Raw genomic sequence first — 57,671 nt, 5'->3', positions numbered from 1 at the left:
CGTTCTCTCGCTCGACCGGATGATCCGGGACATGCTCGAGACGTGAGCCTTCCTGCGCCGGGGCCGGGAAGGCACGTGCCTGGTGATGGCACGGGGACGGGACCCGCGCCGGGGCTCTGCCCCGGACCCCGGGATATTTGGACGAGAATGAAGGAGAGGCGGGCCGCGTGGGGGTCGTGATGTTCTATCACCTGACGCGCTCCTCCGCGGAGGACACGCTGCGGCTGCTGCTGCCGCGGGCGCTGGAGCAGGGCTGGCGCGTGATGCTGCGGGGCACCGAGCGCGCGCGGCTGGAGGCGCTGGATCTGGCGCTCTGGCGGGTGCCCGAGGACGGGTTCCTGCCGCACGGGCTGGAAGGCGGCGCACAGGACGCGAGGCAGCCGGTGCTGCTGGGAACCGGCGCGATCGGCAACGGGGCACAGGCGCTGATGCTGCTGGACGGTGCCGCCACGGACGCCGCCGAGGCGGCGCCGCTCGAGCGGGTGTGGATCCTTTTCGACGGGCTCGACGACGGACAGCTCTCGCTTGCGCGCGCCCAGTGGAAGGCGCTGACCGGTGCGGGCCTCAAGGCGCAGTACTGGTCGGAGGAGAGCGGTCGCTGGGAGAAGATGGCGGAGGCGGGCTGAGGTCGCCGCACGGACCTGACGGTCTCACGGCATGCTCAGGACACGCTCGACCTCGTGGCCGAGCACGACGTCCCGCCCGCTGCCCCGCGCCTCGGCCACGCGCCGCGATACCAGTTTCCGCTCGGCTGCGGGATCGTGGATGCCCTTGTACTGGCCATAGGTCAGGGCATCCGCATCCGATGCCACATGGTCCTGATAGCCTGCGAGGTAGCGGGTGGTGTAGAAGGTGAAGCCGACGACGCCGAGGCGGTGCGTGTCGCAGCCGAGGAACCAGCAGATGGCTACGGCGCCGGCGGTGGGAGAGCTTCCGCCCAGGTCGGCGGACAGTGCGCGATGGAACACGGGCCCGATCATGCGCAACCGCGCCCTTGACCCTTGCGCCCGCAACAGGCCGTCCATTCTCAGCGTGTTTGGAAAGCGGCTCATGGCCATCAGGCGATGGACGAGGAGGTCGGTGGATGTTGCCTGGAGCTTCTCCGCCGTTACCTCGCCTGCGTCACGAATGCCGTCGGACGTCAGATTGTGCAGCAGTACATCGCAGCGCCGGAAGGTCTGGCCGCGCCAGACGACAGGCACGTCGATGGCCTTGTTCATCCGGACGATCACGTCCCAGTCGGCGGGGTCGAAGCGCTCCAGTTCCTCGGTGACGCAGGACGCGGCACCGATGATCAGCACGCGCTTGCCGGTGAACTCGGCCGGGTCCAGCTGATAGCGGCCCGACTTGAGCGCGAAGAGCGCCTTGTAGCGGAGCGATCTTGCCGGCTGTGTCAGAAGGCGCCACAGGCGGGCAGGGCGCGTCCGCGAACTGCGGTTGGATCTGGCTTCGGTCATGACAGGCTTTCGGTGCGCGACATCACAGGATGGTAACGCCGGATCCGTGGCAGGCAACGCGACCTCGCGTCCCTGGCTCTTCATCTCCTGGCTGCACGAAGGCCGAGGCTACCGCGAGAGGATCATCCGGTCGTCTGCGATCTCGATCCGGAAGCGGCGCAGGTAGTCCATCCCGAGGAGCGACATGTCCATCGGACCCTCGTTGACCCAGGCCGATATGCGCTGCTCGGTATAGGGGCCGAGCGCCACGGGTCCGACACGCACCCGCGCCGTCCGGACGGCTCCGTTGGCGGTAATGGCCTCGCCGAGATAATCGAGCCGTTCGGGCTCGATCCCGAGACGCCGGGCGTCGGCCTGCGACAGCACGACCGAGGTCGCGCCGGTATCGGCCATGAAGCGCACCGGCGTGCCGGAGATGTCGAGCGTGAGGTAATAGTGTCCGTCGCGCGCGCGGGGCACCTCGATGCGGCTGTCCTCCATCACGGCCTGCGTGGGCGCAAGTTCCGTCCGGACGTCGCGCCAGAGCCCGTATCCCGCGAGCACCGCGACGAAGATCAGCGCCCAGGCCATACCGGCCCGGATGGCGGCGCCGAGCCTTCCCCGGTATTCGACCAGCACCCAGGTGCCGAGTGCGAGCAGAAGCAGGCCCAGGTAGACCAGTCGTGCCGTCAGATCGCCGTCCATGTCTCTCCCTCGAACCCTCCCGATCATATGGGGTCCGCGTGGGGCGCGCCAAAGGCCTTCCTGCGGGGACGTCGCGCGGAAGGTCTCCGGTGCCTGATGCCCTTGGCGCGAGTCGAGCGGGTCTGGGGAGGTTGCGGTCCGCCGGGCGGGCGCGGCCTTGCGTACTGCAGCGGCGGGTCCGGGCGACGCGAGGCGGCCGACCCGTTCTGGCGCGACCTCGCGCGGCGGAAGCGGCGCGGCCAAGGCTCACGAGACCGGCGCTTCCGGGCGGCACGGGATCTGTGGTGGGACGAGCCTCGGCGCGCGCCGGCGCCGGCCTTTTGCTCGCTGGAAGGTTTCGGGTTCCGGGTGCCGGCGTCAGTCCAAGAGGCCAGAGCCGCGGATGCCGTCGATCACGAACTGGACCGAGAGCGCGGCGAGCAGCATTCCCAGAAGCCGGGTGATCACGAGCGTCCCCGTGCGGCCCAGCAGCTTCTCGAGCGGTCCGGCGACGAGGAAGAGCAGAAAGGCGGAGCCCACCGTGACCAGCATGACGACATGCACCGCCAGCACCTCGTGCCAGCCCTCGGCCGAGCCCACGAGGAGGATCATCGAGGCGATCGCGCCCGGACCCGCGATGAGAGGGATCGCGAGCGGGAAGACAGAGGGATCGTGGTCGTGCTCGGCCGCGGTCTGGCCCTCGCGGCGCTGGGTGCGGCGCTCGAAGAGCATGTCGAGCGCGGTCAGGAACAGGAGGATCCCGCCCGCGATGCGGAAGGCCGGCATCGAGATGCCGATGAAGCCCAGCACCGCCTCGCCGAGCAGCCCGAAGACGGTGAGGATGCAAATCGCGATCAGGCAGGCCCGCACGCCGATCGCGCGGCGCTGTTCGCGCGTCATGCCGGCGGTCAGCGCCATGAAGAGCGGCACGAGACCGAGCGGGTCCACGACCACGAAGAGCGTGGCGAAGGCGGTGACGAGGAAACCCATCTCGATCATGGCTCAGCCCGCGGCCTCCAGCCGTTCCTGCGCATCGAGCCAGAGGGCTTCGGCCCTGTCCAGGCCCTCCATCACCTCGGCGTATTTCTTCTGCCAGGTCTCCATTTCGCCCAGTCGCTCGGGCTCGTAGAGCGCGGGATCGGCGAGCTTGGTCGCGAGCTTGTCGCGCATCCCGTTCAGCTTCTCGAGCCGCTCCTCGCAGCGGCGCACCTCGGCGCGCAGCGCGAGCTTCTCCTCGCGGCTTGCGGCCTTCGGCGCGGGCTTCTCGGCTTTCTTCTCGGGCGGCGGCTCGTCGCCCGCCAGAAGCTGGCGACGGTAGGCCTCGAGATCTTCGGTGAAGGGAGCGACCGCGCCGCCCTTCACGAGCCACAGCCGGTCGGCCACGAGTCCCAGCAGGTGCATGTCGTGGCTGACGAGGACCACCGCGCCGGAATATTCCGTCAGCGCCTCGACCAGCGCCTCGCGGCTTTCCATGTCAAGGTGGTTGGTGGGCTCGTCGAGGATCAGCAGGTGCGGCGCATCGATGGTGGCGAGGAGCAGCGAGAGCCGCGCCTTCTGCCCGCCCGAAAGCCGCCCCACGGCGGTCTCGGCCTGATCGGCCATCAGCCCGAAGCCGGCAAGGCGGGCGCGCAGCCGCGGCTGGCCCTCGTCGGGGCGGAGGCGCATCACATGCTGGAGCGGCGTCTCTTCGATGTGGAGTTCGTCCACCTGATGCTGGGCGAAATAGCCGATGCGCAGCTTCGAGGAGCTGACCATCCGCCCCTCCTGCGCCGCCAGCTTGCCGGCGAGCAGCTTCGAGAGCGTGGACTTGCCCTCGCCATTGCGGCCGAGAAGCGCGATCCGGTCGTCCTGGTCGATGCGCAGGCTCAGGCGGCGGAGCACCGGGGGGCCGTCATAGCCGACCGAGACGCCCTCCATCGTGATGATGGGCGGGGACAGCTCCTCGGGCCTGGGGAAGGTGAAGACCTGCCGCTTCGCCTCTTCGGGGGGCGTGATCGGCGTCATCTTCTCGAGCATCTTCACCCGGCTCTGGGCCTGCACGGCCTTCGAGGCCTTGGCCTTGAAGCGGTCGACGAAGCTCTGCAGGTGGGCGCGGCGCGCCTCCTGTTTCTTGGCCTCGGCGGCCTGCACCGCGCGCTTCTCGGCCATCTGGCGGGCGAACTGGTCGTAGGGGCCGGTCCAGTAGGTGAGTTTCTTCTGGTCGAGATGCAGGATGCCCTGCACCGCACGGTTCAAGAGCCCGCGGTCGTGCGAGATGATGAGCACGGTGTGCGGATATTTCTGCAGGTAGCTCTCGAGCCAGAGCGCGCCTTCGAGGTCGAGGTAGTTGGTGGGCTCGTCGAGGAGGAGCAGGTCCGGCTGGGCGAAGAGCACGCCCGCCAGCGCCACCCGCATCCGCCAGCCGCCCGAAAAGTCCGAGCAGGGCCGCAGCTGCGCCTCGGCGTCGAAGCCCAGTCCCTTCAGGATCGACGAGGCGCGGCCCTCGGCCGACCAGGCGTCGATGTCGGCCAGCCGGTGCTGGATATCGGCGATCCGGTGCGGATCGGTGGCGGTCTCGGCTTCGGCCATCAAGGCGGCGCGCTCGGTGTCGGCGGCCAGCACGGTGTCGAGGAGCGAGGTCGAGGACGACGGCACCTCCTGCGCCACGCCGCCGATGCGCGAGCGGGCGGGCAGGGCGATCTCGCCGCCTTCCAGCGCAAGTTCGCCCCGGATCAGGCGGAAGAGCGTGGTCTTGCCGGACCCGTTGCGGCCGACGAGTCCGACCTTGTGGCCGGTCGGAATGGTGGCGGATGCGCCAGCCAGAAGCGGCCGGCCTTCGACCGAATAGGAGATGTCCGAGATGCGCAGCATGGCCCGGGTGATGGACCGGGCGGGGCGGGCTGTCAACGGCGGCGGCTCGCGCCTTTGCCCCTTTTGTCGCGGGGGTGCCCATGCTAAGGGCCGCGCGCAGAGTTTCACCCCTTTCGAGGAGAGCCTCCATGGCCATCGAACGCACCCTTTCGATCATCAAGCCCGACGCCACCCGCCGCAACCTGACCGGCAAGATCAACGCCAAGTTCGAGGAAGCGGGCCTGCGCATCGTGGCGCAGAAGCGCATCCACCTGTCGCTCGCCCAGGCGCAGAAGTTCTACGGCGTCCACAAGGACCGCCCGTTCTTCGGCGAACTGACCGAGTTCATGGCGTCCGAGCCGGTGGTCGTGCAGGTGCTGGAAGGCGAGGGCGCGATTGCGAAGAACCGCGAAGTCATGGGCGCGACCAACCCGGCAAATGCCGATGCGGGCACCATCCGCAAGGAATTCGCCCTGTCGGTCGGCGAGAACTCGGTTCACGGCTCGGACGCCCCGGAAACCGCGGCCGAAGAGATCGCCTTCTTCTTCTCGGGCCTCGAACTGGTCGGCTGAGCCGGCACCAGCTGCCGGTCTGCCCGGCGGAAGACAGGGTGGCGCGAGGGGTCGGATGCTCCCCGCGCTGCCCGGACGGACGGCCCACGTGAGCCCGTGTTGTGCGCACTATTCCGGGATCGCCACCTTGTCGCAGGATCCGCCCTGTCGTCCCAACGGAAAAGGCCGGCGTCTCCGCCGGCCTTTTCCGTTCAAGTCGCCTCCCGGCCTCAGATCGAGGCCCAGTCCTTGAAGACCGGCCGCGCGGGCTCGGGTTGGCGAACGGTTTCGGCACCGCCCATCTGCGGCGACGCGGGCACGCTGCCCTGCTGCGGCTGATTGGACGAGGCTTCCTGTGTCATTGGTCTGCTCCGGTTATGGTTCAGGTTACTGGTCTACAACGCTGTGCCCCGGCCGGCGGTTCATCGCGCTCCCGAAGGCCGATGGCGTCAACATGACACATTCACCTTCGTCTATGCCTGTGTCGCGAGTCGGGCAAGAGCATTGTATGCCAGCGAATACCGAATTTGCCCAATGATGCGTCACTTTTGTCACGCAGTGCCACACTGCAGTCCCAAAAGGGAAAATCCGGGGTCGAGGAGCGGCACGTAAACTCGCCCTGAAGGCGATTCGGGCAACTTCAGCCGGTGAGCCTGCGGCTCAGGCTGCCTATCGCAGCGACGGGAACAGGACCATCGCCGATGTCGGAAATGTGAAGACGAAGCCGCGCGGATCAACGGCTTCGGCGACCGCTCCGGGCAAGCCGCGGCTCACCTCCCGGTGGCTCCACGCGGCGGTTGCTCGACGACAGTCGCCGCCGCTCCAGCCGCCCGTCATGCGGCCGACGTGACCAGTCGGAACCGGCGCGCCCGGAGCCGCCTCAGCGCACCACGGTCGCGGGGAACCCGATCGAGTCCAGCGCCGAAAGCAGCATTCCTTCAGGGGTCGAGCCTTCGACCTCGGCCGTTCGTGCTTCCTGATCGAAGCGGATCGCCTCGAAGCCCGGCAGCGGCGCGAGGGCTCCCTCGATCGAGGCGCGGCAGTGGCCGCAGGACATGTCGGGGATGGACAGTCTGGTCATGCGAATCTCCTGTTTCCGCCGAAGAAGGGGCATCCGGCAGGGGGAAGGTCAAGCCGACCGGAGCGGCAGGCAGAATCTCTGCATGGCCCCTTGACCTTCCAGTCGTGGGAAGCCCCATCTTGTTCGCGAAGGAGACTGCCATGACCATTCAACAGCCGCTGACCGTCGGCCTCCGCAGCCTGCGCCTGCACCCGGAAGGCATGAGTTGCGCTTCCTGCGTGGCGCGTGTCGAGCGCGTGCTTCTGGCCGTGCCGGGGGTGGCCGAGGCGCGGGTGAGCCTCGCGGACGAGACCGCCGAGATCCGATATGCCGAACCCGCGACGCCGGCGGGCCTGGCCGATGTGCTGGGACGCGCGGGCTATCCGGCGCGGCAGGAACGGCTGGCCCTTTCGGTGGAGGGGATGACCTGCGCCTCCTGCACCGGCCGGGTCGAGCGGGTGCTGAAGGCGCAGCCCGGCGTGGTCGAGGCGAGTGCGAACCTCGCGAACCGGCGGGCCCAGGTGACGCTGTGGGAGGGCGCTGCGACGGCGGCGGCCCTCGCACAGGCGGTGACGCGGGCGGGCTTCGCGGCCGCGCCGCTTCAGGCCGAGACGCCCGACCGGCGGGCCGAGGACCTGCGGGCCCTGCGCCGCGACGCCTGGATCGCGGCGCTGCTGGCATTGCCGGTCTTCCTCGTCGAGATGGGCGGGCATCTGATCCCGGCGTTCCATCACTGGATCGCGGGCACCATCGGCACCCAGACCTCGTGGATCGCGCAGTTCCTGCTCACGAGCCTCGTCCTGGCCGGCCCGGGCCGGCGCTTCTTCGCGAAGGGCGTGCCGGCGCTGATGCGGGGGGCGCCCGACATGAACAGCCTCGTGGCGGTCGGCACCTTCGCGGCCTGGGCTTTCTCGACTGTCGCCACCTTTGCGCCGGCACTGCTGCCCGAGGGCTCGCGGGCGGTCTATTTCGAGGCCGCCTCGGTCATCGTGGTGCTGATCCTCGTGGGACGGCTGATGGAGGCGCGGGCGCGCGGACAGGCGGGCGCGGCCATTGCGGGGCTCATCCGCCTCCAGCCGCGCACCGCGCGGGTGACCCGCGACGGGGCCGAGACCGAGGTGCCGATCGAGAGCATCTCGCCCGGCACCATCCTGCACATCCGCCCCGGCGAGCGCATCCCGCTCGATGGCGTGGTCGTGGCGGGCGAGAGCGCCGTCGACGAGAGCATGCTGACCGGCGAGGCGCTTCCCGTGGCCAAGGCCGAGGGCGACGAGGTCACCGGCGGCACGGTGAACGGCACCGGCGCGCTCCGGATGCGGGCGGTGCGGGTGGGCGCGGACACGGTGCTCGCGCGGATCGTCGCCATGGTCGAGGAGGCGCAGGGGGCAAAGCTGCCGGTGCAGGCGCTGGTGGACCGCATCACGCTGCGCTTCGTGCCGGCGGTCATGGCGGTGGCGGCGCTGACGGTGCTGGTCTGGCTCGTGCTCGGGCCGGGCCTCGGCGAGGCGCTGGTGGCGGGGGTGGCCGTTCTCATCATCGCCTGCCCCTGCGCCATGGGCCTCGCCACGCCGGTCTCGATCATGGTGGGCACGGGCCGCGCGGCCGAACTCGGCATCCTCTTCCGCAAGGGCGAGGCGCTGCAGCGGCTGGCCGAGATCGAGCGCGTGGGCTTCGACAAGACCGGCACGCTGACCGAGGGGCGGCCGCAGGTGACGGATGTGATCCCCGCGGCCAACGTCCCGCGCGAGGAGGTGCTGCGGCTTGCCGCCGCCGTCGAGGCTCCGTCCGAGCATCCGCTGGCCGGTGCGATCCTGAGGGCGGCCGAGGGGCTGGAGCCGTTCGCCGCAGAGGGTTTCGCCGCCCGGCCGGGTCACGGCGCGCGCGCCCTGATCGGGGGCGAGGAGGTGAGGGTCGGAAGCCTGCGGATGATGGAGGGCGTGGATCCGGGACCGCTCGCGGCGGAAGCGGAGCGGCTGGAAGCGGCCGGCCGCACGCCGGTTTGGATCGCGCGCGGCGACCGGATCGCCGGGCTGATCGGCGTGGCCGACCGGGTGAAACCCACGGCCGGCGCCGCAGTGGCTGAGCTCGGCCGGATGGGGCTGCCCTCGGCGATGGTGACGGGCGACGCGCCCGGCGTCGCGCGCGCCATCGGGCAGGAACTGGGGATCTCGGACATCCACGCGGGCATCCTGCCGGGCGGCAAGGTCGAGGCGGTGGCGAAGATGGGCCGCGCCGCCTTCGTCGGCGACGGGATCAACGACGCGCCCGCCCTGGCCGCGGCAGACGTGGGCATCGCGATCGGAACCGGGACCGACGTGGCGATCGAGGCGGCGGATGTGGTGCTCATGTCGGGCGATCCGCTGGGCGTGGCGAATGCCGTGGCCCTCAGCCGCCGGACGATGCGCAACATCCGCCAGAACCTCGCCTGGGCCTTCGGCTACAACGTGGCGCTCATCCCGGTGGCGGCGGGTGCGCTGGTGCCCTTCGGCGGCCCGCAACTCTCGCCGATGCTCGCGGCGGGAGCGATGGCCTTCTCGTCGGTCTTCGTGCTGACGAATGCGCTCCGCCTGCGCCGCGCCCCTGCGGTCACGAGCCGCGCCTGAGACTGGAAGGAGGGACTGGCAGATGAACATCAAGGATGCCGCCGCCCGCTCGGGCCTGCCCGCCAAGACCATCCGCTACTACGAGGAGATCGGCCTCGTCCGCCCGCTGCGCGACGCGAACGGCTACCGCCGCTTCCGCGAGCGCGACCTGCACAAGCTGGGATTCCTCGGACGCGCTCGGTCGCTCGGCTTCTCCATCGAGGAATGCCGCACGCTGCTCGCGCTCTGGGAGGATCGCGGCCGGGCCAGTGCGGATGTGAAGCGGCTGGCGGAGCGGCACCTCGGTCAGATCGCGGCCAAGATCGACGAGCTCAAGGCTATGCAGGCCACGCTCGCCCATCTCGTCTCGGCCTGTGCGGGCGATGACCGGCCCGATTGTCCGATCCTCGAGGGGCTGTCGGCGGGCTCCGGGTGCTGCGCCTCGGAAGGGGCGGAGTGACGGCTTTGCAAACTCGCAGCCGGTTGGCCGGCGGATGAACGGATGCGCCCCGCGCAGCCACGGACATCTGAGGAAATGACCTCGCCGGGAAGGCGGAAGGCCGATTGGCTCAGGCGACCTTCAGCAGTTCCTCGAGCTCCGTGTTCTCCTGCACCATGTCTCGCAACGAGAGCTTGTCGAGCGAGCCATAGAAGGCCGAAAGCGCGTCGTTCAGCGCACACTTGAGCCGGCAGGAGGGCGTGAGCGGGCACTTGTTCTCCTTCTTCGAGAAGCACTCGGTGAAGGGGAGGTTTGATTCGAAGGTGCGGAAGACGTCGCCGACCACGATCTTCTCGGCCGGGCGCCCGAGTGCCAGTCCGCCGCAGCGCCCGCGCACCGTCCGCAGGAACCCCTTCTGGGCCAGGCCGTGGATGACCTGTGCGAGGTGGTTCTCGGAAGCATTGCAGGCGGCCGCCACCTCCGCCTTGCGCACCACGCGGCCCTCGTTGATCGCGCAGAACATGAGAGTTCTCATGGCCAGATTGGTACGGGTGGTCAGTCGCATTGACGCTGCCTCTCAAGGTTGGCGCCGCGAATCCCCACCGAATTCGGGCCTGCGGCGCCGGCATGATCCCGATCAGAGGGCTTCAAGTGGAGAGGAAATGTGATATCCGGCACAAGCAATTTGTCGCAGCCCCTTCTCCGGGCGCCTTTTTCACAGGCCGGGGGGATGATGCTGCACAAGAAGGCGGCATTCCCGCCGGCCCCTGCGTGCGAGGCAGGCGCCGGCGACGGCTGCCACGTAAAAAATAATGTCGGGATGTATCATTTGATGTGAGCACTTGTCCACCGCGCGAACAAGTGCCACCTTGGCGAAACTCTTGCGCAGGTTGCGTAAAATGGAACCGCCTTCCTGCGAGCCCTCGCGGAAAGGGTCGCGCGCCTCCGCTGAAAGGCGCAGAATAGTCGGTATCCGCCTTGCCGATGTCGGATAGCCGCGCTTGACCCGGGCCCGGGCTCGCGGCAAGTGAAGCCGGACCACCGCGCTCCGAGACCCCGGACCCCTTGCTACGGACCATGCCCGTGAATGATCAGAGCCTGACCCCGAACGTCCTGAAGACCGATGTGCTGCGCCACCTTACCTTCACGCTGGGCAAGGATGCTCCGCATGCGAGCCTCTACGACTGGCGGATGGCGCTGTCCTATGCGATCCGCGACAGGATCATGGAGCCCTGGTTCGCCTCGACCCGCCAGACGTGGGAGCAGGACCGCAAGCGGGTCTACTACCTGTCGATGGAATTCCTGATCGGACGCATCCTCGAGGATGCCACGATCAACCTCGGCCTGCACGAGATGGCCGAGCGGACGATGGCCGAGCTGGGGCAGGACTTCAAGGCGATCGTCGGCGACGAGCCCGACGCGGCGCTGGGGAACGGCGGCCTCGGTCGCCTTGCCGCCTGCTTCATGGAATCGATGGCCACGCTCGGCTGCCCGGCCTACGGCTACGGCATCCGCTACGAGCACGGACTGTTCCGCCAGCGGTTCGAGGCCGGCCAGCAGGTGGAGACGCCCGAGGACTGGCTGACCCAGCGCAACCCGTGGGAATTCGACCGGCCCGAGGCCACCTACATCGTGGGCTTCAAGGGCCATGTCGAGACGCGCGACGGCCGCGAGCATTGGGTTCCGGGCGAGACGGTGAAGGCCTCGGCCCATGACACCCCGGTGGTGGGCTGGCAGGGTCGCTGGGCCAATACGCTGCGGCTCTGGGGAGCGGAGCCGACGACGCTCTTCGATCTCGAACGCTTCAACCGGGGCGACTACACCGCCGCCGCCGAGCCCGAGACGCTGGCCCGCACGCTGAGCCGCGTGCTCTATCCCGACGACACGACCTATCAGGGCAAGGAACTGCGCCTGAAGCAGGAGTTCTTCCTGACCTCGGCCGCCCTGCAGGACATCATCCGCCGCTTCCGCACCGTGCATGGCGACCTGCGCGCGCTGGCCAAGCATGTCGCCATCCAGATGAACGACACGCATCCGGCCATCGCCGGACCCGAACTCATCCGGCTCATGGTGGACGAGAACGGCATTCCGTTCGAGGAGGCGCTGCCCATCGCGCAGGAATGCCTCGGCTATACCAACCACACGCTTCTGCCCGAGGCGCTGGAACGGTGGGCGACCTTCACCTTCGGCAACGTCCTGCCGCGCCACATGCAGATCGTGGAACGCATCGACGGCTGGCACCGCCGCAACTTCCCCGCGCGGCCGCATTACGTCGGCATCGTCAAGCACCACGAGGTGCGGATGGGCGAGTTGGCCTTCATCATGTCGCACAAGGTCAACGGCGTCTCGGCGCTGCACACGGATCTCGTGAAGGCCAATCTCTTCCCTGAACTGAACCGCCTGCACCCTGAACGGATCATCAACCAGACCAACGGCGTCACGCCGCGGCGCTGGCTGAAGATGGCGAATGCGCCGCTGTCGCGGCTCATCGGCGAGTCGATCGGCGAGGGCTGGGAGGACGATCTCGACCGCCTGAAGGGGCTAGAGCCGCATGTGAAGGACCAGACCTTCCTCGGCGCCTTCGATGCCGCGAAGCGGCAGAACAAGGTGGCGCTCTCGAACTGGATCGGGACGGAGTGCGGGGTGAAGGTCAGCCCGGACGCGCTTTTCGACGTGCAGGTGAAGCGCATACACGAATACAAGCGCCAGCTTCTGAACATCCTCGAGACCATCGCGCGCTGGCAGGCGATCCGCGCCAATCCGACGGCGGGCTGGGTGCCGCGGGTGAAGATCTTCGGCGGCAAGTCCGCGCCGGGCTATGCGGTCGCCAAGGAGATCATCCACCTCATCAACGACGTGGGCGCGGTCATCAACTCTGACCCGGTGGTGGGCGACCTGCTGAAGGTCGTCTATCCGGCCAATTACAACGTCTCGATGGCCGAGCGCCTGGTGCCGGCGGCGGATCTCAGCGAACAGATCTCGACGGCGGGCAAGGAAGCCTCGGGCACCGGCAACATGAAGTTCATGATCAACGGCGCGCCGACCATCGGCACGCTCGACGGCGCCAACGTCGAGATCCTGCAGGAGGTGGGCGCCGACAACTTCTTCCTGTTCGGCCTGACCGCCGAGGAGGTGATGAAGCGCCGCGAGGATCCCGACCACGCGCGCAAGGCCATCGAGGCAAGTCAGGTCATGCAGAACGTGCTGCAGGCCATCGCCGAAGGGCAGTTCAGCCCCTCGCAGCCCGACCGCTACCATGGCCTCGTGCATCGCGTCTGGCACCACGACTACTTCCTCGTGGCTTCGGACTTCGACGCCTATATCGCCGCTCAGGCCGAGGTCGATGCGGCCTACAAGGACCGGCGGCGCTGGCTGACCATGGCTGCGCTCAATACGGCGCGCTCGGGCTTCTTCTCGTCCGACCGGACGATCCGTGGTTACATGAGGGACATCTGGGGCGTAGAATCTGCCCTGCAGCACTGATCCCGAGGAAGAAATGCCCAAGGCCCCTGAGACGCTTGTCGACCCCGCCGTCGCACAGGCCATCGTCGAGGGGGCGCATGGCGATCCCTTCTCGGTCCTCGGCCTGCACCGGCGGGGCGGCGGCCATGTGCTGACGGCCTTCGTGCCGGGCGCGGAGAGGCTTGCCGTTCTGGCCTCGCGCGAGATCGAGGCGGCGCCGGTCGAGGGCTTCCCCGGCCTGTTCGCCGTGGCGATGCAGCCTGAACCCTACCGTCTGCGCGCCACGGGGCAGGGTGCCGTGTGGGAGTTCGAGGACCCGTTCCGTTTCGGCCCCGTGCTGGGCGAGATGGACGAATACCTGCTCGGCGAAGGGACGCACCGGCGCCTCTGGCGGGTGCTGGGCGCGCATCCCATCCGGCACGAGGGCGTCGAGGGCACGCATTTCGCCCTCTGGGCGCCGAATGCCGAACGCGTCTCGGTCGTGGGCGACTTCAACATCTGGGACGGCCGGCGTCATCCCATGCGTCGCCGCGGCCCGACGGGCGTCTGGGAGATCTTCCTGCCGGGCGTGGGCGAGGGCGCGGCCTACAAGTTCGAGATCCGCGGGCCGGGCGGGCATCTGCTGCCGCTGAAGGCCGATCCCGTGGGCTTCGGATCCGAGCATCCGCCGCGGACGGCCTCGGTCGTGCGGGCGCTGGGATCTGCGGACTGGCGCGATGGCGACTGGATGGCCGGGCGCGCAAGCCGGCATTCGGTCGATGCGCCGATCTCGATCTACGAGGTGCATCTCGGCAGCTGGAAGCGGGCGGAGGGCGGGCGGATGCTCTCCTACACCGAGCTGGCCCGCGATCTCGTGGACTACGCCGCCGACATGGGCTTCACGCATCTCGAACTGATGCCGGTGTCCGAGCATCCGTTCGACGGCTCCTGGGGCTACCAGCCGGTCGGGCTCTTCGCGCCCACGATCAGGCACGGCACGCCGCAGGAGTTCCGGGCACTCGTGGACGCCGCGCACCAGAAGGGCCTCGGCGTGCTGATCGACTGGGTGCCGGGCCACTTCCCGACCGACCCGCACGGGCTCGGCCGCTTCGACGGCACGGCCCTCTACGAGCACGCCGACCCGCGCGAGGGTTTCCACCAGGACTGGAACACGCTGATCTACAACTTCGGCCGGACGGAGGTCGCGAATTTCCTCACGTCCAACGCACTCTACTGGCTCGAGGAATACCATCTCGACGGGCTGAGGGTGGATGCGGTGGCCTCGATGCTCTACCGCGACTACTCGCGGAAGGCGGGCGAGTGGGTGCCGAACAAGGACGGCGGGCGCGAGAATCACGAGGCGATCGCGCTGCTGCGGCGGATGAACGAGACGGTCTACGCCGAGGATCCGGGCGTGATGACGGTGGCCGAGGAAAGCACGGCCTTTCCGGGCGTCTCGCGCCCCGTCCACCACGGCGGGCTCGGCTTCGGGTTCAAGTGGAACATGGGCTGGATGAACGACACGCTGGACTACATGCACCTCGACCCGGTGCACCGGCGGCATCACCATCACCAGATGACCTTCAGCCTGCACTATGCCTGGTCCGAGAACTACATCCTGCCGATCAGCCACGACGAGGTAGTGCACGGCAAGGGCTCGATGATCGCCAAGATGCCGGGCGAGGGTGCGGAGAAATTCGCGAACCTTCGGGCCTATTACGGCTACATGTGGACCCATCCGGGCAAGAAGCTGCTGTTCATGGGCTGCGAGTTCGCGCAGGGCCGCGAGTGGAACCACGGCGCATCGCTCGACTGGCACCACCTCGAGCATCCCCTGCACCGGGGCGTGCAGACCCTCGTGCGCGACCTGAACCGCCTCTACCGCGAAACGCCGGCGCTGCACCGCAACGATGCACGGCCGGAAGGCTTCGTCTGGCTGGAAGCGAATGACGCGGATCACTCGGTCTACGCCTTCGTCCGCCGCGGTCGGGTCGATGAGCCGATGGTCGTGGCCGCGATGAACTTCACCCCCATCGAACGGAGGATGCGCATCGGCCTTCCGGCGGAGGGGCACTGGGAGGAAGTCCTCAACACCGATGCGGAAATCTATGGGGGCGGGAACCGCGGCAACCTCGGCGGCGTCGTCTCCGAGCACGTGGGCTGGCACGGTCAGGAGCATTCGGCCCTTGTCACGCTCCCGCCGCTGTCTACGGTGATCCTCAGGCAGGGCTGACTTGCACAGCGGCGAGTCCGACCCGACCGGGGCAGAGATGGTGAGCGGGGCCAACCCGCGGTACGGGAGGACGGAATGAAGGCGCAACCCCCACTCAGGCTGACTGCGCAGGCCATGGCCTTCGTGCTCGCCGGCGGACGCGGCAGCCGACTGAAGGAGTTGACGGACAGACGCGCGAAGCCGGCCGTCTACTTCGGCGGCAAGGCGCGGATCATCGACTTCGCGCTGTCGAACGCGATGAATTCCGGCATCCGCAAGATGGCGATCGCCACGCAGTACAAGGCCCACAGCCTGATCCGGCACATCCAGCGCGGCTGGAACTTCTTCCGCGAGGAACGGAACGAATATCTCGACATCCTGCCGGCGAGCCAGCGCGTCGACGAGCACAAGTGGTACCTGGGAACCGCCGATGCCGTGACGCAGAACATCGACATCGTGGACAGCTACGACATCAAGTATGTCATCATCCTGGCCGGCGATCACGTCTACAAGATGGACTACGAGATCATGCTGCGCCAGCACTGCGAAACGGGGGCGGACGTCACGATCGGCTGCCTCACCGTGCCGCGGATGGAGGCCACGGCCTTCGGGGTGATGCATGTGGACAGGGATCTGCGCATCACCGACTTCCTCGAGAAGCCCGCCGATCCGCCGGGGATCCCCGGCGACGAGGGCAATGCGCTGGCCTCGATGGGGATCTATGTCTTCGACTGGGCCTTCCTGCGCGACCTGCTGATCCGCGATGCCGAGGATCCGAACTCGAGCCACGACTTCGGCCACGACCTGATCCCGGCCATCGTGAAGAACGGCAAGGCGATGGCACACCGTTTTTCGGACAGCTGCGTGATGACCGGCCTCGAGACCGAGCCATACTGGCGCGATGTGGGCACGATCGACGCGTTCTGGCAGGCCAACATCGACCTGACTGCCTTCACTCCCAAGCTCGACCTCTATGACCGCGAGTGGCCGATCTGGACCTATTCGCAGATCGTGCCTCCGGCCAAGTTCGTGCACGACGACGACGGACGGCGCGGGCTGGCGATCTCCTCGCTGGTCTCGGGCGACTGCATCGTCTCGGGCAGCGAGATCCGCAATTCGCTGCTGTTCACCGGCTGCCGCACGCACAGCTATTCCAGCCTGCAGCGCGTGGTGGCGCTGCCTCAGGTCACGGTGAGCCGGAAGGCGGACCTGAGGGACTGCGTGCTTGACCGGGGCGTGGTGATCCCGGAGGGGCTGGTGATCGGGCAGGATCCGGCGGAAGACGAGCGCTGGTTCCGCCGGTCGGAGAATGGCATCGTGCTCGTGACGCAGGACATGCTGGACGCACGGGCAAGATCGCTCGGCTGAGGGTCGGGCGGGGGCTTCGCGCCCCCGCACCCCCGCGGGATATTTGGACGAGAATGAAGCACGCGGGCGGGCCGGCAGCGGACCCGCCCGCGTCACGGGAAGCGGATGAAGGACGAGGACAGGATGGAGACGGCGCGCGGACGGGTGTTGTCGGTGGCTTCCGAATGCGTGCCGCTGCTGAAGACCGGGGGGCTGGCCGATGTGGTGGGCGCACTTCCCGGCGCACTCGCGGCGGAAGGCTGGGAAATGCGGGTTCTGATGCCTTGCTACCGACCGCTGAAGTGGCGGCTCGAAGGGATGGAGCAGGTCTTCTTCGAGGAGGATCTCTTCGGTGGCCCGGGCCGGGTCATGGCGGGCGAGGTGTCGGGGCGGAAGATGCTGCTTCTCGACGCGCCGCATCTCTTCGACCGCGAGGGCGGGCCCTATGCCGGCCCGTGGGGAGACTGGGGCGACAATGCACAGCGCTTTGCCGCGCTGTCGTGGATCGGGGCGCGGATCGCGCGCGAGGGTCTGTCGGACGGCTGGCGGCCCGAGGTGCTCCATGCCCACGACTGGCAGGCAGGCTTCGCGCCGGCCTATCTCGCCTACTGGGGCAGCGGCGGAGTGCGCTCGGTCCTGACCGTGCACAACATCGCCTTTCAGGGCTGGGCGCCGGCGGCGCTTCTGCCCGCGTTGCGTCTGCCGTCCAGCGAGTTCCACCCGGCGGCGCTCGAATACTACGGCGGGCTTTCGTCGCTGAAGGCGGGGCTCGTGACGGCGGACCACATCACCACGGTTTCGCCGACCTATGCCTGCGAACTGATGCGGCCCGAGTTCGGCATGGGACTGCAGGGCGTGATCGCCGCGCGGGCGAGGGCGTTGAGCGGGATCCTGAACGGTGTGGACACAGACATCTGGTCGCCCGAGGCCGAGGAGCGGCCCTACAGCGCGCGGAGCCTGAAGGCCAAGGCCGAGAACCGCGCCGTGCTCTCGGGCGCCTTCAAGCTCGACGTGCCGGGACCGCTCGCGATCCTGGTGAGCCGGCTGACCTATCAGAAGGGGATCGACCTGATCCCCGAGGTGCTGCCCGACTTCATCGCGGCAGGTGGCGGACTTGCGGTGCTCGGCACCGGCGACTCGGCGCTCGAGACGGCGATGCGCGAGCTGGAGGTGCGGTTCCCCGGCCGCGTGGGCGTGCGGATCGGCTATGACGAGGGCTTGTCGCATCTGATGTTCGCCGGGGGCGACGCGGTGCTGGTGCCCTCGCGCTTCGAGCCCTGCGGGCTCACGCAGATGTACGGGCTGCGCTACGGTGCGATCCCGGTGGTGGCGCTGACCGGCGGGCTCGCCGACACGATCATCAACGCCAATCCGGCGGCGATGTCCGCGGGCTGCGCGACCGGGCTGACCTTCCACCCGACCGAGCCACCGGCCTTCGCCGAGGCGCTCAGGCGGCTGATCCATCTGCATGCCGATCACCATGCCTGGGAGAAGGTCCAGAAGAACGCGATGCGCCATCCGGTCGGCTGGCAGACCTCGGCTGCGGCCTATGCCGCGCTCTACCGCGAGCTTGTGGCGTGACAGCCGCGCCGCAGCCCTTCGGGCTGCCGGGGCTCGCCACTGCGCCCGGCCGGCCCTGGCCGCTCGGCGCGAGTTTCGACGGCGAGGGGGTGAATTTCGCGCTCTTCTCCGCCAATGCCGAGAAGGTGGAACTCTGCCTCTTCGCGCCGGACGGCCGGCGCGAGGTCACGCGGCTGCCGCTCACCGAGCGGGACGGGGACGTCTGGCACCTGAAGGTGAACGGCCTGCTGCCCGGCCAGCTCTACGGCTACCGCGTCCACGGCCCCTATCAGCCCGAGCAGGGCCATCGCTTCAACCCCAACAAGCTCCTGATCGATCCCTACGCCCGCAAGCTCGAGGGGCGCCTGCGCTGGTCGGATGCGGTGATGGGCTACAAGGTGGGCAGCCCGCGGTCGGACCTGTCCTTCGACAGCCGCGACAGCGCCTTCGCCGTGCCGAAGTCGGTCGTGGTCGGGCACAATTTCAACTGGGGGCCCGATGCGCCGCCCGAGCGGCCGCTGACCGAAACGCTGATCTACGAGGCCCATGTGAAGGGGCTGACCATGCTTCATCCCGGCGTCGAGGAGGGGCTGCGGGGCACCTTCCTCGGCCTCGCCTCGGACGCGGTGATCGAGCATCTGCTGCGGCTGGGCGTGACGGCGGTGGAATTGCTGCCGGTGCAGGCCTTTCTCGACGACCGCTTCCTCGTGAACCGGGGGCTCTCGAACTACTGGGGCTATCAGACCCTGGGCTTCTTCGCCCCCGACCCGCGTTATCTCGCCAAGGGCGCGCTGTGGGAATTCGCGGCCATGGTGCGCCGCTTCCATGCGGCCGGGCTCGAGGTGATCCTCGACGTGGTCTACAACCACACGGGCGAGAGCGACGAGCTGGGGCCCACGCTGTCGTTCCGCGGCATCGACAACCGCAGCTACTACCGGCTGACCGAGGGCGGGCGGCGTTATACGAACCTCACCGGCACCGGAAACACGCTGGACCTGTCGCATCCGATGGTGTTGCGGATGGTGATGGATTCGCTCCGCTACTGGGTCGAGGTCATGCATGTCGACGGCTTCCGCTTCGACCTCGCCTCGACCCTCGGGCGCGAGGAGGACGGGTTCGACGAACAGGGCGCCTTCTTCGACGCGATCCGGCAGGATCCGGTGCTGACGCGCGTGAAGCTGATCGCCGAGCCCTGGGATCTCGGACCCGGCGGCTACCGGCTGGGAGGCTTCCCGCATCCCTTCCTCGAATGGAACGACAAGTTCCGCGACGACCTGCGCCGCTTCTGGCGGGGCGAGGGCGGGATGACGGGCGACTTGGCGCGAAGGCTGCTGGGTTCGGCCGAGCGCTTCGACCACCACTCGCGCGCGGCGACCAGCTCGGTCAATTTCCTGACCGCGCATGACGGCTTCACGCTGCTCGACCTCACGAGCTACGCGCGCAAGCACAACGAGGCCAATGGCGAGGACAACCGCGACGGCCACGACGACAATCACTCTGACAACATGGGGCTCGAGGGGCCGACCACCGATCCCGCGATCCTCGCGGCGCGCGCCCTCAGGCGGCGCAACATGCTGGCCACGCTGTTCCTGTCGCAGGGAACGCCCATGCTGCTCGGCGGGGACGAGATCGGGAACTCGCAGGGCGGCAACAACAACGCCTATGCGCAGGACAATCCGATCGGTTGGGTGAACTGGGACCGCCCCGACGAGGCGATGACGGCCTTCGTCGAGCGGATCTCGGCGCTCAGGCGGAGCCTGCCTGTCCTGCGGCAGAAGGGCTTCCTGCACGGCAGGTCGCGCCCTTCGGACGGGTTGCCGGACGTGATCTGGCGGCTGCCCGACGGTCGAGCGCCCGGTCCGCAGGATTGGCATGCAGCCTCGGTGCGCTGCCTCTGCGTCGAGATGCGGATGGATGCGGACCGGCCCGATGCGGGCGAGAGCCCGGTGCTGGCCGTCTTCAATGCGGGCGAGGCCGTGCCGCTGGCGCTGCCGCCCGTGCCGGGGGGGTGGAGGCTCGTGCTGGACACGACACGACCCGAGGCGCCCTCCGAACCTGCGGGCCCGGGGCTTGAAGCCCCGGCCCGTTCCGTGCTGGTCTTCGTGCCGGCGCCAACTGGAGAGACTGGATGACCGTCAAGACCGTTCCGACCACGCCCATTGCCGGCCAGAAGCCCGGCACCTCGGGCCTGCGCAAGAAGACGCCCGTCTTCATGCGCCCGCACTACCTCGAGAATTTCGTCCAGTCGATCTTCGACGCCATCGGCGGGGCGGCCGGCAAGACCTTCGTGCTGGGCGGCGACGGGCGCTACTTCAACGACCGCGCGGCGCAGGTCATCCTGCGGATGGCCGCCGCCAACGGCGCCGCGAAGGTGATCGTCGGGCAGGGCGCGATCCTGTCCACCCCCGCCGCCTCGAACCTGATCCGGCTCAGGGGCACGGACGGCGGGATCATCATGTCGGCGAGCCACAACCCGGGCGGCCCCGAAGAGGACTTCGGCGTCAAGTTCAACACGCCGAACGGCGGACCCGCGCCGGAATCAGTGACCGAGGCGATCTTCGCAGCCACGGAAAGGATTTCCGAATACCGGATCCTCGAGACGCAGGACGTGGATCTTTCCGTGATCGGCCCGACGCGGCTCGGCGACATGCCGGTCGAGGTGGTGGACCCCGTGGCCGACTACGCCGCGCTTATGGAAAAGCTTTTCGACTTTGATGCCATCCGGGCGATGTTTGCCGGCGGCTTCGCCATGCGCTTTGACGCCATGTGCGCGGTGACCGGCCCCTACGCGACCGAGATCCTCGAGAACCGGCTCGGCGCCGCACCGGGGACGGTGGTGAACGGCACGCCGCTGCCGGACTTTGGCGGCATGCACCCGGACCCGAACCCGACCTGGGCCAAGGCGCTGATGGACGAGATGTTCGGCCCCGAGGCGCCCGATTTCGGAGCGGCCTCGGATGGCGACGGGGACCGGAACATGGTCGTGGGACGCGGGATCTACGTCTCGCCCTCCGACAGCCTCGCGGTGCTGGCGGCGAATGCGCATCTGGCGCCGGGCTATGCGGCGGGCCTCAAGGGGGTCGCGCGGTCCATGCCGACCTCGGCCGCGGCCGACCGGGTGGCCGAGTTCCTCGGCATCGAGCATTTCGAGACCCCGACCGGCTGGAAGTTCTTCGGCAACCTGCTCGATGCCGGACGCGCTACGATCTGCGGCGAGGAGAGCTTCGGCACCGGCTCGGACCATGTGCGCGAGAAGGACGGGCTCTGGGCCGTGCTCCTGTGGCTGAACATCCTCGCGGTGCGGAAGGAAAGCGTGCGCGAGATCCTCGAGGCGCACTGGCGGCAGTTCGGTCGGAACTACTACTCTCGCCACGACTTCGAGGCGATCGAGACCGCGAAGGCCGACGCCATGATGGAGGAGTTGCGCGACAAGCTCGGCGGCCTCACCGGCGTGGCCTTCAACGGGCATCTCAAGGTAGCCGAGGCCGATGATTTCGCCTATACCGACCCGGTGGACGGCTCGGTCAGCCGCAGGCAGGGCGTGCGGATCCTCTTCCAGGACGGCAGCCGGATCGTGATGCGCCTGTCGGGCACCGGGACCGAGGGCGCGACGCTCCGCCTCTATCTCGAACGCTACGCACCCGGTCCGGAGGGGCTGGACCTCGACCCGCAGGAGGCGCTGGCGCCGGTGATCGGAGCCGCCCACGAGATCGCCGGGATCGAGCGCCACACCGGACGCCGCGAGCCGGACGTGATCACCTGACGGAGGAGGTGGGGCGGGACCGGCAGGACGAAGGACGGACTGTCGTTCACCACGCCACGGACCGGCCGTCGGCTGGTCCGTGGCGTGGTGGCAGCCGGCCCGCCGGGTGGGCCGTGGCTCCGACCTTTGGCCGGGTTATCGGGCCGGGGGGATATGCTAGCCTCATGGAAAGACGTATGGGACTGCCATGACCGAACCAACTCGCCCGCTCCAGTCCGCGTTGATCATCGACGATCATCCCCTGTTCTGCGATGCGCTCACCATGACATTGAAGGCCGTGGCGGGGCTCACGCATATCGAATCCGCCGACCGGCTCGAGACGGCACTGGCGCGGCTCGACCTGCAGCCGGCGTTCGACGTGGTGGTGCTCGACCTCAACCTGCCGGATGTGAACGGCCTCGACGGGTTGATCCGGCTGAAGGCGAGCCTCGGTGCGGTGCCGGTGGTGGTGGTCTCGTCGCTGGCCGACAACAGGGTGATCGGCGCGGCGCTGAAGGCTGGCGCGGCGGGTTTCGTCCCGAAGCATTCCCGTCGCGAGGTGTTCCGCGCCGCCTTCGACGCGATCCGGGACGGGCGCAGCTATGTGCCCGAAGGCTTCACGCCCCATTCTCCCGGTGCGCCTGCCAGCCAGCGCGAAGAGGCCATCGCACGGCTCTCGCTGCTCACGCGGCAGCAGGCGAAGATCCTGCAGCTTATCTGCGAGGGCCGGCTGAACAAGCAGATCGCCTATGACCTGACCATCGCCGAGACGACGGTGAAGGCCCATGTGACGGCGATCATGCGCAAGCTCGGGGTGCAGAGCCGGACGCAGGCGGTGCTGATGGTGCAGGAAGCGAGCTTCGCGAGCCTCATGCCGGAGAATTCCTGAGGCTTCCGCCTGGCAGGGGCGGCGAAACGCGGCCTGCCGCAGGATGACGCGCAGAGGCGGCGGGCGTGGCCTGAGATACAAGCCCGACGGCTCCCGCGCAGTCGCTTGCCAGATGCCGAGGCCGCGGATTAGGTTCGGCGCGGGAGGACGGCCATGGATGCACGGCGCGAGCTGGCGGTCGCGGACGGGCGGGGCTGCATGGCCTCCGCGCTTGTCCCGAGTGCGCATGTTTCCGGAGACACGCCGGAGGCGGCCCGGCATCTTGCCGAGGCCCTGGGCGAGGGGCCCTTCGCGCTCGTGATCCTCTTCGTCACGCCCGAGGCCGACGTGGCGGCCCTGGCGTGCGGGGTAGAGGGTGCCTTTCCCGGTATGCCTGTGATCGGCTGCACCACGGCGGGCGAGATCGGAGCGGCAGGATACACCGAGGGCGAGATCGTCGCGGTGGGGCTTCCTGCCCGTCACTTCCGCGCCCGTCCGGTGGTCATCGAGCAGCTTGCCCGGCTCGACCGCGAGGCCCTGATCGGCCGGCTCATCCGCGAGCGCGACGCGCTCGGGCGCGACCTTTCCGACCGGGGGCCCGGCTGGGGGAACGAGTTCGCCTTCCTGATGGTGGACGGGCTTTCCACGCGCGAGGACGAGCTTGCCTCGGCACTGGCGGCGGGCCTCGGGCCGGTGCCGCTCTTCGGGGGCTCGGCCGCGGATGGCGTGCGCTTTCGCGAAACCTTCGTGATCCACGGCGGCGAGGTGCTGCGCGATGCGGCTGTCCTCGCGCTGGTGCGGACCGACTGCCGGGTGAAGGTGTTCAACCTCGACCACTTCCTGCCGACCGATCAGCGGATGGTGGTCACGGAGGCGGATCCGGCCCGCAGGATCGTGCGACGGATCAATGCCGCGCCCGCGGCACAGGAATATGCGCGGCTTCTGGGAAAGGATCCGGACCAGCTCGACAGCTTCACCTTCGCCGCCCATCCTGTCGTGGTGCGGATCGGCGGCAAGCACCACGTCCGGGCCATCCGCGAGGTCGCGCCGAACGGCGATCTGGTGTTCTTCTCGGCCATCGACGAGGGGCTGGTCCTGACGCTCGCGGAGCCGTGCGACCTCGTGGGGCATCTGGCGGAAGAACTCGCCGCGCTGGGGCGCGAGGCGCCGCCTTCGGCCATCATCGCCTGCGACTGCGTGCTGCGCCGGATGGAGGCGCTCGACAGCCAGGCGATCGGCGCGGTCTCGGGGCTTCTGCGACAGCATCGGGTCGTGGGCTTCTCGACCTATGGCGAGCAGCTCAACGGGATGCATGTGAACCAGACCATGACCGGTGTGGCGATCTATCCGCCGGAGGAGCCATGAGCTTCGCCCTGATCGACCCGACCGATCCGCCCGAGCGACAGCGCGACAAGCTGCTCGAGATCGTGCGCGCGCTGATGGCGCGGGTCGAGCGGATGACCGACGACGGGGGGGCGGCCTACGCCCAGTTCCAGCGCGCCGCCATGCTGGAGGATCAGGTGCGCGAACGCACCTCGGATCTCGAGCGGACGCTGGAACTGCTGAACCTGTCGAACGAGCAACTGGCCCATGCGACCCGGGCCGCCGAGGAGGCGCGCCAGAACCTCGCCAATGCCATCGAGACCGTGCAGGAAGGCTTCGCGCTCTTCGATGCCGACGACGTGCTGGTGTTGTGCAATTCGCGCTTCGGGATGCACATGCTCGACGTGCAGGAGCATCTGAAGCCGGGCCTGACCTTCGGTGGCTACATCGACCGGGTCAGCCGCTCGCGCTACCTCGCCCTTCCCGAGGCCGAGACGCCCGAAGACTGGGCCATCCGGCGCAAGCGGCGCCACCACGACCGGCACTCGATCTTCAATGTCCGGCTGATCTGGGACCGCTGGCTGCAGGTGTCCGAGCATCGGACGGCCGATGGCGGCACGGTGATCCTGCAGACCGACGTCACCGACCTGATCCGGCTCGAGCGGCTGGAACGCGGCAAGATGCTGGACGACCAGGCACGCGTGATCCGCGCCACGCTCGACCACATCAATCAGGGCGTCTGCATCTTCGATGCCGAGGGGCGCCTCGTCGGTTGGAACCAGCGGCTCGGCACGCTGCTCGCCATTCCGATGAACCGGTTCCGGCTGGGGGTCAGCTTCGGCTACCTGCTCGAGCGCTTCGCCCACGAGATCAGCTTCGGCGACGGCATGGATGCGGGCCAGCTCGAGGCCTGGGTGCAGGCCCGTCACGAGCGCGCACCGCTCTCGTTCGAGCTCAGGCGCCACGACGAACTGATCCTGGACGTCTTCGCGCAGGAGATGCCCGACCGCGGCTTCGTGATGAGCTTTACCGACGTCACCGCCGAGCGCGCCGCCATCGAGGCGCTCAGCCGGGCGAACGAAACACTCGAGGCGCGGGTGATGGAGCGGACGCTCGAGCTTGAGGATGCGCTGGGGCATGCCGAGCGGGCGAACGCCTCGCGGTCGCGCTTCGTGGCGGCGGCGAGCCACGACCTGCTGCAGCCGCTTTCGGCGGCCAAGCTCTTCATCGCGACCATCGGCGACGAGGCCGTGGCGCCCGAAAGCCGCGAGGCGCTGGCCAAGGCGCAGAAGGCGCTGGACTCGGTCGAAGGCATCCTCGGCGCGCTGCTCGACATCTCGAAGCTCGAGTCGGGGCGAGCGGCGGTGAGCATCCAGCCGGTGCGGCTTGACCGGCTGATGGCGCAGCTTTCGGACGAGTTCACGCCCATCGCCGAGGCGCGGGGCCTCGAGCTTACGGTCCTGCCGTCGAGCGCCGTGGTGTCGTCGGATCCGACCTACCTGAGGCGGATCCTGCAGAACCTGATCGGCAACGCGATCCGATACACGGTGAAGGGTCGAGTGCTGGTGGGCGCGCGGCTCTGTCGCGGGATGGTGCGCCTTGAGGTCTGGGACACGGGGCCAGGCATCGCCGAAGCCGACCAGGAGGCGATCTTCAAGGAGTTTCACCGGCTGAATGCACCTGCCTCGCCCGCAGAGGGGATGGGCCTCGGCCTCGCCATCGTCGAACGCGCCTGCGGGCTTCTCGGCCACCCGCTGGGCCTGCGCTCGGAGATCGGGCGCGGAACCTGCTTCATGGTGCAGGTCCCGCGGGCCGACAGTGCGGCGGTCCCTGTCCCGCCCCCGGCGGCGGAGGCGCGGGCGCAGGCCAAGGTCGCCGTGCAGGACAAGATCGCCTTCCTCGTGGAGAACGACGACGATCTGCGGCAGGCGATGGGCCTCCTCCTTGAGAAATGGGGCGTGAGCGTGCTCGATGCACCCTCGGGCGAGGAGGCGCTGGAGCTGATCGAGGAGATCGGCATCCTGCCGGACTTCTTCCTCGTCGACCAGCAGCTCGGCGCCGGGATGACCGGGATCGACTTCATCTCCTCGATGCGCGAGAGGCACGGGCCGGTTCCCGCCTGCATCGTCACCGCGGCACGTCGCCCCGAAGTCGCCGCCCGCTGTGCGGAAGCCGGCATCCGGATCATCCAGAAGCCCATCGACGCGCGGGTGCTCGAGGAATTCCTCGGCGCACTCTGATCGGCCGGCGAAAGCCGCGCTGGCGTCCCCTCGTGCCCATCCATCGGGAGCAACTGCCGCCTGGGCCCGCGCCGGTCGAGAACCGCGAGCGCGTCCTCCCGGGGTGCCGGCCTCGTGCGTCACTACGACCAAGGTCACATAGCCGCACCGCCGAATTTGGCCCTACTCTTCCCGCAATGAGGGGGAACGCCATGCAGCTTACCGATCAGAGAACCATCGCCGCCGATCCGGACACGGTCTGGGCGGCCATCCTCGACCCGGAGGTGCTCAGGGCCTGCATTCCCGGATGCGAGAGCCTCTCCGGCAGCCCGTCCGAGGGCTACGAGGCCGTCGTCACGCAGAAGGTCGGCCCGGTGAAGGCGCGCTTCACCGGCCATGTGACGCTCTCGGACATCGTCGAGGGGCAGGCGCTCACGATCTCGGGCGAGGGCAAGGGCGGGGCTGCGGGCCATGCGCGCGGCTCGGCCAAGGTCGCGATGAGCCCCTCCGAGGGCGGCACGCTCCTGTCCTACGAGGTCGATGTCCATGTCGGCGGCAAGCTCGCGCAGCTTGGCAGCCGGATCATCGACGGCTTCTCGCGCAAGATGGCCGACCAGTTCTTCGAGCGGTTCCAGACCGCCGTGGAAGGCCCCGCCGAGGACGAGCCCGAGGCCGTCGCGGTCGGCGCCGAGGGAGAGGCGCCCGCGAAGAAGGGCTGGTTCAAGCGCATGATCTCGCGCTGAGCCGAAGACCGTATCAGGGAGGGTATCGATGAAAGTCACGATGACCGTGAACGGCAGACCCATGTCCGCCGAGACCGAGGGGCGCACGCTCCTCTCCAGCTTCCTGCGGGACGGGCTGGGACTGACCGGCACCCATGTCGGCTGCGACACGACGCAATGCGGCGCCTGCACCGTTCATGTGGATGGCGAGCCGGTGAAGAGCTGCACCGTGCTGGCGCAGGACGTGGCCGGCAAGAGCGTGACGACGATCGAGGGGATGGCGAACAAGGACGGCTCGCTCTCGGTGATCCAGCAGGCGTTTCAGGATCATCACGGCCTCCAGTGCGGCTTCTGCACGCCGGGCATGGTGATGATCTCGGCGGCGCTGCTGAACGAGAAGCCGAACCCGACCGAGGAAGAGGTGCGCCACTACCTCAAGGGCAACATCTGCCGCTGCACGGGATACCACAACATCGTCAAGGCGGTCATGGCCGCCGCGGGTGCCGACAGCCGGAAGCTCGCCGCCGAATAAGCGGGCCAGCAAGAAAGGGAGGAGTTTCATGCCGAAGGACGGAGGCATCGGCGCCAGCACGCTGCGCCGCGAGGACATCCGGTTCCTGACCGGAAAGGGTCGCTACACCGCCGACATCAGCCTGCGCGGACAGGCCCACGCCTGCTTCCTGCGCTCGGAAGTGGCGCATGGCCGCATCCGCTCGATCGACACCAGCGCCGCCGAGGAGATGCCCGGCGTGCTCGCGGTGCTGACGGGCGACGATTTTACTGAGGTGGGCGGCAACCCGACCGGCTGGCTGGTCCAGAGTCGGAACGGCGCCACGATGAAGGAGCCGAAGCGCCCGGTGCTGGCGCATGGCAAGGTCCGCCATGTGGGCGATGCCTATGCGATGGTGGTGGCCGAGACCTACGAGCAGGCCAAGGACGCCTGCGAGGCCATCGAGGCCGATATCGAGGAACTGCCCGCCATCGTCGACATGGCGCAGGCGGTGGCCGACAGCTCGAACCGCGTCCATGACGAGATCGAGGACAATGTGGTCTTCGACTGGGGCTGGATCGAGGAGAACCGCGCCGCCGTCGATGCGGCCTTCGAGACCGCGCCGCATGTCACGACGCTGGAACTCGTGAACAACCGCCTCTCGCCCAATGCGATGGAGCCGCGCGCCTCGATCGGGGATTTCGATAGCGGGACGGGCGACTACAAGCTCTATACCACCTCACAGAACCCGCATCTGACGCGGCTGCTGATCTCGGCCTTCGTCATGGGGATCCCCGAGAACAAGCTGACCGTGATCGCGCCCGACGTGGGCGGCGGCTTCGGCTCGAAGATCTACCACTATGGCGAGGAGGCGGCGGTACTCGCGGCCTCGAAGCGGCTGAATCGCCCGGTGAAATGGGTCTGCGACCGCTCCGAGGCCTTCCTGTCGGACGCGCACGGCCGCGACCATGTGACGAAGATCCAACTGGCATCGGACAAGGAGGGGAACTTCCTCGCGCTTCGGACCGAGACGCTGGCCAACATGGGGGCGTATCTGTCGAACTTCGCCACCTGCACGCCGACCTTCCTGCATGGCACCCTGATGGCGGGCCCCTACAAGACGCCGCTCGTCTATGTGAATGTGAAGGCGGTGCTGACGAACACCGTGCCGGTCGATGCCTATCGCGGCGCGGGCCGGCCCGAGGCGACCTATTCGCTGGAACGGGTGATCGACAAGGCGGCGGACGAACTCGGCATCGACAAGTGGGAGATCCGGCGCAAGAACTTCATCGACCCGGGCGCCTTCCCCTATACGACGCCGGTGGGTCTCGTCTACGACACCGGCAACTATCACGCCACGATGGACAAGCTGCGCGAGCTGTCGGACGTGGCGGGCTTCGAGGCGCGGGCCGAGGAGAGCCGCCAGCGCGGCAAGTGGCGGGGCTTCGGCCTCTCGACCTGGATCGAGGCCTGCGGGATCGCGCCCTCGAACCTCGTGGGGGTGCTCGGCTGCCGGGTGGGTCTTTACGACGCCGCGACCATCCGGGTGAACGCCACCGGCAATATCTCGGTGCTGGTGGGCGCGCATAGCCACGGACAGGGGCACGAGACGGTCTTCGCCCAGCTCATCGCCGAGAAGCTGGGGGTGGACGCGAACTCGGTCGAGATCGTGCACGGCGACACGTCGAAGATCCCGTTCGGGATGGGCACCTACGGCTCGCGCAGCCTTGCGGTCTGCGGCTCGGCCATGATGAAGGCCGCCGACAAGATCATCGACAAGGGCAAGAAGATCGCGGCTCACATGCTGGAAGCGGCCGAAGGCGACATCGAGTTCAATGACGGTTCCTTCTCGGTTGCCGGCACCGACCGGCAGAAGAGTTTCGCCGAGATCGCCTTCTCGGCCTATGTGCCGCACAACTACCCGCTCGAGACGCTGGAGCCCGGGCTCGAGGAGACCGCCTTCTACGATCCGGCGAACTTCACCTATCCCGCCGGCGCCTATGGCTGCGAGGTCGAGGTGGATCCCGAGACGGGCGGCGTGGACATCGTCCGCTTCACCTGCGCCGACGATTTCGGCAACGTCATCAACCCGATGATCGTGCAGGGTCAGGTGCATGGCGGGGTGGCGCAGGGGATCGGGCAGGCGCTGCTGGAAGGCGTGGTCTACAACGAGGACGGCCAGTTGCTGACCGGCTCCTACATGGACTACGCCATGCCGCGGGCGGATGACGTGCCCTCCTTCACGGTGGACCATTCCTGCGTGACGCCCTGCACTCACAATCCGCTGGGTGCCAAGGGCTGCGGCGAGGCGGGGGCCATCGGCACGCCGCCGGCGGTGGTCAATGCCGTGGTCGATGCGCTGCGGCGCGCGGGCCACGATCACGTCACCCATATCGACATGCCGCTGACGCCCTCGCGCGTCTGGACGGCGATGCAGGGCTGAGGAGGGGATCATGCACGACTTCGAACTGGTGAAACCCTCCTCCGTTGCCGAGGCCGTCGCGGCGCTGGCTGCCGAGGGCGCGCAGGCGCTTTCGGGCGGCCAGACGCTGCTGCCGTCGATGAAGCAGCGGCTGGCGGCGCCCGACACGCTGGTCAGCCTGACTGACATCGCCGAGATGAAGGGCGTCTGTCGCAGCGATGCGGGTCTGGCCATCGGCGGCGGGACCTGTCACGCGACGGTGGCGAAGGAGGCGAAGGCGCACTACCCGGCGCTCGCCTGGCTTGCCGGCGAGATCGGCGATCCGGCGGTGCGCGCCCGCGGCACCATCGGCGGAAGCGTCGCCAACGACGATCCCGCGGCCTGCTATCCGGCGGCGGTGCTGGCCTCGAATGCGACCATCGTGACCGACCGGCGCGAGATCCAGGCGGACGATTTCTTTCAGGGCCTCTTCACCACGGCGCTGGAGGAGGGCGAGATAATAACCACGATCCACTTCCCGATCCCCGAGAAAGCCGCCTACATGAAGTTCGCGCAGCCTGCCTCGCGCTTCGCCCTTGTGGGGGTGTTCGTGGCGAAGTTCGCGGACGGGGTGCGGGTGGCCGTCACCGGCGCGGGCGAGGACGGCGTGTTCCGCTGGACCGAGGCGGAGGAGGCCCTCTCGCGGGACTTCCGACCGGAGGCGCTGGAGGGCCTGTCGCTGTCGCCCGACGGCATGCTCGGGGACATGCATGGCACGCCCGCCTATCGCGCGCACCTCGTCAAGGTGCTGACCGGAAGGGCGGTCGCCGACGCCTGACCCGGAGCGGACGGACGCTGCGGGGGCGTTCCCGGCCAGCGGAAGATGGCTGGCCGGAGCCGGGGGCTGTCTGCCCCCGGACCCCCGAGGATATTTTCACGGAGTGAAAGGCTGCTGTGAAGCCCGACGTGCTTCTCGGCCGCGACTTCAGTTCGTGGCGAGGAAGGCGGCGCATCCGGTGAGCGCGGCGTAGTCATCCTCGACGATGCAGACCGGGAAAGCGTCCATGAAGCCCGAGAAGCGGCCCTTGTCGCGGAAGTTCTCGGTGAAGCCCATCGGTCCCAGATGCTCGGAGAAGGCGCGCGCGACGCCGCCGCAGAGGAAGATGCCGCCGAAGGGCAGGTGGATCAGAGCGAGGTTGCCCGCCTCGGCTCCGAGAAGGCGGGCGAACAGGGCGGCCGCCTCGCGGGCGGGGCCGGGCTCGGCGATGGCGGCCATGATCTCGGCCGCGGTCTTGCGGTCCTCAAGTCCGGCCTCTCTGGCCACGAAAGCGTAGAGACGCTCGAGCCCGCGGCCCGAGAGGACGTCCTCGACGCCCGCAAAGCCGTGGACGGTCTGCACGAATTCCGCAAGCCGCAGGTCGCGTGCTGTCCGCACAGGCATGCCCGCATGGCCGCATTCGGAAGCGGCCACGACCCGGACGCCGGGCATGTCGTGGACGGGGGCCGCGTTGAAGCCGGTGCCGACGCCGATCACCAGCATCGGTCCCGACCGCCGCTCGACCGGCGCCGGGACGAGCGTGCGCAGGTTCGCCGGATCGATGTGGCCAAGCGCATGGCCCTGCGCCTGCAGGTCGTTCAGCACTGCGACACGGGCGGCGCCTGTTGCGCCCTGCAGTTCGGTGCCATCAACGGTCCAGGCAAGGTTGGTCAGCGTCGCTACTCCGTCGCGCACGGGGCCTGCGGCGGCCACGCAGGCGCCGTCGATCTCGGGACTGCCTGCGGCGGCGAGGAAATCCCGCAGAACCGGAGCGAGCGCCGGATACTCTGCGTTGCGGAAGCGCCGCGTCGACGCCGTCATCAGGCGGGATCCCTGCGCGAGCGCCACGCGGGTGTTCGTGCCGCCGATGTCGGCAACGAGGCAGAGGGGGGCGTCGGCCATGGCGTCCTCCGGCAGGGCTATCGCGCGAGGGCGCGGGCCAGGGCGTGATAGGATGCTTTCGGGGTGCGCTGCAAGTTCTGGAAGTCGACATGCACGATGCCGAAGCGCTTCTCGTAGCCGAATGACCATTCGTAATTGTCGAGCAGGGACCAGACGAAGTAGCCCGCCACGGGCACGCCCTCGGCCCTTGCCCTCAGGACGGCCGCGACGTGATCCTCGAGGAACGCGATCCGTGCCCGGTCGTCGACCTTGCCCGACCGGATCGCGTCGGCCGAGGCCATGCCGTTCTCGGTCACGACGAGCGGCAGGCCGCGCGTGTAGCCTTCGTGGACGCGGAGCAGAATGGCGCTCAGGCCGTCGGGGTAGATTTCCCAGCCCATCTGCGTGCGCGCAAGCGGCCCCTCAATCTCGCGCAGGCCGGGCCAGGGTCCGGGCTCCGCGCAGACGAGCTTGCGCGTGTAGTAGTTGAGACCGAACCAGTCGAGCGGCCTGCCGATGTGGTCCATGTCCTTCTCCCATCCGACGGGCAGATGGGGCTCGAGCCCTTCCAGCGCCTCGGCCGGATACTGGCGGTTGAAGAGCGCGGAGACGAACCAGCGATTGATGATCGCGTCGTGCCGGCGGGCGGCGGCGGCCGAGGCTTCGCTGTCGTCGGCAGGGGCGACGTGCTCGAAGTTGCAGACGGCGCCGAGGTTGCCCATGCCGAGCGCGCGCATCGCCTCGACTGCCGATCCGTGAGCCAGCAGGACATGGTGCATCGCCCTCGCGGCGGCGCGGATATCGCGCAGACCCGGCGCATGGTGACCGAGGAAGTGCGAGAGCCAGGCCACGCACCACGGCTCGTTGAGGGGCGCGGCAGACCAGATGCGGTCGCCGATCCGCCGCAGCAGCACCTCGGCATAATCCGCGAACCAGCCCGCGATGTCCCGGTTGCGCCAGCCACCAAGATCCTGCAGCGCCGACGGCAGCTCCCAGTGGTATAGGGTCAAGGCGGGATTCAAGCCGCGCGCGAGCATGCCGTCGACCAGACGGTCGTAGAAGTCGAGGCCCTCGGCATTCACCCCGCCGCGTCCTTCGGGCATCACCCGTGCCCAGGAGGCCGAGAAGCGGTAACTGTCGAACCCGCCATCCCGGACGAGATCGAGATCCTCCTCCCAGCGGGTGTAGTGCTCGCAGGCGCGGCCGCCGTGCTCGGCCCGGACGACATTCCCGGGGACCGAGGCGAAATCGTCCCAGTGGGTGCGGCCCGCGCCACCGAAACCGTGGCCCTCGATCTGATAGGCGGAGGTGGCCACCCCGAAGAGGAAGTCTTCGGGGAAGTCGGCGCGGGAAAATGCCATGGGATGCTCCGTGAGGGTGTTGACAGGCGAGGGACGGCCGGGCTCTGCCGGGCGTCGGCACGGCCGCGTGGGCCCGGGCAGAGACCTCCGCTCGTGCCGGGGATGCGGCAGCGGGCGGAGCCTGCACCGGCGATGGCCGGGCAGGTTGGCAACGGCGCAGGCGCGCGGCCAGTTCCTTTGTCACGGGGGAACCGGTGCGCGCCGGACCGCGTTGCGACCACGGGCAACGGGTATCTGTCGCGCGCGGTTCAGCTTTCCTGCCACGGGAGGGGCCGGCGAGCACGTGCGGAGCCGCGTGACGGTGGTGCCATGCCCCTGTGCGTTCCAGTGGGAGGAAGCAATGATAGCGAAGGTTCCCGCGGTTGCGGCCGCGCTTGCACTCGCGTCCGGCCCACTGGCGGGGCAGGAGCTGAAATTCCCACCCGGCGAGGACTCCCGGTTCCACTGGGACAGCTTCGAGGCCTTGAAGTCCCAGGACCTGTCCGGCCAGCGACTGACCCTGCTCGGGCCCTGGCTCGGGCCTGACAAGGCCCTGTTCGACTCCGTCATCGCCTATTTCGAAGCGGCGACAGGCGCCGACGTCACCTATAACGGCTCGGACAACTTCGAGCAGCAGATCGTGATCGATGCCGGCGCGGGCTCGCCCCCGGACATCGCGGTCTTTCCCCAGCCGGGCCTTGCACGCGACCTCGCCTCGAAAGGCCAGCTTGCGCCGCTCGATCCCGCGCTCGGCGACTGGCTGCGCGAGAACTACGCCGCGGGCGAGAGCTGGGTGAGCCTCGGCACCTTCGAGGGGCGCGACGAGGAGGAGGCGCTCTACGGCTTCTTCTACAAGATCGATGTCAAGTCGCTGGTCTGGTATGTGCCCCAGAACTTTGCGGATTTTGGCTACGAGATCCCGCAGAGCATGGAAGAGCTCCATGCGCTCACGCGCCGGATGGTCGAGGACGGCGTGACGCCGTGGTGCATCGGGCTCGCCTCGGGCGGCGCCACGGGCTGGCCCGCGACCGACTGGGTCGAGGACATGATGCTCCGCATCAACCCGCCCGAAGTCTACGACCAGTGGACCTCGAACGAGATCCCCTTCGACGATCCGCAGGTGGTGGCCGCGATCGAGGAATTCGGCCGGTTCGCCCGCACGCCCGAATTCGTCGCCGGCGGACCGAATGCGGTGGCGGCGACCGACTTCCGCGACAGTCCCAAGGGCCTTTTTTCCGCGCCTCCGCAATGCTTCATGCACAAGCAGGCGAGCTTCATCCCGTCGTTCTTTCCGGAAGGCACGGTGATCGGCGAGGACGCGGACTTCTTCTACCTTCCGTCTTATGCCGACCGAGACCTTGGCCAGCCCGTGCTCGGGGCCGGAACCGTCTTCGGCATCACCCGCGATACGCCGGTGGCGCGCGCCTTCATCGACTTCCTGACGACGCCCATCGCGCATGAGGTCTGGATGGCGCAGACCGGCTTCCTTACCCCCTTCAAGGAGGTCAATACCGAAGTTTACGGCGATCCCACGCTGCGCAAGTTGGGCGATATCCTCCTCAATGCGACGACCTTCCGCTTCGACGGCTCTGACCTGATGCCGGGCGCCGTCGGAGCGGGCGCGTTCTGGACCGGGATGATCGACTACATGGGCGGCGACGGCGCCGAGGCGGTCGCGGCCGACATCCAGCGCACCTGGGACACGTTCAAGTGAGCGGCCCGCTTTACAGGCTGCGGGGGCGGTCATTCGCGGAGGTCCGCCAGACGGTCTTGGACCATTGCCGAGAGCGAGCGGGCCGTTTGGGCGGAAGCGGGGCATCTCGCCGCGTCAGAACGCGCGCCGGCAGTAGGGAGGGAGCACCATGGACCAGCTGATCCTGGCCGTCGGAACCATCATCGTGGGGGTCTTCGGCTGCGTCGCCTATTTCTTTGCCGCGAACCTGATCCTCGACCGGATCTACCCGCCGCGGGGGCCCAATGCCGGGGCCAACATCTCGCGGGCGAGCGCCATCCGCCCCTGGCTCTTCCTGCTGCCGGCGATCCTCCTCCTCGGGATCTACCTCGTCTATCCCGTCTTCGTCTCGATCTGGCTTTCGCTGCGGGACGCGAGCGGCGAGAGCTTCGTCGGCCTCGACAACTACCAGTGGCTGGTGAACGACACGAAGTTCCGGGAGTCCATCCGCAACAACTTCCTGTGGCTCCTCGTCGTGCCGGCGGCCTCGACCTTCTTCGGGCTGGTCGCCGCGGCGCTGACCGACCGGATCGCCTGGGGCAATTTCGCCAAGGCCCTGATCTTCATGCCCATGGCGATCTCCTTCGTCGGCGCCTCGGTGATCTGGAAGTTCATCTACGACTACCGCGGCGAGGGCCGGGACGAGATCGGCCTGCTGAACGCCATCGTGGAGGCTCTGGGGGGCACCGAGCAGACCTGGCTCGCCATTCCCTTCTGGAACAACTTCTTCCTGATGGCGGTGCTGATCTGGATCCAGACCGGCTTCGCCATGGTCATCCTGTCGGCGGCACTGCGCGGCATCCCCGAGGAGACGGTCGAGGCCGCGATCATCGACGGAGCCTCGCCCCTGCAGATCTTCATGAAGATCAAGGTCCCCCAGATCTGGGGCACGATCGCGGTGGTCTGGACCACGATCACCATCCTCGTGCTTAAGGTCTTCGACATCGTGCTGGCGATGACGAACGGACAATGGGGCACGCAGGTGCTGGCGAACCTGATGTTCGACTGGATGTTCCGGGGCAACGACTCCGGGCGGGCCTCGGCCGTGGCGCTGGTGATCATGGTCCTCGTGACGCCGATCATGATCTGGAACATCTCGAATGCCCGGAAGGAGACGCGCTGATGGACAACATCGCCGGCACCCGGTCGAGCCTCGTCTGGGCGGTCCACATCGCCGTTGTGGCGCTGGTCCTGCTCTGGACCATCCCGACGGTGGGTCTTCTGGTCTCCTCCTTCCGCGACCGCGACCAGATCGCCTCGTCAGGCTGGTGGGACTCGCTGTTCCCGGCCGAGCAGAGACAGGTCGTCCGCCTCGCGGGCCTGGACGAGCAGCGGCAGGAGGGCGACCTCTGGGTGGTCGAGGGCGACCTGACCGAGGAGGGCACCCTGAACCGCTTCGGCACCTCGGCGCGCGAGCCCTTCGCCTATGCCGCCGGCGAGACGGGCGAGCTTGCGAACGGCGGCAGCGTCACGGTCGAGGCGGACGGCAGCTACCGGGCCGAGGCGCCCGAGCCCTTCGGGGATCGCGGCCCGCGGCTCTTCGTGGCGGTGGATACGGCCCCGCGCTTCACGACCGACAACTACGACCGCGTGCTCTTCGCCGAGGGCATCGGGCGGGCGTTCCTCAACACGATGACGGTGACGATCCCCGCGACGGTGATCCCGATCCTCGTCGCGGCCTTCGCGGCCTATGCCCTGGCCTGGATGGAGTTTCCGGGCCGCGCGCTCCTGATCGCGGCGGTCGTGGGGCTTCTGGTCGTGCCCCTGCAGCTTGCGCTGATCCCGCTTCTGCAGCTTCACAACGCGGTGGGGATCGGCAAGGACTACCTCGGGATCTGGCTCGCCCATTCGGCCTTCGGCCTGCCGCTCGCGATCTACCTCCTGCGGAACTACATGGTGGGCCTGCCGCGCGAGATCATCGAGAGTGCCCGCGTGGATGGCGCCACGGATTTCCAGATCTTCATCCGGATCATCCTGCCGCTGTCGTTCCCCGCGCTGGCAAGCTTCGCGATCTTCCAGTTCCTCTGGACCTGGAACGACCTGCTGGTCGCCACCGTCTTCCTGTCGAACACGCCCGAGCAACTGGTGATGACCGGCGTGCTGCGCGAGCTGCTCGGCTCTCGCGGGGGAGACTGGGAGATCCTCGCGGCCTCGGCCTTCGTCTCGATCGCCGTGCCGATTGCCGTGTTCTTCGCGATGCAGCGCTACCTCGTGCGCGGCCTGCTGGCGGGATCGGTGAAGTGAGCGCGCACAGGGTGCAGAAGGGAGGAGAGGGATCATGGCCGATCTGAAGCTGACCGGTGTCGAGAAGGCCTATGGCGATGTCCGGGTGCTGCGGGACATCAACCTGACGATCGAGAAGGGCGAGCTGATCGTCTTCGTCGGCCCCTCCGGCTGCGGCAAGTCCACGCTTCTGCGGATGATCGCCGGGCTCGAGCGGATCACGGGGGGTATGCTCGAGATCGACGGGCGGGTGGTCAACGACGTGCCGCCGGCCCAGCGCGGCATCGCCATGGTGTTCCAGAGCTACGCGCTCTACCCGCACATGACGGTCCGCCAGAACATGGAGTTCGCGCTGAAGATCGCCGGCAAGACGAAGGCCGAGATCGCGCAGGCGGTCGAGGATGCCGCGCGCATCCTGCAGCTCACCCCCTATCTCGACCGTCTGCCGCGTGCGCTCTCGGGCGGGCAGCGCCAGCGGGTCGCCATCGGCCGCGCCATCGTGCGCGACCCGAAGGTCTATCTCTTCGACGAGCCGCTCTCGAACCTCGACGCGGCGCTCCGGGTGGCGACGCGGATCGAGATCGCGCAACTGAAGGAGAAGATGCCGGACCGCACGATGATCTACGTCACCCACGATCAGGTCGAGGCGATGACGCTTGCCTCGCGCATCGTCGTGCTCGAGGGCGGCGGGATCAGCCAGGTGGGCACCCCGCTCGAACTCTACACGCGGCCGCAGAATGCCTTCGTCGCCCAGTTCATCGGCTCGCCCTCGATGAACCTGCTGCCGGGCGAGATTGTCGAGACCGGGGCGGAGACGGTCGTCCGGCTCGATGCGGGTGGTGTCGCGCGCGCCGCGATCGAGACCGGCCCGGAGGACCGGGGCCTGTCCGTGACGCTCGGCGTCCGGCCCGAGGATCTCGTCGAGACCGATGGTCCCGCGCTCTACGAGGGCGAGGTGGATATCACCGAGGCGCTCGGCGAGGTGACCCTGCTCTACTTCGTTCCCAAAGACGGCGAGGGGCAGGTCGTGGCAAAGCTGCCCGGCATCCACGGCGATCTCAGGCACCGCGAGGTGCGTCTGGGGGCGGATCCGCGCAAGGTGCATCTCTTCCATGACGGCATTTCGCTGCTCTACCGCGGACGCGCAAGGCTGTCGGCGGAGGAGACCGTCTGACGCCGGGTCGAGATCCCCCGGGTCGTTGCCCGTCCCGCGATTCACTCGAGGAGATGTCGGGGGCCCAGCCCTGGCCATCGGGCACGGGCAATCTTCAATGGCTTCGCACCATGGGACACGGGCAGCCCGCGCCTTCCGTGGCCATTGCGAACAGGTGCAGAGTGAAACGAGCGCCAGGACGATGGCTGCGAGGCCGACCCCGGTGACGCGGAGGCTCTCCTTCTTCTTCGGACATGGTGTCCTCCCGCTGCTGACAGGGGGCAACGGAGCCCTGCGGTGAGTGTTTCACCTCTCCCACTGCATGCGGTCCCGGATGCCGGCCGTCGTCGGGCCAAGGCTGCGTGTCCTTCGCTTGCGCTTCAGGAATGCGCCATGGGGCGGTGAAGGGCGGCAGCTTCCCGCTGCGCCATGCGGGCGGACGCCGCAACGGCACGAGGACAGCCGATTGTTTCCTGCCGGCCGGGCTTCTATCTTCCAGTCCACCCGCCGCCTGCCGCCAAGGAACACCGCCATGTCCCGTCCTCCGGTCTTTCCGCCGCCCCAGTTCCCGCCACGGCGGTCCAGACCCTTCCAGCGGACGCCTCCCGCCATCTTCCCTCCGATTCTCGGGCTACTCGGGCTGGGTCTCGGCCTGCGGGCGGCAGGCGACATCTGGGGGCTCGATACCGGCGTGGGCGAGGCCGTGCTTGGCGCCGTGACCGGTCTCGGGGCCTTCGCGGTGGCGGCCTACGCGGCCAAGGTGGTCCAGCGGCCGAAGGTCGTGATCGAGGACCTGCGCGTCCTGCCGGGCCGGGCCGGGCTCGCCGCGCTGGTCCTCGGGCTGCTCGTTCTGGCCGCCGTGCTCCTGCCCTACAGCCTCGCCGCGGCGCGGGTGGTGCTGGTGGCCGGGCTGGGCCTGCAGGCCTTGCTTGCCCTGACCGTGGGTACGCTTTTCCTGACCGGACCGAAGGAGGGCCGGGCGGTGACGCCGGTCTGGCATCTCCACTTCGTGGGCTTCATCATCGGCGGCCTGACGGCCGCGCCGGTGGGCTGGCCGGGGCTCGGTCTCGCGATCCTGGCGTTCTGCGCGCCCGTGGCGGCGGCCATCTGGCTCGGCTCTCTCCTCCAGTTCGTCCGGCGCGTGCCGCCCGCGCCGCTGCGCCCGCTGCTCGCCATCCACCTCGCGCCTGCGGCGCTGCTGGGTCTGGTTTCGCTGAACCAGGGCATGCCGATGGTCGCGACGGCCTGCGGGGCAGTCGGAGGGGTTTTTCTGGTAATCCTCGTCGCCTCCGGCCGCTGGTTGCTGGCCTCCGGCTTCAGCCCGCTCTGGGGCGCGCTGACCTTTCCGCTCGCCGCCTATGCGGGGCTGCTGCTGAACCTGTGGCCGATCGCAGGCGGGGTGCTTCTGGTCGCGGCGGTGCTGGCCATTCCGCCCATCGCGGTCAGGATCCTGCAGGACTGGGCGAAGGGAAACCTCGCCGTCCGCACCAACGCGGCCGAAGCCTGATCCGCGGGTTCATCCGCGCCAGCCGACCGCCATGCGGGCGTTCCCCTTCGGCGGCGTGACGCCCGGATGGGCTGTCCGCCTGAGGAAATCACGTCCTGCCCGCACCGTTGCCACGGCGGCTCCGCGGCATGCCGGCGGATCGCCGGTTTTCCCCTTGCCTTCCCCGCCAACGCGTGAAACAGGGAACCGCCAAACGATCCCATCCAAGGAATGTCCCATGGAGATTCGCGAGGCTCTCACCTTCGACGACGTCCTTCTCGTTCCCGCGGCCAGCTCTGTGCTGCCGTCGGACGCGGACACCTCGACCTTCGTCACGAAGGCGATCCGCATGAATATCCCGCTGCTGTCCTCGGCCATGGACACGGTGACCGAGGGGCGCATGGCCATCGCCATGGCGCAATCGGGCGGGATCGGCGTGATCCACCGCAACCTCGGCATCGAGGAACAGGCGCGCGAGGTCAGCCGGGTGAAGCGTTTCGAGAGCGGCATCGTCTATGCCCCGATCACGCTGCGCCCCGAGCAGACGCTCGCCGATGCCAAGGCGCTGCAGGAACGCTACAACGTGACGGGCTTCCCGGTGGTCGACGAGAGCGGCCGGGTCGTCGGCATCGTGACCAACCGCGACATGCGCTTCGCCAACGACGACCGCACGCCGGTCAAGGTGATGATGACCTCGGATAACCTCGCCCTCCTGCAGGAGCCAGCGGACCGCGACACGGCGATCAGCCTGATGAAGGCGCGCCGCATCGAGAAGCTTCTGGTGACGGACGGGCAGGGCAAGCTCACGGGCCTTCTCACGCTGAAGGATACCGAGAAATCGGTGCTGAACCCCCATGCCTGCAAGGACGAGCTGGGCCGCCTTCGCGTCGCCGCGGCCTCGACCGTCGGCGACGCCGGCTTCGACCGCAGCCGGGCGCTGATCGAGGCGGGCGTGGATATGGTGGTGATCGACACGGCGCACGGCCACTCCGAAGGCGTGGCGAAGGCGGTGGAGCGGATCAAGGGGTTCTCGAATTCGGTGCAGGTGGTCGCGGGCAACGTCGCCACCGCCGCGGCCACCCGCGCGCTGATCGCGGCCGGCGCCGATGCGGTCAAGGTGGGCATCGGGCCGGGCTCGATCTGCACCACGCGGATCGTGGCGGGCGTGGGCGTGCCGCAGCTGACCGCGATCATGGATTCCGCGCAGGCGGCCGGCGACATCCCGGTGATCGCCGACGGCGGGATCAAGTTCTCGGGCGACTTCGCCAAGGCGATCGCCGCGGGCGCCTCCTGCGCCATGGTCGGCTCGGCCATCGCCGGGACCGACGAGAGCCCGGGTGAGGTCATCCTCTACCAGGGCCGCAGCTTCAAGAGCTATCGCGGCATGGGCTCGCTCGGCGCGATGGCCCGCGGCTCGGCCGACCGCTATTTCCAGAAGGATGCGGCCTCGGACAAGCTGGTGCCGGAAGGAATCGAGGGGCAGGTGCCCTACAAGGGCCCCGCCTCGGCGGTGATCCACCAGATGGTCGGGGGCCTCCGCGCCGCCATGGGCTATACCGGCAACCGCACCGTGGCCGAGATGCGGCAGGGCTGCAGCTTCGTCCGTATCACGGGCGCGGGGCTGAAGGAGAGCCACGTCCACGACGTCCAGATCACCCGGGAGTCGCCGAACTATCGGCTGGGCTGATCGCGGGCCCGAGGAATACGAGCCAGAGGCGGAGGGCAAGGCACCCGTCCGGGAAATCAGGCCCGAGCCGTCCGGATCATGCGGGCCGTGCCGGAGGACGACACCTCCGCCACGGCTCGCCCCGCCTAACGCGCGAAGCGGGCCCTACCCTCGGCCAGCTCGTCCAGCAGGCGGGCCATCAGGCCGAACTGCTCTTCGGCACGTGCGCCGTCCCAGCGCACGGGGTCGATCATCCGGTCGTGGAAGAGTCCTTCGCAGCCATGGAAGGCCAGCATCGCCTCTCGTGGGCAGCGGCCGAACATCCTTCGCACCACGTCGCGCAATTCGAGCAGCGGTGCCATGAAATGCGGATCCTCGGTCAGCGCCGCGAAGATGCCGGAGGAGGGCGCTTCCGTCTGCTTCATGATCTCGCGCACCACTTCGACATAGGTCCTCGCGCCGGCCATCGCCTGGGCCTCACCCCCGTCTTCGGCCCAGCCGGGGCTGCGCCGGTCCATCTCGTCGCGAAATCCGCTGACGTGATCCTGCACGAGGGCGCGCAGCAGGGCGTGCTTGCTCGGGAAGTGGTAGAGGAGGCCGCCTTTCGACAGGCCGGCCGCGGCAGCCACCGCCTCGAGCGACATGCCGGCCGGCCCGACGGTGCGGCTCAGCAACTCTGCCGCCTCGAGCAGTCGCTTGCGGGCATCCCCGCCCATTTTCTTTCGCGGCTTCGGACCTAGCTCAGGCAAACTGCAGCTTCCTTCGCCAATTGACTTGACCGTCCGGACGGTACAGAAAATGGGGCGAGTGTCAACATCAGCCGACGCGACATGCGGTCCCGCGGCAGCCCTTGGAGAGTCGAATGGTCAAGCGCCTCATCATTGCAGTGATCCTGCTTGCCGTGATCGTGGGCGGGATCGTCGGCTTCAACATGTTCCGCGACCAGGCGATCTCGGATTTCTTTGCCAACCGGAAGCCGGCGCCAGTCACTGTATCGACCTCGATCGCCGAGGCGATCACCTGGAAGCCGGGGATCGAGGCCATCGGCACGGCCGTGGCGGCGCAAGGCGTCGATCTTGCCGTCGAGGCAGGCGGCACGGTGCGCGAGATCCTGTTCCAGGCCAACGAGCATGTGGAGGAAGGGCAGAAACTGCTGCAGATTTCCGAGCGCGAGGAACTGGCCGATCTGGCCGCGGCGGAAGCGGCGGCGGAACTGGCCGAAACCGAACTGGAGCGCGCAAGGACGCTGCAGCAGCGCGGCGTGTCTGCAATCAACAATCTGGATACGGCGCAGGCCGAGGCCGCCTCGGCGCGGGCACAGGTCGCCAAGATCCGCGCGATGCTGCAGCAGAAGGAACTGACCGCGCCCTTCGCCGGCGTGATCGGCATTCCGCAGGTGGATGTGGGCGGCTACGTGACCGCCGGAACGGTCTACGCCACGCTTCAGGATCTTGACGCGATGCGGGTGGATTTCGCCCTGCCCGAGCAGCAGATCAGCCTGGTCCAGCCCGGGATGCCCGTGACAGTGGCTTCCGAGGCCGGCAGCTACAGTGCCAGCGGCAAGATCACCGGCGTCGAGCCGAAGGTCGATCCGAACTCGCGCCTCGTGACGGTGCGGGCGGAGGTCGGAAACGAGACCGGCCGCATCTATCCCGGGCAGTTCCTGCGCGTGCGGGTCGAACTGCCCGACGAGGAGAAGGTCATCGCGCTGCCGCAGACGGCGCTGATGTCGAGCCTCTACGGCGATTCCGTCTACGTCGTGCGGGACGCCGAGGAAGAGGGGCAGAAGATCGTCGAGCAGGTCTTCGTGAAGGCCGGGCGGCGGGACGGCGAGATGATCGAGGTCGCTTCGGGTCTCGAACCCGGAGACGAGGTGGTGAACAGCGGGCAGAACCGGCTGTCGGGCGGCGCGCCGGTGGCGGTGGACAACACCGTCCAGCCCGTGGCCCAGGCCCAGCCCGAGTCCGAATGAGGCAGCGATGAACATTTCCGAGATCTTCATCCGCCGCCCCGTTGCCTCGACGGTCCTTGCGAGCTTCATCCTGCTGCTCGGCTTCTATTCCATCGTGAACCTGCCGGTGCGCCAGTATCCGGAGGTGGAGGAGACGGTCGTCACCATCACCACCACCTATCCCGGTGCCGCGCCCGAGCTGATACAGGGCTTCATCACCGCGCCCATCGCGCGTGCGGTCGCCACGACCGAGAACATCGACTACGTGACGAGCCAGAGCCGGCCCTCGGCCTCGGTCGTCTCGGTGCAGATGAAGCTCGGCGCCGACTCCGACGTGGCGCTGACCGAGGTGCTCGCCAAGGTGCAGCAGGTCAGGGGAGAACTGCCCTCCGAAGCCGAGGATCCGGTGATCGTGAAGGGCACCGGCGACAATTTCGCGCTGATGTATCTGGCCGCGCTCAATCCCAACATGTCCGCCGAGCAGATGACGGAATATCTCGAGCGGGTGATCCGCCCGCGCATGTCCACCATCGAGGGCGTGGCGGAGATCGAGATCATCGGTGCTGCGGAATATGCGATGCGGGTCTGGATCGACCCGATGAAGCTTGCCGCGCGCAACGTCACCGCCCCCGAGGTTCTGAGCGCGATCCGGGCGTCGAACTTCCTCTCGGCGCCGGGCAAGACCGAGGGCGAGTATTTCGCCCGGTCGATCAAGCTTCAGTCGACCCTGCAGACGCCCGAGGCCTTCGGCGCGCTGCCGATCCGCTCGGACGGGGACGAGGTCGTGCGGCTGAGGGACGTGGCGGACGTACAGCTGTCCTCGGCCGAGCCCGACAGCATCGTGACATTCAACGGAGAGCCCGGCACCTTCATCGGCATCTTCCCGACGCCCGCCGCGAACCCGCTGACGACGGCGGCGGCCGTCATCGAGGAACTGCCCGCCATCAACGCGACCCTGCCGCGCGGCATGGAGATCAACCTCGTCTACGACTCGACCGAGACGATAACCGCCTCGATCGTCGAGGTCTTCAAGACGCTGGGAGAGGCCGTCGCCATCGTGGTGGTGGTGATCCTGCTCTTCCTCGGCTCGTTCCGCTCGGTGCTGATGCCCATCGTGACCATCCCGCTCTCGCTGATCGGTGTCTGCGGGGTGCTTCTGGCGCTCGGCTATTCGATCAACCTCCTGTCGCTTCTGGCGATGGTGCTGGCCATCGGCCTCGTGGTGGATGACGCGATCGTGGTGGTCGAGAACATCCACCGTCACATCGACGAGGGGATGAAGCCATATCACGCGGCGCTGAAGGGCATGCGCGAGATCACCGGTCCGGTGATCGCGATGACGATCACGCTCGCCGCGGTGCTCGCGCCACTCGGCTTCTCGGGCGGGCTGACCGGATCGCTCTTTTCCGAATTCGCCTTTGCGCTGGCGGGGTCGGTGATCATCTCGGGCGTGGTGGCCCTTACGATCACCCCCATGATGTCCGCCCGCCTGCTGAAGGAGGGCAGCGGCAGCCGCTTCCAGCGCATCGTGGACCGGACGCTGGAGGGGACGGCCAACTGGTATGAACGACGGGTCTCGTCCTCGCTCGACTACCGGCCGGTCACGCTGCTGATGGTGGTGGCGCTGGTAGGCGCGACGGGCTTCATGTTCCTCAACACCACGAGCGAACTGGCGCCGGAAGAGGATCAGGGCGCGATGTTCGCGATCCTGAACGGGCCGCGCTACGCCACGAAGGAATACACCCAGCTCTACACCGACCGGATCTCGGACGTGACGAGCGACATCGCCGAGGTGAAGACCGAGTTCTCGATCGCGGGCTTCGGCGGGCAGGCCAACCAGGGCATCTACATCTGGGTGCTCGACGAATGGGCCGACCGCGACCGCAGCCAGGCCGAAGTGCAGCAGGAGGTGCAGTCCCTGCTCGATCCGGTTCCGGGCATGCAGGGCTTCGTCTTTGCCCCGCCCACGCTGCCGGGAACAGGTGGCGGCCTGCCGATCTCGATGGTCCTTCAGTCGATCCAGTCGCCGGACCGGGTGTTCGAGATCGCGGAGGAGATCCGCAGGCGGGCCGAAGCCTCGGGGCGGTTCATCGCGGTGCAGAACTCGCTGTCCTTCGATGCGCCCGAGGTGGTGGCCACCATCGACCGCGACCGGGCCGCGACGCTGAACGTGCCGATCTCGGACATCGGCAACACGCTGGGCCTTCTGGTCGGTGGCGCCTCGGTCTCGCAGTTCGACCGGGACTCGAACAGCTATGACATCATCCCGCAGGTGCCGCGCGACTGGCGCAACAACCCCGAGCGGCTGAGCCAGTTCTTCGTCCGGTCCGCCTCGGGCGCGATGGTTCCGCTGACCTCGGTCGTCAGCTTCGAGACGGGTGCCGCGGCGGCCTCGATCGAGCAGTTCAACCAGCTGAACTCCGCCACGATCTCGGCGCTACCCATGATAGGCGTGTCGACCGGCGACGGACTGGCCGAGTTGCAGCAGATCGCGAACGAGGTCATGCCCGACGGCTTCTTCCTCGACTATTCCGGACAGTCGCGGCTCGAGGTCGAGCAGGGCAACACGATCCTGCTGGCCTTCGCCGCCGCAGTGCTGGTGATCTACCTCGTGCTTGCCGCGCAGTTCGAGAGCTTCCGCGACCCGTTCATCATCATGATGTCGGTGCCGCTCTCGATCTTCGGCGCGATCCTGCCGCTGAACCTCGGGCTGGGGACGCTGAACATCTACACTCAGGTGGGCCTGATCACGCTGATCGGCCTCATCACCAAGCACGGAATCCTGATGGTCGAATTCGCCAACCAGCAGAGGGAAGTGCAAGGTCTGAACCGGCGCGACGCGATCGTCGCCGCGGCCAAGGTGCGCCTGCGTCCGATCCTGATGACGACGGCGGCCATGGTGCTCGCCGTGGTGCCTCTGATCATCGCAGAGGGCGCCGGCGCGGAGGCCCGTCAGGCGATCGGCGTCGTGATCTTCACCGGCCTGCTGATCGGGACCTGCTTCACGCTGTTCGTGGTGCCGATGTTCTACACCTTCATCTCGAAGCCGGACAAGGAATGGCAGGAGCATCGCGCGCTGCTGGAGGCGCGCGAGGCCTCGGCCTGAGACACCCGGAGGAGCGGCCGGGGGAGGGGCTGTCTGCCCCTCCCCCGGACCCCCGCCCCGAGGATACTTGAGCAAGAGTGAAGGGGGCGCCGCGTCCGGGCGGAGGCGGCGCCGCCGGCTTTTCGGTCGATTGCGTGCAGAAGGGCGCCCGCCTGAAGAAGGCCGCGCCCTTGGCATTCCGGCCGGTTTCGCGCAGAAGGGCGCGCGACAGGCGGAGGCGGCGATGACCCGGCAATTCAGTTTCGAGCTCAAGGCGACCGACGGGCGCGCGCGGACGGGGGTGATCTCGACGCCGCGCGGCGAGATCCGCACGCCCGCCTTCATGCCGGTCGGCACGGCCGGAACCGTGAAGGCCATGCTGCCCGAGAGCGTGCACGCGACGGGGGCGGACATCCTGCTCGGCAACACCTACCATCTCATGCTGCGCCCGACCGCCGAGCGCGTGGCGCGGATGGGCGGGCTGCACTGCTTCATGAACTGGGACCGGCCGATCCTGACCGATTCCGGCGGCTTTCAGGTGATGAGCCTCGCGGATCTCAGGAAGCTGACCGAGGAGGGCGTGACCTTCCGCTCGCACATCGACGGCTCGAAGCACCACCTGAGCCCCGAGCGCAGCATGGAGATCCAGCGGCTTCTGGGTTCGGATATCGTGATGGCCTTCGACGAATGCCCGGCTCTGCCCGCGACCGAGGAGGCGGTGGCTGCATCCATGCGCCTCTCGATGCGGTGGGCGCTCCGGTCGCGCGAGGCCTTCGGCGACCGGCCCGGCCATGCGCTTTTCGGGATCATGCAGGGTGGCGTCACGCGCGAGCTGCGCGAGGAGAGCGCCGCGGCGCTGCGCGAGATCGGCTTCGAGGGCTATGCCATCGGCGGTCTCGCCGTGGGCGAGGGGCAGGAGGCGATGTTCGGCGTGCTCGACTATGCGCCCACGTTCCTGCCCGAGGACAGGCCGCGCTACCTGATGGGAGTCGGCAAGCCCGACGATATCGTGGGCGCCGTCGAGCGCGGGGTGGACATGATGGATTGCGTTCTGCCCTCGCGGTCGGGCCGCACCGGGCAGGCCTTCACGCGGCGGGGCGTGGTCAACATCAAGAACGCGCGCCACATGGACGATCCGCGCCCGCTGGATGAGCACTGCCCTTGCCCGGCCTGCCGCAGCTACTCGCGCGCCTATCTGCATCACGTCTTCCGGGCGCAGGAGATCATCGCCTCGATGCTGCTGACCTGGCACAACCTGCACTACTATCAGGAGCTGATGCAGGGCCTGCGGGATGCCATCGCGGAGGGCGGGCTTTCGGCCTTCGTCGCGGGCTTCCACGCACAGCGCGCCGAGGGCGATATCGAGACCCTCTGACTTCCCGCTTCCCGAGATCCGATCCGGTTCCACCCCGCAAGCGTCATGACGGCTTTGACGGGGCCGCATGGCGGCAGCCGTTGGCGCGGCAGCGGCAGCCCTTATGTCGGAGCGACACGGATCAAGGACCTGATGGATGACAGAGAAACTCTTCACCCCTATCGCCTTCGGCGACCTCACGCTGAAGAACCGGGTCGTCATGGCGCCGCTCACCCGCAACCGGGCCGATCCCGAGGGCGACGTGCCGACGGACCTGACGGTGGAATATTACAGCCAGCGCGCGGGGGCGGGGCTGATCGTCACCGAAGGATCGCAGATCTCGCCCGAGGGCAAGGGCTACGCCTGGACGCCCGGCATCTACTCCGAGGCGCAGGTCGCGGCCTGGCGCAAGGTGACCGAGGCGGTCCATGCGCGGGGCGGCAGGATCGCGATCCAGCTCTGGCACGTCGGCCGCATCAGCCACACGAGCCTCCTCGACGGCCGGCAACCCGTTGCGCCCTCGGCCCTGACGGCTGCCTCGCGCACCTTCGATGGCAGCCAGTTCGTCGAGACCTCCGCTCCGCGCGCCCTGGACGAGGCGGAGATTGCGCGCGTGGTCGAGGACTATCGCCACGCGGCGCGGAATGCGAAGGCCGCAGGTTTCGACGCGGTCGAGATCCACGGCGCGAACGGCTACCTGATCGACCAGTTCCTGCGCGACACGTCGAACACGCGCACCGACGCCTATGGCGGCAGCCAGGAGAACCGCGTGCGGTTCCTCGACGAGGTGGTGGGCGCGGTCGTCTCGGAAATGGGGGCAGGGCGCACCGGCATCCGCCTCTCGCCGTTCTCGAACGCCAATGACGTGGGGCTGGACAGCGACACGCTGGGCCTGTTCTCGAAGGCCATCGACGTGCTGAACCGGCACGGGCTCGCCTTCCTGCACATGGTCGAGGGCCAGACCGGCGGGCCGCGCGACTGGCCCGAAGGGGCGCTCGAGACGCTGCGCGGCCGGTTCCACGGCACCTACATCGCCAACAACGGCTACGGCCGGGACCTTGCGGTGGCCGCGGTCGCAAGCGGGAAGGCCGACATGGTCGCCTTCGGCAAGCTCTACATCTCGAACCCCGACCTTGCCGAGCGGCTCGCCGCCGGGGCGCCGCTCGCGCCGCTGCCGACAGAGGGCCTCTATGGAGGCGGCGCGCAGGGCTACACGGACTATCCGGCACTTGTTCCGGCGGCCTGACGCCGCTCCGGAAGATCGCCTCTCGGGGCCTCACCGGACGCGCGAATGGAGCGCGTCCGGGGTCAGGATCCCCCTCTTCCTTGCCCCTGTCACGCGGCGGGGAAGAGGTGCTTCGGGCGCAGGTGTCGCGCGATGCGGCCGCATGAGGCACGGACTTTGCACAAACTAGCACCGAAAGATGACTTGTTGCCGGCCGAAAGCCGGGCCAGACTTTGCGGCAAGTCGTATCGGGGGTCAGGTTGACAGCAGGACGCCTCGCCACCAGATATCGTAGTGACTGTCCGGGGAAGGCCGAGTGCTGCCGATTGGCCGGGGCCGGAGCCTTCCTGCATCGAAGGAAAAGACATGACTGAACAGCTTCCCAACAGCTATCCCGTGCTGCCGCTGCGCGACATCGTGGTTTTCCCCCACATGATCGTGCCGCTGTTCGTCGGACGCGAGAAGTCGGTCCGTGCGCTCGAGGAGGTGATGGCCGACGACCGCCAGATCCTGCTGTCCTCGCAGATCGATCCGTCGGTCGATGATCCGTCCACGGAAGGCATCTACCGCGCAGGCGTGCTCGCCAACGTGTTGCAACTGCTGAAGCTTCCCGACGGAACCGTCAAGGTTCTGGTCGAGGGCAAGAGCCGCGTGCGCATCACCGAGTTCCTGACCAACGAGTCCTTCTTCGAGGCCCGGGCCGAGCGCCTGAGCGAGGAGCCGGGCGATCAGGCGACGGTGGACGCTCTGCTGCGCGCCGTGGCGGAAGAATTCGAGCGCTACGCCAAGATCAAGAAGAACATCCCCGAGGAGGCGCTGGCCGCCGTGTCCGAGACGCGCGACGCGGCCCGGCTGGCTGACCTCGTGGCGGGGCATCTCGGGATCGACGTGGCGCAGAAGCAGGCGCTGCTCGAGACGCTGGACGTCGCCGAACGGCTGGAGCGCGTCTACGGCCACATGCAGGGCGAGATGTCGGTCCTGCAGGTCGAGAAGAAGATCAAGACCCGCGTGAAGAGCCAGATGGAGCGCACGCAGCGCGAGTACTACCTGAATGAGCAGATGAAGGCCATTCAGAAGGAACTCGGCGACGGCGAGGACGGCCAGAACGAGGTCGCCGAGCTGGAAGAGCGCATCGCGCGGACCGAACTGTCCAAGGAGGCGCGCGAGAAGGCCGAGGCCGAGGTCAAGAAGCTGAAGTCGATGTCGCCGATGTCGGCCGAGGCCACGGTGGTGCGCAACTATCTCGACTGGCTCCTCGGCGTGCCGTGGGGCGTGAAGTCGCGCACCAAAAAGGACCTGACAAAGGCGCAGGCGGTGCTCGATGCCGATCACCACGGGCTCGAGAAGGTCAAGGAACGGATCGTCGAATACCTCGCCGTGCAGGCGCGGTCGGCGAAGCTCAAGGGTCCGATCCTCTGCCTCGTCGGCCCTCCGGGCGTCGGCAAGACCTCGCTCGGCCGGTCGGTAGCCAAGGCGACGGGGCGCGAGTTCATCCGCATCAGCCTCGGCGGCGTGCGCGACGAATCCGAGATCCGCGGCCACCGGCGCACCTACATCGGCTCGATGCCCGGCAAGATCATCCAGGCGCTGAAGAAGGCCAAGACCACGAACCCGCTCATCCTGCTCGACGAGATCGACAAGATGGGGCAGGACTTCCGCGGCGATCCGGCCTCGGCCATGCTGGAGGTGCTGGATCCGGAACAGAACTCGACCTTCGTGGACCACTATCTCGAGGTGGAATACGACCTGTCGAACGTGATGTTCCTGACCACGGCGAACAGCTACAACATGCCGTCGCCGCTTCTGGACCGGATGGAGATCATCCCGCTCGCGGGCTACACCGAGGACGAGAAGCGCGAGATCGCCAAGCAGCACCTGATCCCGAAGCAGATCGCGAACCACGGTCTGAAGAAGGGCGAGTTCAAGGTCACCGACACCGCGCTGACCGAGATCATCCGCACCTACACCCGCGAGGCGGGCGTGCGGAACCTCGAGCGCGAGATCGCGAAGCTCGCGCGGAAGGCCGTGACCGAGATCGTGAAGGGCGCGACCAAGGCTGTCGAGGTGACGCCCGAGAAGCTCGAAGGCTATCTGGGGGTCAAGCGCCACCGCTATGGCCTCGCCGAGAAGGAGGATCAGGTGGGCGTGGTGACGGGCCTCGCCTGGACCTCGGTTGGCGGCGAGCTTCTGTCGATCGAAGCGCTGCGCCTGCCGGGCAAGGGTCGGATGAAGACCACCGGCAAGCTCGGCGACGTGATGAAGGAGTCCATCGACGCGGCCTCGAGCTTCGTGCGCTCGATCTCGCCGGAACTGGGCGTGAAGCCGCCGAAGTTCGAGGCGGTCGACATCCACGTCCACGTTCCCGAGGGTGCCACGCCCAAGGACGGGCCCTCGGCCGGTGTCGCGATGGTGACCTCGATCGTCTCGGTGCTGACCGGCATCCCGGTCCGCAAGGATATCGCGATGACCGGCGAGGTGACGCTGCGCGGCAACGTGCTGCCGATCGGCGGGCTGAAGGAGAAGCTGCTGGCTGCGCTCCGGGGCGGCATCAAGACCGTGCTCATCCCCGAGGAGAACGCCAAGGATCTGGCAGAGATCCCGGACAACGTGAAGGAAGGGCTTCGGATCGTGCCCGTGGCTCATGTCCGCGAGGTGCTGCGAGAGGCGCTGGTGCGGATGCCCGAGCCCGTGGAATGGGACGAGGAGGCCGAGGAGGCCGCGGCCGCAGCGCGGCGTCTCGAGCGGGAGGCCTCTCCGTCCGCGACGGCACACTGATTGCCTGCACGACGGCATGAGGGCGCGGCTTCGGCCGCGCCCTTTTCCTTTCGGGCGGCGCTGTCGACACGGTTCCCAAGCCCATAACCATGGCGTAGCTTCGCCCGGACGAGTCCCCGATCAGGAAAGCGGATGATGAGCAAGACACCCAGAAGCGACGACGGAGCGCGTCCGGCGAAGAAGGCGAAGGTCGCTCCGGCGGGGGCAGCGGATGCGTCCGAGGCTCCGGCGGCCCCTGTGCTTCGTCGGAAGGACATGGTCGACATGATCGTCTCCGCGACCGGTGCGAAGCGGAAGGACGTGCGGCAGATCGTCGAACTGACGCTCGGGACCATCGGCGATGCCCTCGCGCGCGGCGACAGCCTGATCCTTCCGCCGCTCGGCCATCTGTCAGTGCATCGTCGCGGACCGGCCGAAGGACCGGCCAGGATGTTGCTCCGCCTGCGGCGCGGAACGGGTCAGGATGAGGCCTCGGCAGAGGACGAAAAAGAATCTCCGGAGGCCCTTGCAGAGCCGAAGAAGTGACTGTAATACCCGCGGCATCGGGCGATTAGCTCAGCGGTAGAGCGCTTCGTTCACATCGAAGATGTCAGCGGTTCAAATCCGTTATCGCCCACCATACGCTTCTTTCGAAGTCCGCGACCCTCGGGTTCGCGGATTTTGTCTTTCCTGACCGGAATGTTCCTCGGGCGCAGGCGCCAAGGGCACCCGGCAGGACATGTTCCGGCTTGCGAAACATCCTCCGGCTGAGGTAGAGGGCAGGCCGCGGGTGGTTAGCTCAGTTGGTAGAGCGTCTCGTTTACACCGAGAATGTCGGGGGTTCGAGTCCCTCACCACCCACCATCCCTTCGTCGACCCCCCCCCGCGATGCCGGAAAGCGCATGCAGATCCGCCGGGCGGGTGGATGCGTTCCGGCTTCCGGATCCAACTCAGGTCCGTTGCCCCGGGGACCGGCTGCGGAACCAGCCACCGGCGGCGATGTAAACCCGTCCGGATCGCGGATGACCGTCACGCTCGAGCCTGACCTCCCGAGCGTGACGTTCCCTGTCAGGAGCCCGCGCTCTCCGGCGCGGCCTTCGGTGCGAAGGCCGAGAGCGTGCCGGCGTCGCCGAAATAGATCGTCTGGTGCGGGAACGGGATCTCGATGTTCCGTTCATCGAAGATGCGCTTGATGATCTCGTTGTAGGCCCGACCCACGGCCCACTGTTTGCCCGGAACGGTCTTGATCCGTGCGCGCAGGATGATCGCGCTGTCCGCGAACGTGTCGAGGCCAAGCCATTCCAGCTCGGCAAGGATACTGGCGGCATGATCGGGGTTGCGGCGCAGTTCGGCGAAGGCGTCGAACATCGCGACCTTCACCTTGTCCACGTTCTCCTTGTAGGCCACGCCCATGTCGCAGAGGAAGAACGAGAAATCGCGCATGAAGTTGGACACCATGTCCACCGACGAGAACGGGATGATGTGGAAGATGCCGTTCACGTCGCGAAGGCTGACGGAGCGCACCGTCAGCCGCTCGACCACGCCTGACGTTCCCGCCACCGTCACCACATCGCCGACGTTGATCGCATTCTCGAACTGGATGAAGACCCCGGTGATGATGTCCTGCACGAGCTTCTGGGCACCGAAGCCGATGGCGAGCCCCAGTACGCCGGCCGAGGCAAGGAGCGGCCCGATGTTGAGGCCGATCTCGGACAGGCAGAACATCAGCGTAACGACCACCAGCGCGATGGTGGCGGCGTTGCGCAGCAGCGAGAGCAGCGTCTGCTCGCGCGAGGTGGCGACATGGCCGAAGGCCGGGTTCAGGCGGTAGTCGATCCACGAGGACAGGGCGATCCAGATCGCGAAGGCCACGGCCAGAATGGCCGAGACGGCAATCGTCGTGCCGATCAGGTTCCGACCGAGCGGGCTCTCGAGCCAGCCGCCCACGTCGACGACACCGATCGTGTGCAGGGTGAAGAACAGGACGACGACCACGATCAGCAGCCGCAGGATCAGCAGCACCTGCGGCACGAACCGGTTCAGCCGGCGCTCGAGCAGGGGCAACCGCTCGTTCGCGGAACTCGGCAGCCGCACACCGTGCGAAATCGTCCGCGCCAGCGCGCCGGAGAGGAAGAAGCCCACGACGAGCACGGCCAGGATGCGGAGGGAGGCGAAGGTCGGCCCCATCGCATCCTCGCCCGAGGCGACGAGCGAGAGCATGAGGAGGATCGCGAGATAGGCGAGGGCGAACCAGTGCCAGGATTGTGCGAGGGCAACGAGGGCGGGTGAGCGACGGGTGCGTTTGTGCCGCTCGCGAGGAGGCTCGACCGCGGGTTCGGGATCGGGAGGCGGCGGCGCCTCCGCCGTTCCGGCCGCGATGTCGGCGGCCAGGTGCGGGTCGATCTGTTGTGTGCTCGAAGCCTGCGGCGGTGCGCTCTCGCCCAGGGATTGCCTGGGATAGACCGGCTGCGTCTCGCGCAGCAGCCACTCCGCCACGGGCTTGCGGTTCCGGATCGCGAGGAAGGCCAGGAACAGCACGCCGACGATGGTGATGAGCGCCGAGACGGCGCGCGCGGCGGACACGGAGGCACTTTCCTCCACGATGGGAACGACAAGAAGCTGGCCGTAGCCGAGAAGCGCGATGCTGAAGCTCATCGCGGCGGCGAGGTATCCTGCGGCGTGGTCTCCGAGGGCCACGATGCGCAGGTCCCGCGTCGACGGCGACAGGACGAAGCGCATGGCCGTGCGCGAGAGTTCCACCACGAGGAAGGCGTTCAGGTAAAGCGTCTGCCGGATGCCGATCTGTCCCGCGTTGCCGATGACGGTGATCGCTATGACATACCCGATCGCCCAGGCGCCGACCACGATCAGGACATCCATGGCGAGCGCCCCGAGATAGAGCAGCATGCGCCCGCCCGCGCTGGCCGACCGCGCCTTCGCGCCCATGCGGCGATAGGTGGGGATCACCGCCCGCCGCAGGAGGTTGAAGATGACGGCCGTTGCCAGGATGAGAAGCAGCAGCTCGACGAAGGCGCTGCCCAGCACGCCGAGGTCGAGGCGGGAGAGACCGTCGAACAGCTCCGGCGAGGCCTTCAGCGCGGTCCAGAGGCTGCTCACGCTGGTTGCCACGGATTCGGCGGCGTTCTGGGTGAAGAGGGCGGCCGACCGACCGAAGGACAGGATCTCGTCCGAGGCGGCGGCCGGCTCGGGGGCATCCGCGGCTGCGGCGGCGCGCTCGAGCTCGGCGATGAGTTCGGCCCGCGCCGCGTCGTCCCGGAGCAGGTCGAGCAGCGTGGCCGCAGAGGTGGAGGCTGCGGCTTCGGATCCCGTGTCTTCGGCAGCCGGCGCCGTGAACTGTGCCAGCGCGGGATGAAGGGCGACCCCCTGGACGAGCAGGAAGATGAGGGCGGGAAGCAGCAAGGCTGCGCATCTTGTCGAAAGTCTGGTCATGGCGGTGCAAGAGAGTGCTCGCAACGCGCCTGCCAAGGTCACGGCGGCAAATTCCGCCGAACTGAAGCCGTGTAACGACCTCTTCCGGCCGAGGAATGTGCCTAGGGCCGGTGCCACCGCCAACGCGCGGGATCTCTTGAGGCAGGCGGGGGAGGTCCGGGCGAGGCCCGGAGATCCCTTGCGGTAGCGATGGGCCGCGGATCTTCTCACTCAAGCGGGTGAGGTCCGGGCGGCGCTTCGGAGATCTCCTCCGGCAGCATCGGGATTGGTGCCTCCGGCCGGAAGGTCTGGGCGGGACCTGGAAGATCCATGAGCCCTCCGGCAGGAATGACACCCCGCCCCGGCGCCGAACCGCTTGTCCTCGATCGCGCGGGACCGCTGGACGGCTGCTCCGGAAGAGAGATCGGGGCGGCCGCCGGACGCTGCGTCCCGATCCCGGTCCCGGAGCAAAGGGTTGCGGGAATGCTGCCGCATGCTAGAGGTCGGGGGATTTCAGAGATGGTGAGGCGTGATGCGTCTGGAATCGGCAGCGAGCGGGCGGCAGATCGGTTTCGTCCGACGCGCGCGCCTTGGCAGGGAACAGAAGCGGGCGCCGTGACGTTCCCCGTGGCATGCGGGGCGGGTCATGCCTGGGCGCGCCTTGCGCCGTCTGCGCAGGCGCGCGCGTCGTGATCGTCGGAGTGGGGCTGACAGTAAATTGGTTGCAACGAGATCGACCCCATCCTCGGCGCCGGCCCTCGGACGCATGACCATCGAGACGTTGACCGAGACCAGGAGCAGACTCGAGGCCGTGGCAAGCTCGGGTCGGCTCGACATGAAGGAGGTCGAGGCGCTCGACACCGCAGGCGCCTGGGCGATCCTGCAGGCGAAAAAGCGCGCCGAAGCCGAAGGCCGCCCCTTCGAGATCGTGAACCTGACCGAAGCCCACCGTCACCTGCTCGCGACCGTGGCCGAAGCCATGCCCGAACCCGAGCCGAGGCGGCGAACGGTGCCGGGGCGGCCGGGAGACGGGCTTGCGCAGCTCGGCCGGGAGGTGACGGAGGGGCTGAGCGGAAGCCTCGGCTCGGTGGCGTTCCTCGGGCAGGTCGTGGCGCATCTCGGCGGGCTGCTGATCCACCCGAGGCGACTGCGCCTGACGCCACTCGTGCACCACATGCAGGAGGCGGGATGGAACGCCGTGCCCATCGTGTCCCTCATGGGGTTCCTCATCGGCATCGTGCTGGCCTTCCAGGGCTCGACCCAGCTGAAATCGTTCGGCGCTGAAGTCTATGTCGTGGATCTCGTCGCCATCTCGATCCTGCGCGAGCTGGGCATTCTGCTGACCGCCATCATCGTCGCGGGCCGCTCGGCCTCGGCCTTCACCGCTGCCATCGGCTCGATGAAGATGCGCGAAGAGATCGACGCGATGCGCGTCCTCGGTCTCGATCCCATCGACCGGCTGGTGCTGCCGCGCTTGCTGGCGCTCGTGATCCTGTTGCCGGCGCTCGGCTTCATCGCGTCGCTGGCGGGACTCGTGGGCGGTGGGCTGATGGCCTGGATCGACCTCGGCATCACGCCGGGCATGTTCCGCACCCAGCTGCTTGCGGATACCGACGTGAGCCATGCCATCATCGGTCTGGTGAAGGCGCCCTTCTTCGCCGTGATCATTGCGGTGATCGGCTGCCATCAGGGCATGCAGGTCTCGGGCAATGCCGAATCGCTCGGCCAGCACACGTCGCGTTCGGTGGTGCAGGCGATCTTCCTCGTGATCGTGGTGGATGCGCTTTTCTCGATCTTCTTCGCAGTCTGGGGGCTCTGATGGCCAAGGAAGTGCTGATCGAGGTTCGCGGGCTGAAGAACCAGTTCGGGCCGAACGTGATCCACGAGAACCTCGACCTCGACATCTACCGCGGAGAGGTTCTCGGCATCGTGGGCGGGTCGGGCACGGGCAAGTCCGTGCTGCTGCGCTCCATCGTGGGCCTGCAGCGGCCCGCCGCCGGCAGCGTGAAGGTTTTCGGCACCGACGTGCGCAAGGCGGACAAGGCCGAGATGGCGAAGGTCGAGAACCGCTGGGGCGTCATGTTCCAGGACGGGGCGCTCTTCTCCTCGCTGACCGTGCGCGAGAATGTCGAGGCCCCGATGCGCGAGCGTATCGGCCTCGACCCCGAAACGCGCAAGGCGCTGGCCGATCTGAAGATCGCCATGGTGGGCCTGCCGCCCAAGGCGCGCACGCTCTATCCCTCGGAGCTGTCGGGCGGGATGCGCAAGCGGGCAGGGCTCGCGCGCGCGCTGGCGCTCGACCCCGACATCGTGTTCCTTGACGAGCCGACCGCCGGCCTCGATCCGATCGGCGCGTCGGACTTCGACGCGCTGATCCGCAACCTTCAGACATCCCTGGGTCTTACGGTGTTTCTCGTGACGCACGATCTCGATACGCTGCATGCAACCT

43 protein-coding genes and 2 tRNA genes (2 of these 45 cut by a window edge) are annotated in these 57,671 nt (G+C 68.1%); 34 read left to right on the top strand and 11 right to left on the bottom strand.

Annotated features, from left to right (window positions below; all coding sequences use genetic code 11):
- Nucleotides 1–46, top strand: partial view of a leucyl aminopeptidase gene (locus tag ACTVZP_RS04440; RefSeq protein WP_443210874.1) — the 3' portion only. It extends 1,424 nt beyond the left edge of the window; the window shows 46 of its 1,470 coding nt (coding positions 1,425–1,470); its start codon lies beyond the left edge, outside the window; the stop codon is at nucleotides 44–46.
- Nucleotides 47–179: 133 nt separating this feature from the next.
- The gene (locus ACTVZP_RS04435) at nucleotides 180–626 is read left to right on the top strand and encodes a DNA polymerase III subunit chi (RefSeq protein ID WP_443210901.1); all 447 of its coding nucleotides are present in this window, start codon (nucleotides 180–182) and stop codon (nucleotides 624–626) included.
- Nucleotides 627–650: 24 nt separating this feature from the next.
- Here the strand turns inward: ACTVZP_RS04435 and ACTVZP_RS04430 are convergent, their stop codons facing one another.
- The 4 genes from ACTVZP_RS04430 to ACTVZP_RS04415 all read right to left on the bottom strand — a co-directional run bounded on the left by ACTVZP_RS04430 (nucleotide 651) and on the right by ACTVZP_RS04415 (nucleotide 4,970).
- A complete protein-coding gene (locus ACTVZP_RS04430; protein ID WP_443210873.1) occupies nucleotides 651–1,457 on the bottom strand; it encodes a hypothetical protein in 807 nt (268 codons plus the stop codon).
- Nucleotides 1,458–1,565: 108 nt separating this feature from the next.
- Nucleotides 1,566–2,141: a retropepsin-like aspartic protease family protein gene (locus ACTVZP_RS04425; protein WP_443210872.1), complete on the bottom strand. Its 576-nt coding sequence runs from the start codon at nucleotides 2,139–2,141 to the stop codon at nucleotides 1,566–1,568.
- A gap of 357 nt (nucleotides 2,142–2,498) precedes the next feature.
- The gene (locus tag ACTVZP_RS04420; RefSeq protein ID WP_443210871.1) at nucleotides 2,499–3,119 is read right to left on the bottom strand and encodes a MarC family protein; all 621 of its coding nucleotides are present in this window, start codon (nucleotides 3,117–3,119) and stop codon (nucleotides 2,499–2,501) included.
- A 3-nt stretch (nucleotides 3,120–3,122) separates the two neighbouring features.
- Nucleotides 3,123–4,970, bottom strand: coding sequence for an ABC-F family ATP-binding cassette domain-containing protein (locus tag ACTVZP_RS04415; RefSeq protein ID WP_443210900.1), 1,848 nt, complete (start codon nucleotides 4,968–4,970; stop codon nucleotides 3,123–3,125).
- A 128-nt stretch (nucleotides 4,971–5,098) separates the two neighbouring features.
- Here ACTVZP_RS04415 and ndk point away from each other — a divergent pair, with 128 nt between their 5' ends.
- Complete coding sequence (gene ndk / locus ACTVZP_RS04410; protein WP_002720049.1) at nucleotides 5,099–5,521, top strand: nucleoside-diphosphate kinase; 423 nt, start codon at nucleotides 5,099–5,101, stop codon at nucleotides 5,519–5,521.
- 209 nt (nucleotides 5,522–5,730) lie between these two features.
- Here the strand turns inward: ndk and ACTVZP_RS04405 are convergent, their stop codons facing one another.
- On the bottom strand, nucleotides 5,731–5,862 hold the full coding sequence (locus ACTVZP_RS04405; protein ID WP_443210870.1) for a hypothetical protein: 132 nt from the start codon (nucleotides 5,860–5,862) through the stop codon (nucleotides 5,731–5,733).
- 518 nt (nucleotides 5,863–6,380) lie between these two features.
- Nucleotides 6,381–6,581 (bottom strand): heavy-metal-associated domain-containing protein, encoded by a 201-nt coding sequence (locus tag ACTVZP_RS04400; RefSeq protein ID WP_443210869.1) that lies wholly within the window; start codon nucleotides 6,579–6,581, stop codon nucleotides 6,381–6,383.
- A gap of 140 nt (nucleotides 6,582–6,721) precedes the next feature.
- On the opposite strand from ACTVZP_RS04400, the gene ACTVZP_RS04395 reads away from it, so the two are divergent.
- The gene (locus ACTVZP_RS04395; RefSeq protein ID WP_443210868.1) at nucleotides 6,722–9,163 is read left to right on the top strand and encodes a heavy metal translocating P-type ATPase; all 2,442 of its coding nucleotides are present in this window, start codon (nucleotides 6,722–6,724) and stop codon (nucleotides 9,161–9,163) included.
- Between the two features lie 22 nt (nucleotides 9,164–9,185).
- Nucleotides 9,186–9,602 (top strand): Cu(I)-responsive transcriptional regulator, encoded by a 417-nt coding sequence (gene cueR, locus ACTVZP_RS04390; protein ID WP_443210867.1) that lies wholly within the window; start codon nucleotides 9,186–9,188, stop codon nucleotides 9,600–9,602.
- A gap of 109 nt (nucleotides 9,603–9,711) precedes the next feature.
- Here cueR and ACTVZP_RS04385 read toward each other — a convergent pair whose 3' ends face one another.
- Nucleotides 9,712–10,146 (bottom strand): Rrf2 family transcriptional regulator, encoded by a 435-nt coding sequence (locus ACTVZP_RS04385; protein WP_443210866.1) that lies wholly within the window; start codon nucleotides 10,144–10,146, stop codon nucleotides 9,712–9,714.
- A gap of 512 nt (nucleotides 10,147–10,658) precedes the next feature.
- On the opposite strand from ACTVZP_RS04385, the gene ACTVZP_RS04380 reads away from it, so the two are divergent.
- The 13 genes from ACTVZP_RS04380 to ACTVZP_RS04320 all read left to right on the top strand — a co-directional run bounded on the left by ACTVZP_RS04380 (nucleotide 10,659) and on the right by ACTVZP_RS04320 (nucleotide 30,744).
- A complete protein-coding gene (locus ACTVZP_RS04380; protein WP_443210865.1) occupies nucleotides 10,659–13,064 on the top strand; it encodes a glycogen/starch/alpha-glucan phosphorylase in 2,406 nt (801 codons plus the stop codon).
- Nucleotides 13,065–13,077: 13 nt separating this feature from the next.
- Nucleotides 13,078–15,255: a 1,4-alpha-glucan branching protein GlgB gene (gene glgB / locus ACTVZP_RS04375; protein WP_443210864.1), complete on the top strand. Its 2,178-nt coding sequence runs from the start codon at nucleotides 13,078–13,080 to the stop codon at nucleotides 15,253–15,255.
- Nucleotides 15,256–15,330: 75 nt separating this feature from the next.
- Nucleotides 15,331–16,602 (top strand): glucose-1-phosphate adenylyltransferase, encoded by a 1,272-nt coding sequence (gene glgC / locus ACTVZP_RS04370; protein ID WP_443210863.1) that lies wholly within the window; start codon nucleotides 15,331–15,333, stop codon nucleotides 16,600–16,602.
- 105 nt (nucleotides 16,603–16,707) lie between these two features.
- On the top strand, nucleotides 16,708–18,162 hold the full coding sequence (glgA, locus tag ACTVZP_RS04365) for a glycogen synthase GlgA (RefSeq protein WP_443210862.1): 1,455 nt from the start codon (nucleotides 16,708–16,710) through the stop codon (nucleotides 18,160–18,162).
- Entirely contained in the window at nucleotides 18,159–20,273 is a 2,115-nt protein-coding gene (gene glgX, locus ACTVZP_RS04360; RefSeq protein ID WP_443210861.1) for a glycogen debranching protein GlgX, read from the top strand. The genes glgA and glgX overlap by 4 nt, the downstream gene beginning before the upstream one ends.
- A complete protein-coding gene (locus ACTVZP_RS04355) occupies nucleotides 20,270–21,904 on the top strand; it encodes an alpha-D-glucose phosphate-specific phosphoglucomutase (RefSeq protein ID WP_443210860.1) in 1,635 nt (544 codons plus the stop codon). Before glgX ends, ACTVZP_RS04355 begins: the two co-directional genes overlap by 4 nt.
- A gap of 187 nt (nucleotides 21,905–22,091) precedes the next feature.
- Nucleotides 22,092–22,772, top strand: a complete 681-nt coding sequence (locus tag ACTVZP_RS04350; protein ID WP_443210859.1) for a response regulator transcription factor — start codon at nucleotides 22,092–22,094, stop codon at nucleotides 22,770–22,772.
- A 153-nt stretch (nucleotides 22,773–22,925) separates the two neighbouring features.
- Entirely contained in the window at nucleotides 22,926–24,116 is a 1,191-nt protein-coding gene (locus ACTVZP_RS04345; protein ID WP_443210858.1) for an FIST N-terminal domain-containing protein, read from the top strand.
- Nucleotides 24,113–26,314: a PAS-domain containing protein gene (locus ACTVZP_RS04340; RefSeq protein ID WP_443210857.1), complete on the top strand. Its 2,202-nt coding sequence runs from the start codon at nucleotides 24,113–24,115 to the stop codon at nucleotides 26,312–26,314. The genes ACTVZP_RS04345 and ACTVZP_RS04340 overlap by 4 nt, the downstream gene beginning before the upstream one ends.
- A 191-nt stretch (nucleotides 26,315–26,505) precedes the next feature.
- Nucleotides 26,506–27,036 carry a CoxG family protein gene (locus tag ACTVZP_RS04335; protein WP_443210856.1) on the top strand — a complete coding sequence of 177 codons (531 nt, stop codon included), beginning with the start codon at nucleotides 26,506–26,508 and terminating at the stop codon, nucleotides 27,034–27,036.
- Between the two features lie 28 nt (nucleotides 27,037–27,064).
- Nucleotides 27,065–27,547, top strand: coding sequence for a (2Fe-2S)-binding protein (locus ACTVZP_RS04330; protein WP_002720035.1), 483 nt, complete (start codon nucleotides 27,065–27,067; stop codon nucleotides 27,545–27,547).
- A 28-nt stretch (nucleotides 27,548–27,575) separates the two neighbouring features.
- Nucleotides 27,576–29,948, top strand: a complete 2,373-nt coding sequence (locus ACTVZP_RS04325; protein WP_443210855.1) for a xanthine dehydrogenase family protein molybdopterin-binding subunit — start codon at nucleotides 27,576–27,578, stop codon at nucleotides 29,946–29,948.
- A gap of 10 nt (nucleotides 29,949–29,958) precedes the next feature.
- Complete coding sequence (locus ACTVZP_RS04320; RefSeq protein ID WP_443210854.1) at nucleotides 29,959–30,744, top strand: FAD binding domain-containing protein; 786 nt, start codon at nucleotides 29,959–29,961, stop codon at nucleotides 30,742–30,744.
- A gap of 147 nt (nucleotides 30,745–30,891) precedes the next feature.
- Here the strand turns inward: ACTVZP_RS04320 and ACTVZP_RS04315 are convergent, their stop codons facing one another.
- Entirely contained in the window at nucleotides 30,892–31,845 is a 954-nt protein-coding gene (locus tag ACTVZP_RS04315; RefSeq protein WP_443210853.1) for a glucokinase, read from the bottom strand.
- A gap of 17 nt (nucleotides 31,846–31,862) precedes the next feature.
- On the bottom strand, nucleotides 31,863–33,185 hold the full coding sequence (locus ACTVZP_RS04310; RefSeq protein ID WP_443210852.1) for a GH1 family beta-glucosidase: 1,323 nt from the start codon (nucleotides 33,183–33,185) through the stop codon (nucleotides 31,863–31,865).
- 340 nt (nucleotides 33,186–33,525) lie between these two features.
- Here ACTVZP_RS04310 and ACTVZP_RS04305 point away from each other — a divergent pair, with 340 nt between their 5' ends.
- The 6 genes from ACTVZP_RS04305 (at nucleotide 33,526) to guaB (ending at nucleotide 41,445) form a co-directional block, all read left to right on the top strand.
- Nucleotides 33,526–34,878, top strand: a complete 1,353-nt coding sequence (locus ACTVZP_RS04305; RefSeq protein ID WP_443210851.1) for an ABC transporter substrate-binding protein — start codon at nucleotides 33,526–33,528, stop codon at nucleotides 34,876–34,878.
- Between the two features lie 148 nt (nucleotides 34,879–35,026).
- Nucleotides 35,027–36,019 carry a carbohydrate ABC transporter permease gene (locus tag ACTVZP_RS04300; RefSeq protein ID WP_443210850.1) on the top strand — a complete coding sequence of 331 codons (993 nt, stop codon included), beginning with the start codon at nucleotides 35,027–35,029 and terminating at the stop codon, nucleotides 36,017–36,019.
- Nucleotides 36,019–37,140 carry a carbohydrate ABC transporter permease gene (locus ACTVZP_RS04295; protein ID WP_443210849.1) on the top strand — a complete coding sequence of 374 codons (1,122 nt, stop codon included), beginning with the start codon at nucleotides 36,019–36,021 and terminating at the stop codon, nucleotides 37,138–37,140. The genes ACTVZP_RS04300 and ACTVZP_RS04295 overlap by 1 nt, the downstream gene beginning before the upstream one ends.
- Nucleotides 37,141–37,174: 34 nt before the next feature.
- On the top strand, nucleotides 37,175–38,293 hold the full coding sequence (locus ACTVZP_RS04290) for an ABC transporter ATP-binding protein (protein WP_443210848.1): 1,119 nt from the start codon (nucleotides 37,175–37,177) through the stop codon (nucleotides 38,291–38,293).
- A 511-nt stretch (nucleotides 38,294–38,804) separates the two neighbouring features.
- Entirely contained in the window at nucleotides 38,805–39,779 is a 975-nt protein-coding gene (locus tag ACTVZP_RS04285) for an SLAC1 family transporter (protein ID WP_443210847.1), read from the top strand.
- Between the two features lie 217 nt (nucleotides 39,780–39,996).
- Nucleotides 39,997–41,445: an IMP dehydrogenase gene (gene guaB, locus ACTVZP_RS04280; protein ID WP_443210846.1), complete on the top strand. Its 1,449-nt coding sequence runs from the start codon at nucleotides 39,997–39,999 to the stop codon at nucleotides 41,443–41,445.
- A gap of 125 nt (nucleotides 41,446–41,570) precedes the next feature.
- Here guaB and ACTVZP_RS04275 read toward each other — a convergent pair whose 3' ends face one another.
- Nucleotides 41,571–42,140, bottom strand: a complete 570-nt coding sequence (locus ACTVZP_RS04275) for a TetR/AcrR family transcriptional regulator (RefSeq protein ID WP_443210845.1) — start codon at nucleotides 42,138–42,140, stop codon at nucleotides 41,571–41,573.
- Nucleotides 42,141–42,286: 146 nt separating this feature from the next.
- Between ACTVZP_RS04275 and ACTVZP_RS04270 the strand changes: the two genes are divergently transcribed.
- The 8 genes from ACTVZP_RS04270 (at nucleotide 42,287) to ACTVZP_RS04235 (ending at nucleotide 52,657) form a co-directional block, all read left to right on the top strand.
- On the top strand, nucleotides 42,287–43,396 hold the full coding sequence (locus ACTVZP_RS04270; RefSeq protein WP_443210844.1) for an efflux RND transporter periplasmic adaptor subunit: 1,110 nt from the start codon (nucleotides 42,287–42,289) through the stop codon (nucleotides 43,394–43,396).
- A gap of 7 nt (nucleotides 43,397–43,403) precedes the next feature.
- The gene (locus tag ACTVZP_RS04265) at nucleotides 43,404–46,481 is read left to right on the top strand and encodes an efflux RND transporter permease subunit (protein WP_443210843.1); all 3,078 of its coding nucleotides are present in this window, start codon (nucleotides 43,404–43,406) and stop codon (nucleotides 46,479–46,481) included.
- 223 nt (nucleotides 46,482–46,704) lie between these two features.
- Complete coding sequence (gene tgt, locus ACTVZP_RS04260; protein WP_443210842.1) at nucleotides 46,705–47,835, top strand: tRNA guanosine(34) transglycosylase Tgt; 1,131 nt, start codon at nucleotides 46,705–46,707, stop codon at nucleotides 47,833–47,835.
- A gap of 136 nt (nucleotides 47,836–47,971) precedes the next feature.
- Nucleotides 47,972–49,060 (top strand): alkene reductase, encoded by a 1,089-nt coding sequence (locus ACTVZP_RS04255; RefSeq protein WP_443210841.1) that lies wholly within the window; start codon nucleotides 47,972–47,974, stop codon nucleotides 49,058–49,060.
- Nucleotides 49,061–49,405: 345 nt separating this feature from the next.
- Nucleotides 49,406–51,814 (top strand): endopeptidase La, encoded by a 2,409-nt coding sequence (gene lon / locus ACTVZP_RS04250; RefSeq protein ID WP_443210840.1) that lies wholly within the window; start codon nucleotides 49,406–49,408, stop codon nucleotides 51,812–51,814.
- A gap of 135 nt (nucleotides 51,815–51,949) precedes the next feature.
- The gene (locus tag ACTVZP_RS04245) at nucleotides 51,950–52,339 is read left to right on the top strand and encodes an HU family DNA-binding protein (RefSeq protein ID WP_443210839.1); all 390 of its coding nucleotides are present in this window, start codon (nucleotides 51,950–51,952) and stop codon (nucleotides 52,337–52,339) included.
- 19 nt (nucleotides 52,340–52,358) lie between these two features.
- Nucleotides 52,359–52,433: transfer RNA gene (locus tag ACTVZP_RS04240), tRNA-Val, on the top strand.
- Nucleotides 52,434–52,581: 148 nt separating this feature from the next.
- Nucleotides 52,582–52,657 (top strand) — tRNA-Val (locus ACTVZP_RS04235).
- Between the two features lie 204 nt (nucleotides 52,658–52,861).
- On the opposite strand, the gene ACTVZP_RS04230 is transcribed toward ACTVZP_RS04235, so the two are convergent.
- Nucleotides 52,862–55,243: a mechanosensitive ion channel domain-containing protein gene (locus ACTVZP_RS04230; protein WP_443210838.1), complete on the bottom strand. Its 2,382-nt coding sequence runs from the start codon at nucleotides 55,241–55,243 to the stop codon at nucleotides 52,862–52,864.
- A 697-nt stretch (nucleotides 55,244–55,940) separates the two neighbouring features.
- On the opposite strand from ACTVZP_RS04230, the gene ACTVZP_RS04225 reads away from it, so the two are divergent.
- Both ACTVZP_RS04225 and ACTVZP_RS04220 read left to right on the top strand, forming a co-directional pair.
- Nucleotides 55,941–57,041: an ABC transporter permease gene (locus tag ACTVZP_RS04225; RefSeq protein WP_443210837.1), complete on the top strand. Its 1,101-nt coding sequence runs from the start codon at nucleotides 55,941–55,943 to the stop codon at nucleotides 57,039–57,041.
- Nucleotides 57,041–57,671 carry the 5' portion of an ABC transporter ATP-binding protein gene (locus ACTVZP_RS04220; RefSeq protein WP_443210836.1) on the top strand. 143 nt of this gene lie beyond the right edge of the window, so the window shows 631 of its 774 coding nt (coding positions 1–631); it begins with the start codon at nucleotides 57,041–57,043; the stop codon falls past the right edge of the window. Before ACTVZP_RS04225 ends, ACTVZP_RS04220 begins: the two co-directional genes overlap by 1 nt.

This window comes from Rhodobacter sp. NSM (assembly GCF_052244495.1).
Classification (GTDB): Bacteria; Pseudomonadota; Alphaproteobacteria; order Rhodobacterales; family Rhodobacteraceae; genus Cereibacter_A.
The sequence above is the reverse complement of the archived record's forward strand: the minus strand, read 5'-3'. Positions and strand labels throughout refer to the sequence as shown.

Coding starts and splice junctions, on each gene's coding strand:
- ACTVZP_RS04435 (WP_443210901.1), top strand. CDS start 180: ATGTTCTATCACCTGACGCGCTCCTCCGCGGAGGACACGCTGCGGCTG.
- ACTVZP_RS04430 (WP_443210873.1), bottom strand. CDS start 1,457: ATGACCGAAGCCAGATCCAACCGCAGTTCGCGGACGCGCCCTGCCCGC.
- ACTVZP_RS04425 (WP_443210872.1), bottom strand. CDS start 2,141: ATGGACGGCGATCTGACGGCACGACTGGTCTACCTGGGCCTGCTTCTG.
- ACTVZP_RS04420 (WP_443210871.1), bottom strand. CDS start 3,119: ATGATCGAGATGGGTTTCCTCGTCACCGCCTTCGCCACGCTCTTCGTG.
- ACTVZP_RS04415 (WP_443210900.1), bottom strand. CDS start 4,970: ATGCTGCGCATCTCGGACATCTCCTATTCGGTCGAAGGCCGGCCGCTT.
- ndk (WP_002720049.1), top strand. CDS start 5,099: ATGGCCATCGAACGCACCCTTTCGATCATCAAGCCCGACGCCACCCGC.
- ACTVZP_RS04405 (WP_443210870.1), bottom strand. CDS start 5,862: ATGACACAGGAAGCCTCGTCCAATCAGCCGCAGCAGGGCAGCGTGCCC.
- ACTVZP_RS04400 (WP_443210869.1), bottom strand. CDS start 6,581: ATGACCAGACTGTCCATCCCCGACATGTCCTGCGGCCACTGCCGCGCC.
- ACTVZP_RS04395 (WP_443210868.1), top strand. CDS start 6,722: ATGACCATTCAACAGCCGCTGACCGTCGGCCTCCGCAGCCTGCGCCTG.
- cueR (WP_443210867.1), top strand. CDS start 9,186: ATGAACATCAAGGATGCCGCCGCCCGCTCGGGCCTGCCCGCCAAGACC.
- ACTVZP_RS04385 (WP_443210866.1), bottom strand. CDS start 10,146: ATGCGACTGACCACCCGTACCAATCTGGCCATGAGAACTCTCATGTTC.
- ACTVZP_RS04380 (WP_443210865.1), top strand. CDS start 10,659: ATGCCCGTGAATGATCAGAGCCTGACCCCGAACGTCCTGAAGACCGAT.
- glgB (WP_443210864.1), top strand. CDS start 13,078: ATGCCCAAGGCCCCTGAGACGCTTGTCGACCCCGCCGTCGCACAGGCC.
- glgC (WP_443210863.1), top strand. CDS start 15,331: ATGAAGGCGCAACCCCCACTCAGGCTGACTGCGCAGGCCATGGCCTTC.
- glgA (WP_443210862.1), top strand. CDS start 16,708: ATGAAGGACGAGGACAGGATGGAGACGGCGCGCGGACGGGTGTTGTCG.
- ACTVZP_RS04355 (WP_443210860.1), top strand. CDS start 20,270: ATGACCGTCAAGACCGTTCCGACCACGCCCATTGCCGGCCAGAAGCCC.
- ACTVZP_RS04350 (WP_443210859.1), top strand. CDS start 22,092: ATGACCGAACCAACTCGCCCGCTCCAGTCCGCGTTGATCATCGACGAT.
- ACTVZP_RS04345 (WP_443210858.1), top strand. CDS start 22,926: ATGGATGCACGGCGCGAGCTGGCGGTCGCGGACGGGCGGGGCTGCATG.
- ACTVZP_RS04340 (WP_443210857.1), top strand. CDS start 24,113: ATGAGCTTCGCCCTGATCGACCCGACCGATCCGCCCGAGCGACAGCGC.
- ACTVZP_RS04335 (WP_443210856.1), top strand. CDS start 26,506: ATGCAGCTTACCGATCAGAGAACCATCGCCGCCGATCCGGACACGGTC.
- ACTVZP_RS04330 (WP_002720035.1), top strand. CDS start 27,065: ATGAAAGTCACGATGACCGTGAACGGCAGACCCATGTCCGCCGAGACC.
- ACTVZP_RS04325 (WP_443210855.1), top strand. CDS start 27,576: ATGCCGAAGGACGGAGGCATCGGCGCCAGCACGCTGCGCCGCGAGGAC.
- ACTVZP_RS04320 (WP_443210854.1), top strand. CDS start 29,959: ATGCACGACTTCGAACTGGTGAAACCCTCCTCCGTTGCCGAGGCCGTC.
- ACTVZP_RS04315 (WP_443210853.1), bottom strand. CDS start 31,845: ATGGCCGACGCCCCCCTCTGCCTCGTTGCCGACATCGGCGGCACGAAC.
- ACTVZP_RS04310 (WP_443210852.1), bottom strand. CDS start 33,185: ATGGCATTTTCCCGCGCCGACTTCCCCGAAGACTTCCTCTTCGGGGTG.
- ACTVZP_RS04305 (WP_443210851.1), top strand. CDS start 33,526: ATGATAGCGAAGGTTCCCGCGGTTGCGGCCGCGCTTGCACTCGCGTCC.
- ACTVZP_RS04300 (WP_443210850.1), top strand. CDS start 35,027: ATGGACCAGCTGATCCTGGCCGTCGGAACCATCATCGTGGGGGTCTTC.
- ACTVZP_RS04295 (WP_443210849.1), top strand. CDS start 36,019: ATGGACAACATCGCCGGCACCCGGTCGAGCCTCGTCTGGGCGGTCCAC.
- ACTVZP_RS04290 (WP_443210848.1), top strand. CDS start 37,175: ATGGCCGATCTGAAGCTGACCGGTGTCGAGAAGGCCTATGGCGATGTC.
- ACTVZP_RS04285 (WP_443210847.1), top strand. CDS start 38,805: ATGTCCCGTCCTCCGGTCTTTCCGCCGCCCCAGTTCCCGCCACGGCGG.
- guaB (WP_443210846.1), top strand. CDS start 39,997: ATGGAGATTCGCGAGGCTCTCACCTTCGACGACGTCCTTCTCGTTCCC.
- ACTVZP_RS04275 (WP_443210845.1), bottom strand. CDS start 42,140: ATGGGCGGGGATGCCCGCAAGCGACTGCTCGAGGCGGCAGAGTTGCTG.
- ACTVZP_RS04270 (WP_443210844.1), top strand. CDS start 42,287: ATGGTCAAGCGCCTCATCATTGCAGTGATCCTGCTTGCCGTGATCGTG.
- ACTVZP_RS04265 (WP_443210843.1), top strand. CDS start 43,404: ATGAACATTTCCGAGATCTTCATCCGCCGCCCCGTTGCCTCGACGGTC.
- tgt (WP_443210842.1), top strand. CDS start 46,705: ATGACCCGGCAATTCAGTTTCGAGCTCAAGGCGACCGACGGGCGCGCG.
- ACTVZP_RS04255 (WP_443210841.1), top strand. CDS start 47,972: ATGACAGAGAAACTCTTCACCCCTATCGCCTTCGGCGACCTCACGCTG.
- lon (WP_443210840.1), top strand. CDS start 49,406: ATGACTGAACAGCTTCCCAACAGCTATCCCGTGCTGCCGCTGCGCGAC.
- ACTVZP_RS04245 (WP_443210839.1), top strand. CDS start 51,950: ATGAGCAAGACACCCAGAAGCGACGACGGAGCGCGTCCGGCGAAGAAG.
- ACTVZP_RS04230 (WP_443210838.1), bottom strand. CDS start 55,243: ATGACCAGACTTTCGACAAGATGCGCAGCCTTGCTGCTTCCCGCCCTC.